This window comes from Aquabacterium sp. NJ1 (assembly GCF_000768065.1).
GTDB lineage: Bacteria > Pseudomonadota > Gammaproteobacteria > Burkholderiales > Burkholderiaceae_C > Aquabacterium.
Map to the genome: position 1 here is coordinate 55,305 of NZ_JRKM01000001.1, position 56,997 is coordinate 112,301.

Consider the following 56,997-nt stretch of genomic DNA (forward strand, 5'->3'; position numbering starts at 1 on the left):
GCCATGGAGGCACTGGCCAACCTGGCACCCAAGACAGCCCTGGCTCTGCGTGATGGTGCGGAGCTGGAGTTGCCCGTAGAAAGCCTGCAGCGGGGTGACCAGGTGCTGGTCAAGCCAGGTCAGCGCATCGCGGCAGACGGCAAAGTGCTGGAAGGCGTCTCGGCCGTCAATCAGGCGGCCATCACCGGCGAGTCGATGCCGGTGGACAAGGCGGTCGATTCCCTGGTGTTTGCCGGGACCGTGAACGGTGAGGGCTTGCTGCGCGTCGAGGTGACCAAGCTGGCCAGGGACAGTTCACTGGCGCGCATGGTGCATCTGGTGGCCGAGGCGCAAACCGAGAAGTCGCCGACCCAGCGCTTCGTCTCACGGTTCGAGAAGGTCTTTGTGCCTTTGGTCCTGCTGGGCGTGGCGGCGCTGATCGTGATCCCACCCTTGCTGGGCATGCCCTTTGCCGAATCGTTCTACCGGGCCATGGCCGTGCTGGTGGCAGCCTCGCCGTGTGCCTTGGCCATTGCCACGCCTTCGGCCGTGCTGGCTGGCGTGGCCCGTGCCGCACGGGGCGGCGTGCTGATCAAGGGGGGCATGCATCTGGAGAACTTACGCAGCTTGTCGGTCATGGCGTTTGACAAGACAGGCACGATCACGACGGGCAAACCCAGCGTCACCGATGTGATCGCCCTCGATGGCAGCGAAGCTGATTTGCTGACCATGGCCGCGAGCATCGAAAGCCGCAGCGGGCATCCGTTGGCTCAGGCTGTGGTGCAGGCCGCACGCGCACGCCAGTTGGCCTGGCCCGAGGCCACCGATGTGCAGTCCGTCACCGGCAAAGGCATGCACGCGGTGGTGTCGTCCAGACCGGTGAGCATCGGCAACCTGCGCTTGTTTGAAGCCGAAGGGGTGCCCGATACCGTTCGCACGCAAGTGCTCGGCCTGGAAGCGCTTGGCAAAACCACCATGTTGGTGCGACGTGAGGGCACCTTTGTAGGTTTGCTCGCTTTGGCGGACACCCCGCGTCTCGGCATGCGCGACGTGTTCGCCCAGTTGGCGTCCTTGGGCATCCGCCAGACCGTCATGCTCACAGGGGACAACGAGCCTGTCGCGAAGGCAGTTGCGGCCTCCGTGGGCATCACAGATGTGCGCGCTGGCCTGCTGCCCGAGGACAAACTCAAGGTCATCGATGAGCTGATGCGTGACCACCAGCAAGTGGCCATGGTCGGGGATGGCGTGAACGACGCTCCCGCGATGGCTCGCGCTACCATCGGCATTGCCATGGGTGGCGCAGGCACCGACGTGGCCCTGGAAACCGCCGATGTGGCCCTGATGGGGGATGACCTGTCGAGGCTACCGTTTGCCATCGCACTGAGCCGTGCCTCGCGCAGCATCATCCAGCAAAATCTCTGGGCGGCATTTGGGGTCGTGGCGCTGCTCATCCCTGCCACCCTGTTGGGACTGGCGAGCATGGGTGTGGCTGTGTTGATTCACGAGGGTGCCACGGTCTTGGTGGTGCTCAACGCCTTGCGCCTATTGCGTTTCAGGGAGCCCAAAGCTGGACGGGCAGGGCAAACAGGCGCACAGTGATTCGGCTGTCGGCCCGTCGTTGCGCTGAAAATGCCGTCAAGAATTCAAACCAAGGATCATCGTCATGGAAATCAAAGTTCTAGGCTTGGGGTGCAGCAAGTGCCATATCACCATCGAGATGATCGAGCGGGAAGCCAAAGCTTGCGGCGTCGCCGTAGAGGTCATCAAAATCGAGAACCCGGACGAGATCAAGCGCCTGGGCGTCAAGGCCACGCCTGCCGTCATGATCGGTGACCTGATCGTGCACAGCGGTGGCTTGCCATCGCATGAAGCCGTGCAGTCCTGGCTCAAGCCGCAGCCCCACCATCAACCACTGGGCTTTCTGAGCCGTCCAACCAGGCATCTGTTCTTCACGGGCAAAGGTGGCGTCGGCAAGACCTCACTGTCCACCGCAACCGCGCTGACGCTGGCAGACGCGGGCAAAAAAGTCTTGCTGGTAAGCACGGACGCGGCGTCGAACCTCGATGAGATGCTCGGTATTGAGCTTCGCAACATCCCCACGCCCGTGCCTGGCGCGCCAGGGCTGTCGGTGCTCAACATCGACCCGGATGTGGCAGCTGAGACCTACCGCCAGCGTGTCCTGGCACAAATGGAGGCGCAAACCACCGAGGCTGAGCGGGCCACGGTGCGCGAGCAGTTGTCCGGCTCCTGCACAACCGAGATCGCATCCTTCGACGAGTTCTCAAACCTGCTGGCGGGTGACGCCGCCGACTACGACCACATCGTGTTTGACACGGCGCCAACAGGGCACACGCTTCGCCTGTTGAGCCTGCCCAAGGCCTGGAGCGGCTTTCTCAAGGACAACGACCGGGGCGCCTCCTGCCTGGGACCGCATTCGGGACTGAAGATGCAGGAAGTGCGTTTCAATGCGGCACTCACCGCCCTGTGCGACCCGGTGCTCACCACCATCGTGCTGGTGGCGCGTGCCGACCGCAGCGCGCTGGCCGAAGCGGCGCGCACCTCCGATGAGTTGCGCGCGCTGGGTTTGAACAACCAGCAGTTGGTGATCAACGGTGTGTTCAAGGCCACCGACCCGAATGATGGCGTCGCCCGCGCCATCGAGGCCCTGGGTCAACAAGCGCTGGACGCGATGCCCGAAGCCCTGCTGGCCTTGCCCCAAAGCACTGTGCCTTTGCGAGCGTTTGACACGGTGGGCCTGCCAGCCTTGCGCGCCTTGTTGACCGACTCGCCACCAGCCAACGGGCAAGCTCACTCATTGAACGATGAGTTGCCCCTCTCAACGGAACACATCGACAAACTGGTGGACGAGTTGGCTGCGACCGGGCGCGGCCTGATCATGGTGATGGGCAAAGGCGGCGTCGGCAAGACCACGATCGCAGCGGCGCTGGCCATCGGCCTGGTCAAGCGCGGGCATGCGGTTCACCTGAGCACCACCGACCCGGCTGCTCACCTGGCCATGACGCTCGATGGCGAATTGCCTGGCTTGCAAGTCGGGCGCATTGATCCCAAGGTGGAAACCCAGCGCTATATCGACAAGATCATGGCGACGCGTTCGCCTGGGCTGGACGAACAAGAGCGTGCGTTGCTGCTGGAAGATTTGCAGTCGCCCTGCACCGAAGAGGTCGCTGTGTTCCATGCGTTCTCGCGCACGGTGGCAGAAGCGCGCAGTGCCTTCGTGGTGCTGGACACGGCGCCCACCGGCCACTCGCTGTTGCTGATGGATGCCACCGGGGCTTACCACCGGCAGATGACGCGTGAGTTCGAGGGCAAGGCCTCCGTGCATGTGGTCACGCCGCTTATGCGACTGCAAGATGCCAGCTACACCCGCATCATCCTGGTCACGCTGCCGGAAGTGACGCCGGTGTCCCAAGCCGCGGCCCTACAGGATGACTTGCGTCGCGCCAAGATTGAACCGTATGCATGGGTGGTCAACAAGTCCATCCTGGCAGCGGGTACCCATGACCCCTTGCTGCAGGCCCGACTGGATGGCGAGCGGCGGCAGATGGCCAGGTTGGCGGCTGGACTGGCTCAGCGGACCTTTGCCGTGCCATGGGTCGCGCAAGCGCCCGTCGGTCTGACGGCGTTGTCTGCGTTGCTGGCGTCATGACATGAATTGCTGGCGCAGGCCACGGTTTGGCGACCAAGTCGCGGCAGAAAAAGGCTCGCTGATCAACGGATGATCAGCGAGCACAAGACGCATCGCTGTCATCACGGTGCGCCACCGGCTCAGGGAGGAAAAGCCGGGCCGAGGTACGAACCAGCGGCACGGTAATGATAATGGGCTTCATCCAAACAGGCGCTGAACTCCAAGAGGTCCGGCGCTCGGATCGCGTGTTGCCACCTGCATATGGCCAACTTTCCGGGTGAAGTTCGACAAGCTGCCGCAATGGCTCATTCAGCGCGCCTGGTGCCAGTTTGCTGGTCGCATGGCTCGTGTGCCTCAGGCTAGTTGATCAGGCGGCGCAGCCGCGAGGCAAAGAATCACCAGGTGATGGATGTAAGTGCCGATGTCGGCAATGGCGTGAGCTTTGTCGACGATGAAAAAGACTTCTCCTTCTTGTGGCAGGTCGTGCCACGCGCTTGTATCGAACATGTTGTGGTGGAACTTGTCCCCTATGGCGAATGCCTGAAACGTGCTGCCAGCTTCGATTTGCGCAACCGGGTCATTGCGCATGGATCGAATCCGGATCTCCAGAGCGTGGATGACGGGCTTTAAACTCTTCATTTGAATTCCTGGGTAACAGAGAGGCGCCCATTGTTGGTTGTCGCATCAGCTGCCTTGCGGGCTGTTTTCCGAATCGAGCGGCCATGGCGATCTGTCTGAATTTCAGAACTATTTGCCACCGAGTTGGTCGTGCCCACACCGTGCGTCACATCGTCTTGGCGTACGCGGACATCGCCAGCAACCCGAACTGTTGAGAGCCACATGGACAAAGCAGAACAGATCCTGCCCAACCAAAGCACCTGTGATGAGGTGCTTCGCAAGGTCGGCCGCAATGTGCTGTTGTTTCAGCAGATCGAGGCACTGCTGAAATTTCTCGTGGCCAACCACAGGAGAGATGGCAGCACGTCGAATTTCGAAGAACGGCAGCAGCAGCGCACTGAGAAGGCGCACAAGCAGATGATGGGTAAGTTGGTCGAGCAATTCACCGATGGCATCCTCTCTGACGCGGGTGAGCCAACTGTCGAGCCGGAGGACCTCACCGAGGTGTGGATGTCATTCACGTTCACGACATCCGGGGACCGCGAGTTCTACGAGGTGCAACGTGCGGACATGAAGCGCATGGTGGACGAGCGCAACGAGCTGATTCACCATTTCATGCCTCGTTGGCAACCAGACTCTGTGGAGAAGATGGCCGAGGCAGCCAAGTATCTCGATGAGCAGCGTGCCAGAGTGCTGCCCATGTTTGAACATCTACGATCTGTCTCCAAGGCGCTGATTAATGCTGGGCAATCCATGGCCGCGTTCATGGCGTCCGAAGAGGGCCAGCGCCACTTCGAGTTGATCCTGTTGCAGCACAGCCCTTTGGTTTCGGTTCTGAAAGACGTGGCTGAACAAAAGCATCGCGCTGATGGCTGGGCCTACCTTGCTGACGCGGGGCGCATTGCATGGCTGCAGGAGCCCGAGGCGGTGACGCACATGAAGGAGCGACATGGCCATGCCACTCTCAAAAGGCTGGCGTTGGCCTCAGATCTCTTCGACGTGTTTGATGAACCCTTGCCCGGAGGCGGATACCGTACCTTGTACAAAGCCAAAGCCGGGTCCACGATCAAGCGCGACGGTGTTTAGCTTCGTTTCCCTCTCAACGCCAAGCCGGCGCCGACCACGGCAGCCAGTACAACTGCACAGCCCCACGCGATGAAAAAAGCATTTGCTGCCGATGGGTTTGTATCGAACAAGCTTCCCTGTCCATGGCGCACAAGTACACCGTACGCGTACAAACCGGACCAAGCGAGAGTGGTTGCTGTTATTGCGCCCAACAGCGCACCCAGTAGGACGCGAATGACTGTCATAGGATAGGGAAGAACAAGATGCTCTTTGAATCGCGAAGGTCGGACCAAATACCTGGAATAACGATCCCAAAACGAGCACGCAAGCCCGTGCCAAATCCCGTCATTTTCTCGCCATTCCATAGGTCAATGTGACCACCTGTGCCCCTTCCTGCGGCCTCGCCATCTCTGCGCCAGTAACCACCAAAGAAAATGATGCCTGTTCGGCCTTGAACCTTCTTCGCCCAATCACTTCCAGTGATGTCCTCTGGCTTCGTTGGCAAGCCGCAAAACGGGTGTCTCTTTAGCCATGACGCCAGCTCATCCGCTTTGGTCGCAGCAAATTTGCCGTTCAACATGATGCGGCCAATCGTCTGACCTTTTACATCGACATTGGCCGGGGTAAACGACTTCATCGTGAGTCCGACCTTGTGAAAGGTCGCGCTCATTCTGATGGCACACTGATTGTCAAAGCCATCAGGAGCCTTGCCTGTCTTGGGGTCAACGTAGGGATCGCCCATGACGTAATTGCTCCACAAGTCTGCGAATTTGATGGCTTCTACATTGACCTTGCAAATTGAATCAGGTGTGGCATTCGTTCTGATCTTTGCGCTTTGCTTCAGGGCTTTGGTCATGACGCCTCCGTCATGTGCTCAAGCGCTTCTTCACCCCAAAGCGTTTCATAGTCTTGCTCGTTCTCGGTGATGACGCGCGGCAACTGGCCGTTTTCATCCAGTCGGCCAGAGAAAGTCCGCCCATCAACCGTTTTGATAAACCAAGGCAATCCAACGAGCGTGGCGGTCCCGTTGGAGACGACAAGTTGTGTTTGCTCATCGAACTTCACCGGATTGCGCGCTTCGGCAGCCACATACCCTGCGGCGACAGCACTTGCCGCTTGAGAGGCGGCTGCGGCTTGAGGGTTGGAAGACCCACCATCGGATACCGTTGACACGGCTTGGCCTGCAATCAACGTAGCTCCGCATACGCACTTGTCGCCGTGGCGGGCAGCAGGTTTTCCATCGATGATCATCGTCGGATCACCTGTGACGATCACCGTCGGGCCATGTCCACGCTTCGGGCACGTTACCTGATCGCCGACACGGGCAATGCCTTTGCCGTGCGTGTCGGTCATCACTGACGCTTCAATCACAACGCCACCGTGGTCGGTCTGGTCACCCAGAACGATGAAGGATCGTCCCATTTGTCTTGCCCTGTCTTTTTGTTGCCCGGACTCTATCAATCAGGTGTAACGAAATTGTTTCGCTCGTAATTCAAATCAATGAATGGACCAAATTCAAGCTCTTCGGTGAAAGTCCCTGATCGCTGTCCCCATCAGCGTGCCGATGACCACAGGCACGCATGGCACGGCCAGGGGGTGCAAGGTGATGGGCAGCACAAACGCCAGGACGGTTGCGCAACTGGTCAGGATGGCCAAGCAGGCATACAAGGCGAACATCTCCGGGCTGTGGTGCAGGAACTCCTTGGCTTTGACCAGTCGCACAAGGCAGCCATCCACCAAGGCAGCAGCCGGGAAGGCCAACAGCCAGGGGAGCCACTCCAGCAGCATGGCCAGGCGGAAGCTGGCGAGCAGCAGCAGTGCGTCAATCGAGCGGAAGTAGGGGTTGTTGAACAGCCGTTGGTTGACCGAGGCCATTTCTCGCCCGACTGCTGCGTTGACGCCATCCACGGGGCCCGCGTCTTTGGATGAGGGGACGGGTGATGCCTGACGTGCAGCATGCTGCATGCTCATCGCACGCGACAGCATGCGGATGCCCGCGTCTTTGCCCCAGAACACCGCCGCATTGGCGTATTCCGTGCGCAGTTGCTCTATGAACCGTTCTGGCGGGTGGGCGGACGGCACATAGAGCACCAGAACCAGCAATGCCAGCAGAGACACCACGGCCATCGCCCTGATCATGCCGCCCTCCTGATGGGTTGATCGTCCCCTTGCGCATCCGGATCCAGGATGGGGAAGCGGCCTTTGATGATGCGCCCGCCAGACACCGAGGCAAAGTACTGAAGGTTGGGCAGTTTGCCCAGGACATCGGCGGGCACCATCTCCTCGAAGCTCTCGGAGAGCTGGCTTGAATAGCTGGTCGAGAAGTCACCCAGATGGGTGTCTGCACCATGCCCCAGCCCAACGCGCATTGAGTGGATGGCGGTCTTGCCAAAGGTCTCCACGATGAAATCCTGCGTGGGGCGATCCTTCGATCGCAGGGCGATCAGGTTGTTCAGGTTACCCAGAGCCATGCGCGCCGCCGCTTCGCTGCCCAGGCGTTTGGCCAAGTCGGCAAGTGTCTGCATCGCACAGGTGGTGTAGATACCGCCTTCCGCACCCTTGTTGAGGATCTCGATCAAGGGCTGGTTGATGACGTTGGCCACCTCATCCACAAACAGGGCAATGCGCCGGTAACCGCCCAGGTTGTAGCGCATGCCCGCCCGTGCGGCCAGGTCGGCCAATGCCAGTGCGCCGATGGCAGATGCCACCGAAGGGTCCGGCAGCGAATCCAGGCACATGTACAGCACATGTCCGCCGCGCTCGATTTTCTCGAAGTTCATGATCGGGCGCATGTCGTTGGCGTCGAACGGGTCGGGCGACAGCGTGCGGCCCAGGTCGCCCGAGGTCAGCATCGACAGCACGGGCAACAGGTTGGCGGTGATCTTCTGGTAGTGCTCGCGGTTGTGCCTGAAGGTTCGCACCTGGGCATCGATCACCTTGCTGCGTTGTGACTGGGCAATGTGGTGTTCGTAGTACGCGACGAAAGCCATCAACTCGGCGCTGGCAGCTTCTGATGGACGCTTCATGTGGCCTCGATGGGCCTCCTGCATCAGCTTCTTCATCTCGGGCAACTCGCGCCAGGCGGGCCCTAAAGTTTCCTCATAGAAGCGGCGCAGAGAGCCCTCCAGCACGGGTTCGATGCCACCCTCGATGTAGCGGGTCAGCTTGGCCAGGTTGGGTCGTTCTTCCAGTTCGACCAGGCCTTGGACGACCACGTTGACCGCATCCCAGCCGAAGGCGGAGAACGCGCCAGCCGTGTCCGGCGGCATGATCGATTGGATGCGGGATGCAATCTCGGTGGGCTTTTGCCAGTTGAAGGTGAAGTCCAGCCGCACACCGGCTTCCGGGAAGGCCGGGTGAAACTCCATGAAGGTGTCGGGCTCACGCCAGTCCTGGCAGGCGCGCTCAACCACGCGCTTGAGGCGACGGCTGTTCTTGGGGTCGATGACGATCACCACGTCGCCGCGCCTGACGGCCTGGGTGATGAGGTTGGCCAGGGCCACACCTTTGCCGGATTGGGTGGTGCCGACCAGCAGCGTGCCGCCTTCGAAGTTCTGCAAGGGGCGATGCAGTGCAACCTCATGGGGCTCAACGCCGTGTATGTAGGGCAAGCCGATCTCGGCATCTGGTTGGGGTGCGCTGTCATAGCCCAGCAGACTCAAGAGGCGCGGAGACACCGTGAAGTCGCGGTAGTCGATCTTGGCCAGTTCATACAGGCGCTGAGAGTGCACGGGCCGCCACTCGAAGCCGAAGCCAAGGAAAACGGCTGTTGGATCCTGACACCACCGTGCCTGAGTTTGCGTGCTGATTACCTGGATGGCATGACCAGCCAGCGACGCCCTCAGCACGAGAATGCGCAGCGCCTGCGAGAACCTGAGGGCGCTCATGCCGAGGCAAGTGATGGAAAGGGGGAAGGCGAGAATGCGGGGCAGTTGGCCGATAGCGCCGACCGCTGTGAAGAACATCAACGCGATGCCCCAGGCAAGGCCTGCATAGGCCTCGTAGGCGTGGCGCCATGGCATTTCATAGCGGCGGATGGGCATGTCACCCTCCCTTTGCCTCGGGCGAGGCAAAGGCTTCCATGTCTACGCCGTTGATGAAGCGCGGGGCTATGGTCAAACCCACGGTCGATGTGCCGTTGAAATCTCTTGAGGTTGTGGGGGGGCCTTTCTCCTTGGCGCGAATCAGCATGTGCACATCAGACAGCGCACGCAGGGCCACAGAGGGTTGAATGCCGCGCCGCTCGAATTCGTGCAGAGGCACAAACACCCCCAACGCGACAGTGCAACACTGGGCGGGTCCAGTACCTGTGTTCAAGGTGTTGACCACCTCGGTCAACGCGTCGCGCACCACGGGGTTGAGGCGCAGCGGCGCTTGAAGACCTATCGTCGCTTGCTGAGTTGTTTGGGTGTCGCTTGTCGATGCCAATGCAGATGGAGGGGCGGTCGATAACAGTGCCGCTTCGGCTTGAGCGTCCTGGCGATGCGAAGCTGCTTGATGGGTTTGCCCGGAGTTGCCTGGGATGAGCGAGAGTTGGGTGCCTGGCGGGCCATCCGGTAGAGGCGGTGGTGCGACCGGTTCGGCTGCTTGCGCTGATGGAGGGTTTTGGCGTGGGGAGCTTGTGAGGCTCTCCGCCAGAGGGGGCGGTAACGGGTCATGCCCTGCAAACAGAATGGCTGTTGAGGATAGTTTGACCGCTTCGATCTTGGCCTTGCCGCCTGGTGGTTGGATGAGCCAGGTAGAGTTTCCTGCGGACGTGGGTTCGAAGACACCGGCCAGCATGAGCACTTCCATGATGGTTTCTGGTGCTTTGGGGATGCCCGGTAGCTGCGCAGTGTCCAGCAGCTTTTGGATGTCTTCTGCAGCGCTGGGCCAGGCCAGGAACAGACCATCGGGGCCGAACCAGACGCGAGACTTTTCGCGATTGGCCTGCCACCCCGCGTTGGAGCCCGCGAGATGCCTCAGCGCGTCAACCAGGTAGCGTTCAAGGTGCGAGCCATATTGAGGCGTGCCGTAGCGGTCGGCGTTGGCCAGCAGGTTGCGGTCAATCACCAGCGCCAAGGAGCGGCGAACCAACTCGTCCAGCACGTTGTGATCTCGATACTGCGAGATGCCACTGACGCTGGCCATGAGGTGAGGCACGATGACCGTGTTGTCTTCAGCCAGGAAATGCATGACCGCTGGTGGCACAACATGAGCCAGCGTGAACACGCCCAGGCTGCGTGTCTCAATGGCTTGTGGGCGCCAGCGCAAGAAGTAGCGGCCTGCCTGGCGTGCGATCAGCCAATCACTCAGTGGCAGCAGGTAGGCTGGCCAGACTTCGTCCGGGGCGTCGGTCACGATGATGTGACTGAGCACCCGATGGGCCTCGCAGCAAAGCCCCGCAACGAAGGTGGCCAGGCGCCAGCGCGGCTCAAGGTGCCGACGTGCCGAGATGGTGGAGCGGCCGGAGAAAATGTGGGCGTCGGTACCTTGCAGGCTGAAGAAGCTGACTTCCATGCCCAGGCGCAGCAGGCCGCCAGGGATGCAGAAATAGTTGTCGGATGTGGCCGGCAGCAGGTGTACCAAGCTGGCATATCGCCTGATCAGCGACATGATGGTCTGCTCGAAATCTGCGCGGTCAGACCCATGGCAGAGCTTGATTCGGACGATCAGGTCATCGTGTTGCGACAGCAGATCATCAAGGGGCAGGGCCTCGAAGCCGGGATCTGACGATGCAAAAGTGCTGTGTGGCTGAGATGGGGCAAGCATGGTGGTCCATTGCAAATGACCCAGCCATTTGGTCACCATGCATTGCCGTGCGCACCTCAAAATGGCGTCTGTTCATTTGGGCTTTCGCCATCAAAGCTTGAATGCTGGGGGGCAATTGCAGATCAAAGCGATGGGCGTCGATCAGCCTGATACCTTGGCCTTGACTCTGCATGCAACGACGAGGATGCGGGCCCGTTGGTCGCGAAGCCATGGAACTTGCAATGTAGGATGTTGGAATCCAAACTCGGCGTAGCCAAACACTGCAATCATGACCACGTACCAAGAACTCCTTGCCCAGAAAGCCGCCCTGGACAAGCAGGCTGCGGAGCTGGACAGGCAATTGCAGGATGCCCGCAAGGCAGAGCGAGCTGGGGTGATTGACCACATCAAGCAACTGTTGGCTGCCAATGGTTTGACTGTGGCTGACCTGGGGTTGAAAGCCGGTGTGGCGACCCGCTCCAGTGCTACAGCAGGAAGCAAGGTCGCCCCAAAATATTGCAACGTTGACACGGGCGAGACCTGGAGCGGACGAGGACTTCAGCCTAAGTGGATCAAGGCCGCGTTGGCCGCGGGCAAGACGCTGGATCAACTGAAAGTAGGTTGATTACAAGGCCATCGGTTGATGGGGCAGTCGCAGGTGAGGTCGCCATCCGGTTCTTGGGAAACGAGGCCTGGAGCCGAGGGTCACAACTGTATCGCTGTACCAGTTTGCAGAACGGACAGTTGTCGCCCAAGTGGACCACGGTGCCGATGGCCATCAGCACATCGCTGCCGCAGGTCGGGCAAGCGAGGACCTCGAACACCGGGGTGCAGGCCAGCCAGATGCCATCGGTGTGCGATGCCAGATCAAACGCCCGGTCAAAACTGATGCGGTGCGGACACTGGCAGACGGCTTGGTATCCACGATAGGCGCTGACCAGCGTCTCTGCGGCGCCGAAGCCAGTGTTGCGCAGGCGGCGGTACATCGACATGAAGATCGAGGATTCTGCCCGCGCAATGAGGTTGGCGCCGTGATACCACTCCAGGGAGTTGGGTGGACGTCCGCGTGGTATGGCTTGTGGGTCGTTGAAGAACAACCTCTGCACATCCCGAGGGTTGAGCCCTGTGAGGTGATGGATGGTGCGCACCCGGGCGCCCAGTTGGGCACAGTCTTGCGCCAGGCGTATGGCGCACAAATGGCGGTCAGCACGTGTTGACATCATGGCCCCCTCCGATCACGACGTGCTTGCGGGCACCATGGACGCGAGTTGCCGTGGCCTTGGCGCATGAACAGCGGCCAGCGATGCCTGAAGCGGCGCGGGTGCCTTGAGCAAGGCAAGCAAATCCTGGCGTGGAGGGAAGAGGGTGCTTTGGCCGATTTGAGCGACGAATGCCCACAACTGTTCCTGGCTCATGGCACCAAGGAAATCTGCTTGTGCGGCATCCAACCCGAACTTGCAGCATGTCGATACCCGATCTTGCGCAATGCCCAGCCTGATGGCCTGCAACAGGTACAAATTGGTCAACTGCACATCGGTGAACTGGATGCTGCTCATGGTCTTCTCCTGTTGGTGTGCCCAGATGCGAGTCGAGATGGGCCAGGTATTGCGGCGAGGTATGACTGCTTTGGTGTTGTGTGTGTGGAGTGACGGGTCGGCTCAGCATATTCATGACCACGCCATGGAATCAATGCCCGAGTGCGGGGGGATGGCGTGTTTGCCACCGACAACAGCCTGCATTGCCTGCCGCATTTGTCACCGTCAATGAGCGTCATGCCTGGAACTTGAGCGTGGAATTAAAAAACCACCAGAGCCAAGGCCCTGGTGGTGAATCACTGTGATCCGAGATCAGATGGCTTGTGCCAAATCCTTCCATTCCTTGACTGGCAGTTCGATCAATTTCCCGCCCAGGGCTTCAAACTCGGTGGCACGGTCGTAGTCCTCAACTTCCTGTGAGAAGTGCGTGACGGCATTCACCAGGCCATACCCCGACAGATCACCTTCGGCGATCAGGTGTCGCAGCACACCGGCGCGTTCAGCGTCATTCAATGTGTAGCGCTGAGCCAGCACTTCCACCGTCTTGACAGGGTTGCCGACGAGGTGAATCTGCAAGGTCTTTTGCATCTTCTGCGCAGCCTGCATGAACGTTGCCTCAGACACGGCCGCCTGCACCACGTCGCGAACCTTCAGGAAGAAGGCCTTGTCGTCGGCTTGCAAGGTGTCGTCCTTGAAGACCATGATGCTTTCATCGGACCCGAGCGCTCGCCCGACGTGTGTTTTGCGCAAGGAGCGGTCTGAAGCAATCAGACCATTGCGGCACACCAGTCGGTACAGCAAGGGCTGAACCGACAGCGTGCCTTGTCCTACCTCCGAGTTGGAGATGACCACGCCAGCCTGGACGATGTCGCCAGGGGCCATCTCGACTTTCAATTGCGGCGTGATGCACTTGATGTACATCCTCGTGTCGGTGAGTTCCACCGATTCGAAGCGAACATCAGGCAATTGCTGCAGGATGGGCAGCACACTTTCGGCCAGATCGTAGTTGTCAAGGCGGCGGTAGCGGTCTGACAGCACGGCCCGGACGTTGCCATCGAGCGTGCGGATCATGCGGCGGTCATCGTCGCTTTGCAGCCAGGTGTTCACGTTGCGGTCCAGCAGGACCGGCTGCTCTGAGCGCATGCGCTCAAAGTACGCATAGGGAATCTTCAGCTTGTCAGCCAACTGGCGGCGCGCCAGCGGCATGACGCCATAGGGCGTGGAGACCCCGCCTTCACCAATGACGAGGCGGGTCTCGCCTGTGTCATCGGTGTCGTGCCGCAGCAGCGACGATGGGACCACCAGGTCCTTCTTTGATTGCAACTGGCGCTCAAGTTCATGGGCCAGGCTCACCAGGGAACGTCCGCTTCTCATATCAAGCTCCTGTTCGGGAAAGAAATGGCGGAGACGGCATAATCCACAAGCGGGGATGCACATCCCCGCCAGGGTTGATGACGGATGGGTGTTGACCCATCCACACAGGGCGCGAAAAGATTCGCGCCAGACTCAAAAAACACGCGTACAAAACGCCAGGGCTGTCTTTGCCTTGCCGTGCGGCTTTGCCTGGTTTGACAGCTACCAGTGGGGGAAACTGGTTCAGGCGGTCTGGGCGGTGTGCTCCGCCTTGGCCAACCACACATCGGCCCAGTCGGTGCCCGGCGTCTTGGGTAAGAGCACCCGCACTTGCCGAGGGCCGCTCTGGCGCTCCTGCTTCTTCAGCCGCCGAGCCAGTGCAAATGCAAACATCTGGCCGTCAAAGTCCGCGTGGGCATCGTTGTCGGCATAGATGCAGATGCTCTGCACCGAGTCGGGCAGCCACAGCTTTTCCAGGTTCCCGGCATTGAGGCCTGCCCACACGGGTTTGCCGGTGGCCAGGTGTACCGCCATGGCGGTCTCGATGCCCTCGGCAATCGCCAGCTCGTGCTCGGGCTCGAACAAGCGCACGGCCGCACCATTGATGCCTGAGGAAAGCACCTTCTTTGCATCGCGCACATTGGCCTTGCGGCCATCCTTCAGGTACGTACGGTGCAGCGTGACGGCATGCCCATCAGCGCCCTGGATGCAAGCCAGCATGGCGGCGTATTCGGCCACTTTGCGCGACTTGCCCGAGGTCGGGTCTTTCTCGTAGTAACCCAGCGCTGGATGCAGTCGCAGCACCTTGGGGTAGTGGGCCAAGGCGAGCCGCCGATCGGACAGGTAGCGGTCTACCTCGTCACCGGGCGTCACGGGCTTGGCTTCTTCCCAGAGCCGCTTGGCCAGGGCCTTCATGCGCTCGGCCGAAGGTTCTGGGGACACCACGTGCTGTGCAGAGGGCGAGGTGCCCACCACGCGTTCGACTTCCTTGAGTGCGGTGTTGAAATCCAGGCCCACGACGGCCTGCAGCAGCTTGAAGCCACCTCCGGCACCACAGGCTCGGCAGTGGTAGTTGCCTTCACCGAATTTGTCGGTGTACTGAAATCGATCCGTGCCGCCACAGAGCGGGCAGGGCTGGTTGCGCTTCTTGAGGATCTGCTCGCCAACGCCCAGGCTGCCAAGGATTTCGGTCCAGCGGCCATGGGCTCGGCGTTTGACGTCTTCAATGCGAGCTTCGTACTCGGGATTGTTCATGATGAACTCCGTGTTCGTGACATGCCCTCCTGAGGGGAGTGCAGTTGTCAGCCGCGAGGGCGAACCGATGGGGTGAACAACTGCCCCGCCTGAAGTGCTTCGATCACGCTGTGCTCGACGAACTCCCAGGGCAGGTGGTGCTGGGTGTGCAAGACCTGGCCTTTGTCGTCCAGGCGCTCGACCTTGAAACCTGCCTGGCTCCATAACACGCGGTAGCTCAGCCAGTCGGCACCGGCGATGACAAAGATGCGGCCGGCTTGGCCGGTCAAGACTTCGCTTTCCTTGACCAGGAACTCGATGTCCTGTGGTTCAACAACCATGAGCATGGGGATGCGGTGGCCATGGGGATAGGTTTGTTTGTGCATAGGGCACTCCATATGTGATGTCAGGGACGAGGCGAGCGATCGGAGCTCGGCCCTGTTTGGGTATGTCGGATCAGGTGAACAGGTCGCCCTGCTCGGACATCTGTTTGATCTGTTCATTGATCCATTGCGGGTTCTTGGCCAGCCGCGTCTCAACCCACTGGGGGTTGTTGGCGATGGCGTCGCGAACCCATTGCGGGTATCGGGCAAGCGATTCAGACAACCAGAGCTTGAGCTTGTTGCGGATGTGGTCGCGGATGTCTTGCGCATCGACGAGGCCGCAATAGGCAATCGGTGAAAGCGGGCTGCAGCCAACAACACGCAGGCAGTTCACAAACGAGAACGGCTGTCTGTCCTTGTCCTGCTCGGTGAACACCCAGCGCAGGGTGTCGAACTTGTCTTCCAGCGGCGTGGCCGGGTCAGACAACTGATTGACTTCCTGCAGCAAGCGCCAGTGCAGGAAGACGATGTCTTCCTCGCTCCAGTCGATGCGTTCAGTCGGGGCGTCCAGCGACAGTGGGTCTGGCGATTCGACCGGGAAAACGGACTGCGTGTCCCCTGTGAAGCCATTCAAGGCAGCTGGGGGGTGAACCAGGGATGTGCTCGTGTGCAGCATCGTGGCCTCCATGTGAAATAGGGAGGCACAGCGCACCACGGGTGGGGCAATGCCCCACAGGGTGATGAACAGTCGGCGTGGTGTATTGACGCACTGCCGATGGCGATGAAGAGACTCCAGGGCTGGCTTGATCGGGTGGTGAGCCCGTTCGGATCGGTGTGCCAGCTACCGATCGAAGAAAGCTTTCGGGGTGAATGCGCGCATGCCGCCTCAGTGCGGACGTGCCCTCACCTCGAAAGTAACCTCGATGGCATGGTGATGTCTTTGGTGATGGCGTTGCCATCACGAGGGTGCATGAACTCCAAGGCTTGCCTTGTTTGAATGCAGGGCCAGCTGCTGCATGGTGACAAGGTAGTGCCGACAAGGCGAGCGGTCAAGACGCTTGGAGCGCAAAACGCAAGCTGATGCCGAAACGCCCTTCAAATGCCGATGATTCCCTGTGGTGATGCGCAAGGCCGCTTCGCAAGATGGTGGCGAGCACGCCATCGATGGGAGCGCAACATGTCTGACATACAGATCGTCAAGGTGGATCAAGGCGGGGTCAACGCCCGCATCCTGGCCAAAGAAACCAAAGCCGACTTCCGACGCATCGAGGCCGCCAGCGTGAAGATGCCCACACGCTTCACCAGCGCCGAAGGCAAGCGATTCTTTGTGCGCCTCTTCAACACGCTGCAACTCAACACACACTTTATTTCGGTGATTGCACGCACCCGGCTGGATCACGATGACATCGCCAAGGTGGAGGCCACTATTCGGGCGCAACTCGACGCCGTCAACGAGAGCCTGAACAGTGCGATTGATGACGCGGAAGCCATGTTCAAGGCTCATGGCATCACCAGCGTGGCGACCTATGACACGGTGGCCCTGGACGTGGAGGTCGGGGTGTTGTCGTCATCGGGGCGGCGCTTTCTTGAGGTGCTGGGCAAGCTGGATCAGTTGATGCCTCTGTTGCAGACACTCGAAATCCACGAGGTCATCACGGCACAAGCCGTGGACATCCAGCGCGCCGCATTGAAGCGCCAGGTGCGTGATGTGGCCAACGGTGCACGCAACTTTGCCATGGGCCTGCGTCGCCGCATGAATGCCATGGGCGCGCGGCAGGGCTTCGTTGACGACGGCGGCCAAGCCGAGCCGACCTTGGGCCCGGATGCCATGGCCAATCCGGGGGTACCTGCTCAAGAGAGCTTGCCGAAGCCGGAGGCATCTGCCACTGAGTCTGGACTGGTGTCCGTGGTGGAAACAGCCAACGTGAGCGGTCAGGACTGACTGAGCCACAGGCCAGCGAAGCGCAAGTGATCTCACGCTTGCCACATGCAACCGCACGACATCAAGGGGCCTTGCGTGGTGAAGCCAGGCTTGAAGTTGGATGCAACTCGGTCGTTCTGATATGGTGGACAAGCCTCAGTGAACAGAGTCTTCGGCATGCCTGGCTTCGGGCGTGCATTCGCCGCATCGCGGCGGCGTCGCAGTCGATACCTGCCTGCCTGACATTGCTGCACCGTGCGACCGGAACGCCGACGGTGTGCTGCTTGAGTTCAGCGTTCCTACCGGTTTGCGCAACTCTGACCTAGCGCGGCCGCTACAGAGCAGGTCATGTCTTGCATTGGCTCACGCCATGACGAGGCCAGATCATGCCCCGAACCACGTCAACCAGTCGGGCGGCTGCGGCTTTGCCTGCGGCAGCATCGCTTCCTCCAATTCATGCCCTCACGCTGCCTCAAGTGGGCTTCCTGAGGCAGGCGCAGGTGCTGCAATTCATCCCGATATCCAAGTCCACGCTGTGGCGACGTGTGCAAACGCGCACCTTTCCTGAACCCGTCAAGCTGTCTCCTCGCGTCACGGCTTGGCGGGTCGAAGACATCAGGCAATGGATTGCAGCGCAAGGCCAGTAGGTTTGGCGATCACAAGCTGGTGCTTGTTGGTGCGGTCTCGGTGCACAGGTTTCATTTGCGATGAAGCAACGCACCGCCAGATCGTCGTGTTTGTTCCGCCATTGCGCATGGCGCAATTCCTGATGCCTGAGTAGATGCCACAGAAATTGCTTGGTGAGAGCCACCTTCGCGCTGATCTGGCCATGGCCGACCGGGCCCGTCAGATGCCGAAAGCCCCCGTCTTCATCGGCCCATTTGACTGGTGAAAACCCATCGAGGGGCAGAGCATCAAGATGCAGTTAGGCACGAGGGAAGGGGAACGAAAGAGGGAGAGGGTCATGTCATGCGAACCAGAGCCAGAACAGGATGGGGATACCGTTGCCCAGTCGATCAGGATGCTGATCGCGGTGGTCGAAGGCGGAACGTACGAAGCGGTGGCGGGCTGCTTCGGGGTGACCCGCACCGCCGTGGAGCGGAGGATCAAAGCGATTGCCGTCAGGCTTAGCCAGGTTGCCGGTATCGAAGGCTTGAACGAAGACGGTGCGGCCTTTGTGCGCCGCTTGCGCCAGCACAAGGACGCGATCCTTGTGGCCTTGGAGGCCTTCGATCCAAAACGGCCAGATGATCATCGGTCGAACCGCATTCTGACTGCCGATGAAATCCTTCAGGCAGGCAAGCGCATCAAGGCGCGCAGCGTCCACCCTTGGCACGACCTGGCGTTGTTCTACCTTCTGTTCGCCACAGGTGCCCGCCCGCTGGAAATCGCCAGGCTGGAGGTGCGTGACTACTTGCACGCAGACGGCAGTGTTCGGCGACGATCTGAGATGCGGGCCGAGGTGGCCATCACGCAAAAGGCCAGGCCGTTGTACTTCCTCAGCACGCGCCTGGACGATGCCCTGTCGCACTATCTACAAGAGCGTCTTCAGCAGGACTTGGGCGTGGGGCAGATGGACGCCTACCGGGGGCTGGACCCTTTCAGCCGCTTGTTCCTGTCGCCCACGGGGGTGGGCTTCAAGATCACGCCCTACGGTGAAGCCGGTCAGCGCCGGTTTCTGTGTCGACCGATCCTGGAAACATACCGCAAGCTGTTTCGCTATGGTGGGATGAAAGATGTGACGGCGCTGTCGGTGCGGCGGACGGTGGTTGCGCGCTTGTACGAGCGTGGCGCCGATGAGGATGATGTCGGCTTGATTCTGGGCATCAGCGAACGCAGTGCGGTGCGCGAGCTGCTGGCACGCCATAAGCCGACCATTGAGCAACTGCTTGATGAACTGGTGTGAACATCATGGTGCCCCCAAACATCGCAGAGGGTGACATTCAGCGCTTTTCCATCAAGGGGAGGGTGGTGGAAGCGAATGCCTCGGACATGCAGGAACTGCTGGCCCACGTGTACGAAACACCAGAGCGCCCTCGGTGTCTGTGCATCCCGGGTGGGGTGGAGATGTACGTGGCGCGACACCGTCTGTTTGTCGTCAAACGCATGCCAGACACGGGGTGTCGGCACCACCCGTCGTGCCCTTCGTTTGAGCCGGAGTGCCAGCAATCAGGCCTGGGCGAGTTGGTGGGTGAGGCCATTCTAGAACTGGTGCCCGGGCAGATCCAGTTGCGCGTGGACTTTCCATGGGTGCGCACGGCGGGGCGAAACCTGGTGAGGGGGGAAGTGCATGGGGTGGCCGAGGTGGAGGCGCCAAGGCGACGCATGAGCCTGCATGCCTTGATGCACTTTCTGTTCGAGAGGGCGGGCTTCAACCGATGGAGCCCGGCCATGGCCGGCAAGCGCAACCAGGGGGTGCTACACAAATACCTGATGCATGCGGCCGAGGACGTGGTGGTCAAAGGCGTGGGGCTGAGTGATCGGCTTTATGTGCCCGAGGCCTTCAACGAGGCCAGCAAATTCGAGGCAGCGCAACGTCGGCGAAACAAGCTGGCCGTCTTGCGGCCCCATGAAGGGCAAAGCCCTCTGGCCGTGGTCATCGGTGAATTCAAGGTCTGCGAGGCCACCACCTTAGGCCGTCGCGTCTGGGTCAAGCACATGCCCGATGCCCCTTTGTTGGTGGGCACCAAGACTTGGGAGCGCATCGAGCGCGTGTTCGCCTCGTTGTTCGAAGCGCGCGATGCCGACAGCGGACATAAGGTGCGTCTGGTATTGGCGGCGCTGATCCGGGCACGCAGGGAGCACACCTATGAGATCGATGCGGCCAGCTTGATGTTGACCAGTGAGCATTGGATTCCGATTGAAGGTGTGCACGAGTTGCCGCTGGTGCATGCCCTGGTGGATCAGGGCAGACGTTTTGTCAAACCTCTGCGTTACGACGCCAGGAGCGCCGCTGCATTTCCGAATGCCTTGTTATTGGACGCGGGACCACTGCCGCTGCCTTTGCACGTCATCAGCGCCTTCATGGCACCCAAGGAGCGTACGGAAAAGGAGCGTGTTGTACGAGCGGCCGGTGCCGCTCCCTGGCTGTGGTGGAGCACTGAAGCGATGCCTGCGTTGCCCGAGGCGGTCATGCTCAGAAACCACTGAGCAAGCTCAGTTCAACGCACAGGGCAGGCGGAACTCAAAGGCCGTGTTGCCATGGCTGGAGCGGACGGCAATCTCACCGCCATGGGCCTCGGCGATGGACTTGACGATGGCCAGACCCAAGCCCGCACCATCTCCATTGCGTTGCCTGGACGGGTCCACCCGGTAGAAGCGATCAAAGAGGTGGGGCAGGTGCTCGGGCGCGATGGTGTCACCCGGATTGGATACGGTGATCACCACTGATTGTTGGTCCTGCCGAAGCGATACGGTCACAGCCTGTTCGCCGCTTGTGTGGCGGATGGCGTTGGAGAGCAGGTTGCTCAATGCGCGCCGGATCATCAGTCTGTCACCCCTCACCCTAGGCATCTGACCTGTGCGCTTCAATTGAATGTGACGCTCCTCGGCCCAGGGCTCGAAATACTCGAACAGCGCGTCCAGTTCGGCTGCCATGTCCACGTCCACCAGGTCTGGCTTGATCAGTTGGTTGTCTGTCTGTGCCAGGTAGAGCATGTCGCTGATCATCTTGGCCATGCGTTCATACTCTTCCAGGTTCGAATAGAGCACTTCTCGGTATGCGTCAGCACCGCGCGCTTGTGACAGCAACACCTGAGTCTGGGTTGTCAGGTTGGTGACGGGAGTGCGCAGCTCGTGGGCGATGTCCGCAGAGAAATTGCTCAGGCGTCTGAAGTCCTGCTCAATGTGTTCCAGCATGTCGTTGAAGGACGCGGCCAAACCTGATAACTCAATAGGCACCTTCTTGGGGTCCAACCTCAGGTGAAGCTGGTCGGCAGAGATGCCGCGAATGCGGTCACTCATGTCGCGCAGCGGTGCATGCCCCCGGTACACCGCCAGCCAGGTTGCTGCAATGGCAAACAGGCCCGCCGCGGCCATGGCAGCCCAGACCGTACGCCGAAAACTCACCAGAAAATGATCGTGAAAGCCGGTGGCCGTCGCCACGACGATGGTGTAAGGCTGCGTGGCGCCTTGCTCGGCATCCGTACGCACCACGGTGCCACGGTAGGACTGATCCTGCTCCTGCCAGACATGCAGCTTGTCAGCATCCACGCCAGAGGCCGCAGGCTGCGTTTGTGCCAGGGCTTCCATTTTAGGACCCGGTGTGGCAAACAAGGTGCGGCCGGTGCCATCGGCCACGAGGTAGTACATGCCGTGGTGACCACTGACGGCACCTGCCAGCCGACGGGCGATGTCCTGCTCGGGCGCAGCGTCGGGCATGCTGGTCAGCACCCGTTCAACAGAATGCGCCACCACCTCCAGCTCTTCCACGTCCTGCTGCATGAAGTGCTGTTCGATTGAGTTCTGGATGATCCAGCCCAGGGCCCAAAACACCAGCGTGATCGCGATGCCGATGGACACGGTCAAGCGCAGGGCCAGCGATGCTGGCCGACGCTGCACAACATCAGACATCATCGGGTGCTTCCAGGCTGTAGCCCATGCCACGCACGGTGTGGATCAGCTTGGGCTCGAACTCATCATCGATCTTGGCGCGCAAGCGGCGGATGGCCACGTCGATGACGTTGGTGTCGCTGTCAAAGTTCATGTCCCAAACCTGGGAGGCGATCAGAGAGCGCGGCAGGACTTCGCCCTGGCGGCGGACCAACAGCTCTAGCAGCGAGAACTCCTTGCCGGTGAGGTTGATGCGCGCCGTGCCCCGCATGGCACGGCGTTTGGCCAGGTCCAGCACAAGGTCGGCCACCTGCAGGCGGTCTGATTGCACAGGCGTGCTGCCCCGGCGCATCAGGGTGCGCACACGTGCCAGCAACTCGGCAAAGGCAAAGGGTTTGACCAGGTAGTCGTCGGCACCCAACTCCAGGCCTTTGACGCGGTCTTCCACGCTGTCTCTGGCGGTCAGAAAGAGCACGGGCGTCTGTTTACCCGCTTCGCGCAGGGATTGCAAGATCCGCCAGCCATCCACATCAGGCAGCATCACATCCAGCACGATCAGGTCATAAGGCTCGGTCATGGCCAGGTGGTGGCCATCCAGACCAGTGCGTGCAAGATCCACCACAAAACCGGCCTCCATCAGCCCTTGCCGGAGGTAGTCGGCGGTTTTGCTTTCATCCTCGACGACGAGCAATTTCACGAGGGCATCTCCCATTCAAAACACACAGATCACCGAGGCGACAGCCGCACTGTAGCGAACGGCGGCTGTCTGAAAGATGAGCTGAACATTACAACATTGTCATGTTCTGGTAACTCGATTGTTGGGTGGGGTTGCGCATGATCGCGGCATTCCAAAACGGGAACCGTGAAAGACCGTGACATGCTGAGCAAGCGTAGACATGCCCAAGCCGCCTGGATGTTTGGTTTATTGATGGGGCTGACCTCGGGGCGCGGCGTGGTGGCGCAGACTATGACCCAGGCGCTGGATGCGGCTTGGGCACGCGCGCCTCAGGCCGTTGCCCTGAGCGCCAGGCAAGCTGAAGCCCAGGCAGGCCTGGACCTTGCGCGAGGTTTGACGCCAGGGCCAGCATCCGTGTCGCTCAACCACTTGAACGACCGTCTCAACCAAAACACCGGGCGCCGTGAGTGGGAAGTAGAGTTGGCCACGCCCCTCTGGTTGCCAGGACAAAGGAGCGCGCGCGAATCCCTGGCAGAAAAGGCGGCGGTCGAACTGGATGCGAGGAACGCCAGCCTGAAGCTGCAACTGGCTGCCGAGGTGCGCGAAGCCTGGTGGCGGGTGGCTGCGGCACGTGATGCGGCAGCGCTGGCGCATCAGCGACTGGAAACCGCGCAGGCTTTGGAGGGTAGCGTGTTGCGCCGGTTCAAGACCGGCGATCTGGCCCGTGTGGATGCGAACCTGGTCAAGACCGAACGCCTGGCAGCCCAGGCTGAGGTGCTCGACGCCGACAGTGGCTTGCAGCAAGCGATGCAGGCCTATCGCACGCTCACGGGGGCGGACGCTCCAGTTGCACTTCCGGCTGAAACCGCACAGGCGCAGGACGTGGAAGCATCGCGCCTGTCATTGCATCCCCAATTGCGCGCCTTGCAGGCGATCGCCGAGGTGGCACAGAGTCGCCTGGCGCTGGTGGATGCCAGCCAGCGCGATGCGCCCGAGATTGCCGTGAGATGGACCAACCAACGCGGCGACGGCATGACGCCGTATGACCAGGCCGTGGGGGTGAAGCTGACCATCCCTCTGTCTTCTGGTGCCAGGGTGCGCCAGGATGGCGCTGCAGCGAGAGCAGAACTGGCGCAGGCTGAAGCGGAGTTGACCCTTGCTCAAACCCGCACGCAGCAAGAGGCGCTCAGAGCGCAAAGCGAGTTGGATCTGGCCCAGCGGCAGTTGGACATGGCGCGTGAGCGTCAGGCCTTGACCGCAGACAACTTGAACCTGGCGCAGCGCTCGTTCGAGTTGGGTGAGTCCGATCTGCCCACCCTGATGCGCGCCCGCGCTGCCTCCCATGAAGCGCAGGCCTGGTTCAAACGTCAAGAGACGGCCCACTCCCTGGCGCAGTCTCGACTTCTTCAAGCCCAAGGGGTATTGCCTTGAAAAGAACATTGATTGCCTGCGCGCTCGCATGTGGCGCGCTGACGGCGGGGGCCCATGGCGGCGAAGACCATGGCGAGGCTGCGGCTGCGCCGGTTCAAGTGGGGCAGGCGCCACGCGCTGTGGCTCAGACCGATGATTTCGAGTTGGTGATGGTGCTGACGGGCGCTCATGCGTCTGGCGAACCGGAACACGACCACCCCACTGTCCCGCCCGTGTTGACCTTGTACCTGGACCGCTTTGCCACCAACGCGCCCGTTGCCGGCGCCACCGTCGAGGTGGAAAGCGGGGCGTTCAAAGCCGTGGCCAAACAGGTGGAGGCGGGTGTGTACACCGTTGCAGGCCAGGTCTTTGCCAAGCCAGGGCGTTACCCGCTGACGGTGTCGGTGCAGACCGACGACGGGGCTGATTTGCTCGAAGCTTCGCTGCAATACGAGGCGCCAAAGGCTTCGGCATCTACTTCTTCGCCTGAATCGGCCCCTGTCTGGCGCAAGTTGGGAGGCTGGGCCGCCGGTTTGGCCCTGGTGCTGATCATCGCCGGATGGGCATGGCGCCGCCGCCCAGGCACCTCACCGATTGAAGGCTGAGCTTATGAAGATATCTTTCACTCAAGCTGCACTGGCCATCATGGTCGCCGCAGTGCTTTCGCCGATCGCACACGCCCATGGCGACGAAGACCACGGGGATGCCAAGCCCAAGGCCGTTGCCGTCGTTGGCGTGGTGTCGTCATCGGATGTCAGCGCACCTCAGCGCCAGCCTGATGGGAGCCTGTGGGTGCCCAAGGCTGTGCAGCATCGATTGGGCATCCAGACGCTGCTGGCGCAGGTTCAAAGCCATGCCGTGGCCGTTGAGTTGAACGGCCGCGTGCTGGCTGACCCGAATGCGGGCGGCCGTGTCCAGGCCACACAAGGTGGTCGCATCGAGCCCGGTCCTCAGGGCTTGCCGGTGTTGGGCCAATCTGTGGTCAAAGGTCAGGTGCTCGCGTTTTTGCGTCCCGCCACCAGCAGTCTGGACCGGGGCAATCAGCAGTCCGCGCTGGCCGATTTGGAGGCGCAATACGCTGTGGCCGAGCGCAAGCTGGCCCGCTATGAACAACTGGAAGGCGCGGTGCCGCAAAAGGACATCGAGGCCGCTAGGTATGAGCGCGATGCCCTCAAGAAGCGCCGCGCCGCCATCGGTGCCAGCGTGAGTGCCCCGGAGGCATTGTTGTCGCCCGTCAGTGGCACGGTGGTGTCATCCAGCGTGGTCATCGGCCAGGTGGTGGACGCCAAGGACGTGCTGTTTGAGGTGGTCAACCCCATACGCCTGGTGGTCGAGGCCTTGGCCTACGACGCGGCGCTCACCCAAGGGCTGAGCCAGGCCAGTGCCGCCATCCCTGGCGGGACGCTGGCCTTGCAGTTCATGGGCGGCGGGCGCCAGTTGCGCGATCAGGCCATGCCTTTGCTGTTTCGCGTGACCCAGGCCGATGCGCCCGTGGCCATCGGGCAGACGCTCAAGGTGACCGCCAAGACCGCACGGGCCGTGCAAGGCGTGGCCGTGCCGCAAGCCGCACTGAGCCGCAACGCTGCGGGTGACACGGTGGTCTGGCTGCACCAGACGCCTGAGCGCTTTGCCCCCAAGGTTGTGCGCACCCAGCCGCTGGATGCCCGCACCGTGGTGGTGACTTCGGGCCTGGGTGCGCACGATCGCATCGTGACCCAAGGTGCCAGCTTGCTGGCCCAAGTGCGCTGAGCGTCAACACACCAAGGGAACACCGTGTTCGATTTCCTCATTCACAGCAGCCTCAAGCAGCGGCTGATCGTTCTGGTCGTCTCCATGCTCCTGGTGCTCTACGGGGTGCTGACCGTGCGTCAGATGCCCGTGGATGTTTTCCCGGACCTGAACAAACCCACCGTCACCCTGATGACCGAAGCCGGTGGCATGGCCCCTGAAGAGGTCGAGCAGTTGGTGACCTTGCCGGTCGAGTCCAGCATGAACGGCATGCCTGGGGTGACCCGGGTGCGTTCGGTCTCGGGCATTGGCCTGTCCGTGGTCAACGTCGAGTTCGACTGGGGCACCGACATCTACCGCAATCGCCAGCAGGTCAGCGAGCGGCTGAACCTGGTGCGTGACCAGTTGCCACCCGGCATCGTGCCGCAGTTGGGCCCGATCTCTTCCATCATGGGCGAGATCATGCTGATCGCCTTGCCCGCCGACCCGGCGCAAGTGAGCCCGATGCAGGTGCGCGAATACGCCGACTGGGTGATGCGGCCCCGCTTGCTGACCATCCCTGGCGTGGCACAGGTCATCCCGATCGGTGGCGAGGTGCGGCAGTACCGGGTCGAGCTCAAGCCTGAGCAATTGATGGCCCTGGGCGTGGAGCGAGAAAAGCTGGCCACGGCCTTGCAGGACTTCGGCGCCAACACCAGTGGCGGCTTTCTGGAAGCCAACGGCCGCGAGTACCTGATCCGCCAGATCGGGCGAACCAGCCGCATCGAGGACCTGCAAAACCTGGTGGTGACAGTGCGCAACGGGCAGCCCATCCTGCTCAAACAACTGGCGGACGTCAAAGTGGCTGCGGCCACCAAGCGAGGCGATGCCAGCTACAACGGCAAGCCCGCCGTCATTCTTTCCGTGCAGAAGCAGCCCAGCGCCGATAGCGTGACCGTCACCCGGGCGGTGGAACAGGCCATGGGCGATCTGGCCAAAGCCCGCCCACATGGGCTGGCTACACCGCAGTTCCTGTTCAAGCAGGCGGACTTCATCGAGCACTCGGTGAACAACGTCGAAGAGGCTTTGCGCGATGGCGCCATCCTGGTGGCCGTTGTGCTGTTCCTCTTCCTGCTCAATGTGCGCACCACGGTGATCTCGCTGATGGCCATCCCGCTGTCTCTGCTGGTGACCGCGCTGGTGTTCCACTACATGGGCCTGTCGATCAACACCATGACCCTGGGAGGCTTGGCCATTGCGATTGGCGAGCTGGTGGACGACGCCGTGGTGGGTGTGGAGAACGTGCTGCGCCGCCTGAGGCTCAACCAGGCCTTGCCCACACCGCGCCCGGTGATCGAGGTCATCGCGCATGCCACGCTGGAGGTGCGCTCGGCCATCGTGTACGCCACGCTGATCATCGTGCTGGTGTTCGTGCCGCTGTTCGTTTTGCCTGGTATCGAAGGCCGGTTGTTCACGCCGCTGGGCATGGCCTACATCGTGTCCATCCTGGCCAGCATGATTGTGTCGGTCACGCTCACGCCCGTGATGGCTTACTACCTCTTGCCCAAGCTCAAGCTGGAGGGCCATGGCGACAGCCCCTTGGTGCGCTGGCTCAAGCGCGGCGACACCCGCTTGCTGAACTGGTCCTTCCAGCACAGCCGCGTGCTGCTGTCGATCGCAGCTGTGGCCGTGGTGCTGGCAGGCGCGTCCATGGCCTGGATGCCGCGTGCCTTCCTGCCACCGTTCAACGAGGGCACGCTCACCGTCAGTTTGCTGCTTAACCCGGGCACCTCGTTGGCCGAGTCCAATCGCATTGGCACCATGGCCGAGCAGATCATGGCTGGCGTGCCGGAAGTGACACAGGTAGGCCGCCGCACAGGCCGAGCGGAGTTGGACGAGCACGCTGAAGGGGTGCACTCCTCCGAGATGGATGTGGACCTCAAGCCTTCAGCCCGTTCGCGGGAAGAAATCATCGCGGACCTGCGCACCCGCCTGGCGGTGTTACCCGCCGTCAGTAACGTGGGGCAACCCATCTCCCATCGCCTGGACCACCTCCTGTCCGGCGTGCGCGCCCAGATTGCGCTGAAGATCTATGGTGATGACTTGGACACCTTGCGTGGCCTGGCGGGTGACATGCAGTCCCGGCTCAGTCGCATCCCAGGCATTACCGACCTGCAGATCGAAAAGCAGGTGCTGATCCCTCAGGTCAAGATTCGCATCGACTACGACCAGGCCGCGCGGCTGGGGGTGGCACCGGGTACCTTGCTGCGGTCCCTGCAGGAGATGATCGAGGGTGAGCGAATCACCCAGGTCGTGGAGGGCAACCGGCGCTTTGACCTGCTGGTGCGCTTGCCCGACAGCCAGCGCGGTGCGACCGACCTGGCCAACTTGCTGATCGAGACGCCCACCGGCCGGGTGCCACTGTCCCAACTGGCGCAGATCCAGGACGCCGACGGCCCCAACCAGATCAGCCGCGAGAACGCTCGCCGCCGCATCGTCATCTCGGCCAACACCGATGGCCGTGACTTGGCCGAGGTGGTCAAGGCCATCCGTGCGGAGATCGCATCCAAGCCTTTGCCTGAAGGCTACTTCACGGCGCTGGAAGGGCAGTTTCAGGCCCAGGAGCAAGCGGCCCAGCTCATGGCGCTGCTGGCAGCCATCTCGCTGGTGCTGATCTTCATGGTGCTGTACAGCCGTTACCGCTCGGTGGTGCTCACGGCCATCATCATGGGCAACATCCCACTGGCCCTGGTGGGCAGCGTGGTGGCTTTGTGGATCTCGGGGCAGGCCCTGTCAGTGGCGGCCCTGGTGGGCTTCATCACGCTGACCGGCATTGCCACACGCAACGGCATCCTCAAGATCAGTCACTACATCAACCTGTGCGCGCTGGAGGGCGAGCAGTTCGGTCAACCCATGATCGTGCGCGGCTCATTGGAGCGCCTCACGCCCGTGTTGATGACAGCCCTGGTGGCGGCGTTCGCGCTGGTGCCGCTGCTGATGTCGGCCAACGCACCCGGCAAGGAGGTGCTGCACCCCGTGGCCGTGGTGATCTTTGGCGGGCTGATCAGCTCGACCGTGCTGGACACCGTGCTCACCCCCTTGATGTTTTGGCTCTGGGGGCGCAAACCCCTGGCGCACCTGCTGAGCGCCCACTCGGGCGAGAGCTACTGACCGCGTTGAGGGCAACGCACTTTTGACCATGCACAGAAGGAAACTCATGATGAAAGCGATCAAAACCTTGACCCTGGCCTCGGGCTTGGCCTTGGGCCTTGCATTGGCCCCGTTGGCCCATGCGCACGACGATGCGTACCTGGACACGCTGACGGCGCCACATGGTGGCCAGTTGCGCATGGCAGGTAGCAGCCACTACGAGCTCGTGGTCGTCAAAGACAGCAAAGCGGCCAAAGACAACACCATCGTGGTCTACGTGACCGACCATGCTGGAACCAAAATCCCGACCGCTGGTGCGTCTGGCTCGGTCACGCTGCTGTCAGGCAAAACCAAGGTCAGCGCTGCGCTGGCGCCCGATGGCGACAACAAGCTGACGGGGCACGCGGTGTATGCCTCGCAGCCAGACTTGAAGGCTGTGGTCAAGATCAAGCTGGCCGGGCAAGACGAGCAGCAGGCGCGCTTCACGCCTTTGGCCCCTCGCGCTGACGATCACCATAACCATTGATGCAAATCAATTTGCGAACTGCCTACTTGCGCGGATCTCGCAACATGACGAAATCGTAATGTTGCGGTAATCCACCGGACGGTGCGGTGGCCTAAGCTGTTGCCCAGCACCCGAAGCATGTGAAGCGACATAGAGGATTCTCCCAAATCCATACTTTTGCAGGCTGACGAACAAGGAGCATGACATGCACACCCCCACGAAACTGATTTCCTCCCTGATGCTGGCTTTGGTCGCCATTGGTAACGCTTCGGCCCAAACCAAAGAAGAGGACCACAAGGCCCACCATCCCCAGGCTGCGGCCTCAGCAGTTGCACCGGTGCCATCCGCCGACATGGCCTCCAAGCCAGCCGGGATGGGCGGCATGGAGGGCATGCACGAGATGCACGACAAGCATCAAAAGGAGATGAAGAAGATCCACGGCACCAAGGACCCCGCCAAACGCCAGAAGCTCATGGACAAGCACATGAAAGAGATGCATGAGCACATGGACAAAAACGGCGGCATGGACAAGAGCGGCAATATGGGAATGATGGGCGCTCAAGGCATGGGAGCTTCTGCTCCTGGTGGCGACATGAAGCCGGGCATGGGCATGGGCTCCAAGATGGGTGCCAAGCCGATGCAGGACGCTGCAAGCAAGTAAGGCCGACGCGGCGTTGTGGTGGGGTGCCCGCCGCAACGTCTTCGCTTGTGCGCCCGTCAACCATCTGAACATCAGGAGTCGCTATGGACCATCAGCATGAACACGGCACGGGGCCTGAAGGCTCATCCGCATCGTTCTTCAAGAGCCCCGTGGGTGTCGCCGTGGCGATGCTGGCCTTGATCGCCGCTTTCTATGTCCTGCGTGAACACTGGCAACACGTGGCCGGTAGTTGGCCCTATCTGCTGCTGTTGGCATGCCCATTGATGCACGTCTTCCATGGACATGGCGGACATGGCGGGCACCACCACCACGAGCCAGGCAGTGCCCCGTCAGATCCAAACAAAAAAAATTGGTGAGCCCCATGGACCATCAACACGACCAGCAGCACGACTGCGAACCAGCCTCATTTTGGCGTTCACGCTATGGCGTGGGCTTGATCGTTCTGGGCAGTGTGGCGGGCTACTTCTTGTGGACCGAGCACCGCGCCCATCTGGCCGGTGCGCTGCCATTTGTGTTGCTGTTGGCTTGCCCCTTGATGCATGTGTTCATGCACCACGGACACGGTCATGGCCAACACGGCCCACATCAGCATGGCAGCACAGGTGAGCAAAACGATTCACCAGCGCCCAAAACTGGAGATCGGCCATGACGCATGACAACATGCCCGCTTACGGCCTGTGGGGGCTGGTGGCCCTCAATTCGGCCATCTTCATCGCCTTTGCCTTCAGCTTCTTCAAGCCGCAAACCACGAGGGATTGGCGCAGCTTCAGCGCGTTCTCGGCCTTCATCGTCGCCTTGTTTGTCGAGATGTATGGCTTTCCCCTGACCATCTATCTGCTGTCGGGGTGGTTGCAGGCGCGCTATCCCAAAGTCAACTTGCTGTCGCATGACGCGGGTCACCTGTGGTGGACGCTCACCGGTCAACATGGAGATCCCCACACAGACGGGGTTCACATGTTGAGCCTGGTCTTCATCGGCGGCGGCTTCTGGTTGCTGTCGGCCGCTTGGCGGGTGCTCTACCACGCACAGCGCCGTGGCTCGATGGCCAGCACAGGCCCTTACGGGCGCATCAGGCATCCGCAATACGTTGCTTTCGAGCTGATCATGTTTGGCTTCCTGCTTCAGTGGCCTACCGTACTGACCGTGCTGATGTTCCCGGTACTCACTGTGATGTACGTGCGCCTGTCTCTGACGGAGGAGAAGGACTCCGAACGCGCTTTTGGCTCGACCTGGCGCGACTATGCGGCGGTTACACCGCGCTTCCTGCCTCGCCTGCGCAGCCGCCTCGTAGGCTGATCAACAACAAGAAGAACTGGAATCACGATGACGTCCGAGCAACCCACCAGCAAAGAGCCCTCCGATCCCCATGCACACCATCACCACGGGGGGGACGCGGCTCACGGCCACGAGGGCCATCAACATGGTGAGCACGGTGAGCATCAGCACGGATCGGCGCACGAAGGCTGCGATCACGATCACGCTGCTGTGGCATCGGTTGCACCTGCGACGGCAAATCAGGCGTTGACCGATCCGGTGTGCGGCATGTCCGTCACGACGGCCTCACCGCACAAGCAGGAATACGCGGGCAGACCGTATTACTTTTGCAGCAGCAACTGCCTGGGTAAATTCAGCAAAGAGCCGCAGCGGTACATTGAGCCAAAGCCGAGTTCTGCGCAAGGCCATGCGCACCACCATGCGCCAACTGCGCCAGGTGCGCCGAGTGGCCCCGTCACCGCTGTAGCACCAGGCACGGTCTACACCTGCCCGATGCATCCCCAGATCCGCCAGGATCACCCCGGCAATTGCCCGATCTGTGGCATGAACCTGGAGCCCTTGCTGCCGACCGTGGGTGAAGAAGACAACCCCGAGTTGCGCTCGATGACGCAGCGCTTCTGGTTCTCGATGGTCTTGACCGTGCCTTTGCTGATGATGGCGATGCACGAGTTCTTCCCGTTTAATTTGGCTGCCTGGGTTGACGAGGTGGTCGATGGCTTGGCGACGCAGTTGGGCTGGCCGCACTTGCTCAAGGTCAGTTGGTCTCAATGTGTGCAAGCCTTGCTGGCCACACCTGTGGTGCTGTGGGCCGGTTGGCCCTTCTTTGCACGTGGTTGGCGCTCGTTCGTCACGTGGCAGCTCAACATGTTCAGCCTGATTGCGATTGGCATCGGGGCGGCCTACCTGTTCAGCGTCTATGCCATCTTGTTGCCCGAGTCGTTGCCTCAAGCCTTTTTGACCGAGCACGGCCTGCCGCTGTACTTTGAGGCTGCGGCTGTGATCGTGACCCTGGTCCTGCTGGGGCAGGTGCTGGAGTTGCGCGCTCGCTCGCGCACCAACTCCGCCATCAAGGATCTGCTGGGTCTGGCGGCCAACACGGCCATCCGCATCGGTGCAGATGGCGTGGAGGCCGAGGTGCCGCTGGAGCAAGTGGTGGTGGGTGACACCCTGCGGGTCAAGCCGGGTAGCAAGGTGCCGGTGGACGGGGTGGTGCTGGATGGCAAGTCCAGCATCGACGAGTCCATGATCACGGGCGAGCCCATTCCTGCCGAGAAGGTGCCGGGCAGCAAGGTCACGGGGGCCACGGTCAACCAGACTGGCTCGTTCACCATGCGGGCCGAGCGTGTCGGGTCTGAGACGCTGCTGGCCCGCATCGTTCAGATGGTGGCCGAAGCGGGGCGTTCACGTGCGCCCATCCAGAAGCTGGCCGATCAGGTCTCTGGCTGGTTTGTGCTGTCGGTGCTGGCCATTGCCCTGGTGGCCGCGCTGGTCTGGGCGGCATTCGGGCCTGCTCCTGCGCTGGCCAACGCGCTGCTGGTCGCTGTTTCGGTGTTGATCATTGCCTGCCCCTGTGCGCTGGGTCTGGCCACGCCCGTGTCCATCATCGTGGGTGTGGGGCGCGGGGCCAAAGAAGGCGTGCTCATCAAGGATGCCGAAGCCCTGGAGTTGATGGAAAAGGTCGATACCCTGGTGGTAGACAAGACTGGCACGCTCACCGAGGGCAAGCCCACGGTACAGACCGTGGTGGCCGCCGACGGGTTTGACAAACAGCAGGTGCTGGCCTGGGCTGCGAGCCTGGAAAAGCTCAGCGAACATCCCCTGGCCACCGCCATCGTGGGCCGCGCTCAAACCGATGGCGTGACGCTGTCGGCTGTGTCCGGCTTTGATGCGGTGACGGGGCAGGGCGTGCGCGGCGTCATTGACGGCCAAACCGTGTTGCTGGGCAACGCACGCTTGCTCGCATCCGCGCAGGTTGACACCTCGTCGGTTGACAGGGATGTGGAAGCCTTGCGCCTGCAAGGTCAGACCGTGATGTACCTGGCGGCAGGATCGAAGCTGGCGGGCTATGTGGGTGTGGCCGACGCCATCAAGGCGTCCACGGCGGAAGCGATTGCCATGCTCAAGGCCTCAGGCGTTCGCATTGTCATGCTCACGGGCGACAACCCAGTGACGGCCGCCGCCGTGGGCAAGCTCCTGGGGCTGGACGACGTCAAGGCGGGTGTGATGCCCGAAGACAAGTACAAGCACGTCAAGGCCTTGCAGGATCAAGGGCGCATTGTGGCCATGGCGGGCGATGGTGTGAACGACGCGCCTGCGCTGGCCCAGGCCAATGTCGGCATCGCCATGGGCACTGGCACCGATGTGGCCATGAGCAGCGCACGCATCGTGCTGGTCAAGGGCGACTTGCGCGGCATCGCCAAGGCGCGTGAATTGAGCCAGGCCACCATGCGCAACATCCGCCAGAACCTGTTCTTTGCCTTCATCTACAACTTCTTGGGCGTGCCGCTGGCCGCTGGCGTGCTGTATCCCTTCCTGGGCATCTTGCTCAGTCCCATCGTGGCCAGCGCGGCGATGGCACTGAGTTCGGTCTCTGTGATTGGCAATGCGCTTCGCCTGCGTTCGGCCAAGGTGTGAGACGCTGATGAGCGCCACCTTGAAACCCCGACAGTCCTCCAGGCTAGCAAAGGCTTCGGGAGTTGATCGCCAAGCTGTAGTGGTTGGAGAAGCCAAAGCCTTGACCAACATGGCCCATGCGCCCGACGCGCTTGCGACGGGCGAGCATCAAAGCCTGGCGGAGCAATTGTTTCGCTACCAGATCGACGTGGTTCAGCGCTCGATCCTGTTCATGGACACGCTGCGCCAGCGTGCCGACAACATGCTGGCCCACGAAGCGGCTGGGATGCCGCCCTTGCTGGATTTCGCGCACGAGGTGGTGCTGGACGCCAGACAGTTCGCTGTACCGGTGAACTACGCCTTGTTGCGCATCCTCCCCTCCAATGACGATGAGCCAACCAAGGTCTCGCCCGATCACCGGCCCATCCTGGTGGTGGACCCCCGTGCCGGTCATGGTCCTGGTATCGGCGGGTTCAAGCGCGACTCCGAAGTGGGCATGGCCTTGACCGATGGCCGGGCGGTTTATTTCGTAGTGTTTTTCCCCGAGCCTCGACCTGAGCAAACGCTGGCCGATGTCCACCACACCTTGCGCCGCTTCGTGGCAAAGGTGTGCGAGCTGCATGAGGGTGTGGCGCCGGCTCTGTACGGCAACTGCCAGGGTGGCTGGGCCGTGGCGCTGCTGGCCGCTGACTGCGAAGGCACCGCCGGGCCAGTGGTGATGAACGGCTCGCCACTGTCGTATTGGGCGGGGGCCTCTGACGTGAACCCCATGCGGCTGGCTGGGGCCTTTCTGGGCGGTGCCTGGTTGTCCCACTTCACATCGGACTTGGGCAATGGCCTTTTTGATGGCGCCTGGCTGGTGCAGAACTTCGAGAGCTTGAACCCGGCGCACTCGTATTTCACCAAGAACTACCAGTTGTTCTCTCAGGTGGACACGGAGCGTGAGCGCTTCCTGGATTTCGAGCGCTGGTGGAGCGGCTACTACTTCTTGAGCCGTGAAGAGATCAAGACCATCGTGGAGAACCTGTTCATCGGGGACCAGTTGGAACAAGGCCTGATGCGCATCTGCGAGCACTGTGTGGCCGACCTGCGCCGCATCCGTCACCCGGTGGTGATCTTTGCATCCAGCGCTGACAACATCACCCCGCCACATCAGGCGCTCAACTGGATTCCCGCTGTCTACCCCAGCACTCAGGCACTCAAGGATGCCGGGCAGCGTATCGTGTACCTGATCAATCGGCACGTGGGACACCTGGGCATCTTCGTGTCGGCCAGTGTCGCGCGTCATGAGCACCACGCGATCCTGCAGGAGTTGGAGCGCATCGAAACCCTGCCGCCCGGTCTTTACCAGATGGTCATTGACTCCGCTGATGAGTCAGAGGGGGCTCGCGGTGCGGCACGCGTGCATTACGAGGAGCGGCAGGTGGAGGATGTGCACTACGCCTACCCCAGGCAAGCCTTCGAGAAGGTGCGCCAGGTCTCGGAAATCAACGAGTCGGCCTATGCGAACTGGGTCAGCCCATGGGTGCGCACCTGGGCCAACCCTTGGGGTGCGGCCATCCAAAAGTGGATGCATCCCATGCGCGTGCAGCGCTATGCCTTTGCGACGGCGCTCAACCCATTGACCGCATCCCTCGCACCCTGGGCGGCCTGGGTCAAAGACAACAGACAGCCTGCTGAGCCCAGCAACGCATTCCTCAAAGCCCAGGTCCAAGCGGCCAAGGGCGTGGCCGATGTCATGGACAACGGGCGGCACCTGCGCGACGCCATGGGCGAGACCCTGTTCCAGCAGTACTTCTGCCAAGGCGTTCAAGACCTTTAACTCAACATTCCATTTGGAGCAATGACATGCGCAAGCTGATCGCCATCACGATGACCGCAGCGGCCCTGAGCCTGAGCGGTTGCGGCTACAACACCTTCCAAACCACCGACGAGCAGATCAAGGCAAGCTGGTCGGAGGTTGTGAACCAGTACCAGCGGCGAGCCGATCTGGTGCCCAACCTGGTCAACACGGTCAAGGGCGAGGCCAACTTCGAGCAGGGCACGCTGACCAAGGTGGTGGAGGCGCGTGCCAAGGCCACGTCCATCCAGGCCACGCCGGAGCTGGTCAACGACCCGCAAGCCTTCCAGAAATTCCAGCAGGCCCAAGGCGAGTTGTCTGGCGCCTTGTCTCGCTTGCTGGTGGTGACCGAGAACTACCCGACACTGCGCGCGAACCAGGGCTTTCGGGATTTGCAGGCTCAGCTGGAAGGCACGGAAAACCGCATCACCGTGGCGCGCAATCGCTACATCAAGTCGGTCCAGGACTACAACGTGACGGTGCGCACCTTCCCCTCGAACCTCACGGCCATGGTCATGGGCTACAAGGAAAAGCCCAACTTCGCCGTCGAGAACGAAAAGGAAATCTCCAAGCCGCCCGCTGTGGACTTTGGCGCTGCGGCCGGGGCGTCGAAGTGACACCCACCATGGCAAGGGCGCTGCTGCTTGCCATCTCGCTCTGGTGGTCGGCGCTGGCCGGTGCGCAAGTGCCCGTGCCGCCCCTGAGCGGGCGCGTGGTTGATCAAACCAGCACACTGAGCGCTGAGCAACAAGCCAGCTTGAGCCAAACGCTGCAAGCCTTTGAGACCCGAAAAGGCTCCCAATTGGCTGTGCTGATCGTGCCCACCACGGCGCCTGAGCCCATCGAGCAGTTCGCCTTGCGTGTGGCCGAGCAGTGGAAGATCGGGCGCAAGAAAGTGGACGATGGCGCCATCCTGGTGGTGGCCAAAGAAGACCGCACCTTGCGCATCGAGGTTGGCTACGGCCTGGAGGGCGCGCTCAACGACGCGACGTCCAAGCGCATCATCAGTGAGGTCATCGTGCCACGCTTCAAGCAACAGGATTTTGCGGGTGGCATCGCTGCGGGCGTCGATCAGATCATCCGCGTGGTCGATGGTGAACCTCTGCCTGCCCCCCAGGAGCGGCCCGACCAGGGGGCCAACGATGTGCAGCAGTTCGCACCCGTGGCGATCATCCTGGCGCTGGGCTTGGGCAGCATCTTGCGCGCCTGGCTGGGCCGCTTGCCCGGTGCCTTGGTCACAGGAGGCGTGGTGGCTGGGGTGACCTGGTTCATGGCGGGCGCATTGTCATTGGCCTTGGCAGCCGGGGTCATCTCACTGGTCTTCACGCTGGCTGGGGGCATGGGCTTGCTGGCGGCCATGGGCGGGCGCGGTCATCGAGGCTATGGCGGCGGCGGGGGCTTTGGAGGTGGTGGCGGTGGTTTCGGCGGCGGCGGTGCGTCAGGGAGATGGTGATGAGCAAACTCTCCAGGATCGTGTCGCACATGACGACCACACGCGGGTGTGTCCACCGGGCCTTTCCGCCCAAGTCCATGCACGCCATCGAGCAGGCGATCAAGGCAGCCGAAGTCGGCCATGCAGGCGAAATTCGCTTTGTGGTGGAAGGCGCACTCGATGGCTTACCTCTGCTGAGAGGTCAGTCCGCGCGTGAGCGGGCCATCGAGGTCTTCTCGCTGTTGGGCATCTGGGACACCGAGCACAACAGCGGTGTGCTGATCTACCTGTTGCTGGCCGATCGGCGCGTCGAAATCGTGGCCGATCGGGGCATCCATGCCCGCGTCGGACCAGGCGGTTGGGAGGCGCTGTGTCGGGACATGGAGGCTGCGTTTCGCAGCGACCAATACGAACAAGGCGCCATCACCTGCATTGGTGCGGTGGCGCAGCACCTTTCTCGGCATTTTCCTTCGCACGGACAACATGCCCACAATGAACTACCGGACGCGCCAGTGGTCCTGTGAGGACACGTTCAGTGTTGATTTGGCCATCATCCACAGCAGCATCCACCCTTGGCTTTGCCGGTGCTGCCACAGCCGCCAGATGGCTTGCCCTGCACAGGCAAGGCTGAGGTGGACAGCTTGGCCGGGTAGCCTGCCGCATTCAGGGCTGAGATGAGGGGCAGGCCATCGGTGGCCAAAGCACCGCTCACCTTGACGTGGCCGGACTGCAGGCTCACGTCCACGTGCTGCACGCCGCTCAGTGTCTGCAGTGCCTGAGTGACGTGCTTGACGCACGAGCCGCAACTCATGCCCTGGACTTCAAGATCGATGGTGTTCATGTTCAGGCTCCAATAGAAAGGGGAAAGGACGTTGTCCGGTAGATCAGCGGTAGCTTTGGTACACCGTGCTGCGGCCATCTGCTTGGACCAGCAACACATCATGGGGAACCAAACGGTTGCCATAGGCTGGACCATCCATGCCTGGCGACCCCACTGGCATGCCGGGCACCGTCAGGCCAACAGCACGGGGTTTTTCTTTCAGCAAGCGCTGGACATCGCGTGCAGGGACATGCCCCTCCAGCGCGTAGCCGCCGACGCTGGCCGTGTGGCAGGAGCCCAGCTTGTCGGGGATGCCCAGGCGCTTGCGCGCGCCGACGTTACCTGTCTCATGCACTCGGACAACGAAGCCGGCTTTTTCCATGTGGGCAACCCAGTCCTTGCAGCACCCGCATTGGGGGTCTTTCCATACTTCGACGATCGGGCCATCAGGCTGGGCCCAGGCGCCCACTGTGGCGAGGACCAATGCGCCCACCACCCACTGGCGGCGTTGCAATCCGACAAATCTGCGCATGCTGGATCTCCTGTTTGCTGGCGGCTTCGAAGCTGCGGATGGACACTGCTGGCTCTTCGGGCAGCATCCACGCGTCAGCACATTTGCAGGATAGGCTCGCGTAGTTATCTGCAGCATGACGCTGACATTACATTTGCTTCATGCAGGACCAATTTCCAGAAACCTCCAATGTCCAGGGCGAATTAGGGCGCATGCAATTGGCATGGCTGGCTGCCGCCATCCTGGTGGTGTCCACGGGTTATGGGGCCTTGATGCCCTTGCTGCCGACCTGGCTGGCGCTGGCCAGGCCTGGTGCTGCAGCCAGTGACATCGCCGACCATGTGGGGTTCATCACAGGGGTGTATGCGTTCGGTGTATTACTGGGTGCGCCATTTTGGGGGCTGGTCTCTGACCGCGTGGGACGCAAGCCGATCCTGATCATGGGCTTGGCGGGCTATGTGGCGAGCCTGCTCTTGTTGCTGGCGCCATCGTTGGCGGGGTTGTCGGGGCTGTATGCCTTACGGTGCACCAGCGGGTTCTTTGTGGCGGCGGTCATTCCCGTGGTGTCCGCCTTGATCGCGGAGCACACTCGGCCATGGCAGCGCGCACGGCGCTTCGCATGGCTTGGTGCCGTGTCGCTGATCGGATTCCTGTTTGGCCCCTGGTTGAACGCGGCGGCCGACTGGATCAGCCAGGGTGCCTTGCGCGGGATGTCGGCGCCCCAGGTCGTGGTGGTGCTCTCGGCTTTGCTGGGCGCTGCGACGATGGCAGGGCAGATCTGGACCTTGCCTCATTCGCCCGAGATACCGCCATCGCCCAGGCCTGAGCATGTCAGTGACAAGGCCGAAGGCTTCGCTGCGCTGTGTGGGCTCGACACCTTGGTCATGTTTGCCTTGTCGGGGTTTGAGGTCGGCATCATGTTGCAAGGTCAGCAGCATCCCGATCTGAGCTCGCGCCAGGTGTCCATGATGTTTGCCGAATGCAGCCTGGTGATGCTGGGTGTCAATGCAGTGCTGTTTTTCTCTGAACTGCTGGAGCGGACCGCGCCGCGCAAGCTTATCTGCGCCGGGCTGTTGCTGGCCATCACCGGTTTGGCCTTGCTTGCCTGGCATCGGGCCGAGGCCTGGATGTACCTGGGCGTCAGCCTGACTTCGGCAGGCACAGGCCTGGTGCTGCCCGTGATCGCCTATGTCGCGGCGGGCGCCGAGCGAGACAGGCTGGGCGTCACCATGGGCGGCCTGGCCGCCGCCAGCAGCGTGGGCCAGATCGTGGGATCGGCCGTCGGTGGATGGCTGTTCGGTGTTGCGGCCCAGCACAGCTATGGTTGGCTGACGGCGCCGTTGGTGGCGATACTGGCGTTGGTGCTGCTGCGGCCAGCCTTGTGGGCGCAGCAGCCAACCCCGCAGCCACAACCATAGCCACCTGCTTGATCACATGCATGACACCCTGACCGTCCTGATCGACCATTGGAAGAGCGATCCGCACAGCACCTACAACACCTGGTTTCTGTGGGAGGAGCGGCTCAAGAACTTCCGCTCGATCCGCCGAGGCATCGGACAGGTGGTTCGCGACATCGATGCGGGTACTTTCGGCAATGCCTACCGAGGCTCGTCTCTGGAGACGGTGGTGGGCTCAGTGGCCGAGCAGCGCCAGATTTTCAAGGGGGCTGACCACGCCTTCCTGTGGAAACCCAAGCTGCGCATTCCCGACATCTATGAAAACGCGGCCAACCAAAAGGCCTTTGCCCGTTTGCTCGACGCCTGCGATTGCTGCGACACAATCGAATCGATCATCGAGGCGATTCAGCGCATCGATGCGTTGCAGATCAAAGGGCTGGGTCCTGCTGTGGCCAACCTCCTGTACTTCATCCACCCCACGCTGGTTTCACCCTTCAACACCGCGATTGTCCGAGGCTACAACGCGGTGACGGGGGCCAATGTCAAACTTGGGCGATGGGACCATTACCTGTCCATGCGAGAGGGCTTGGTTCGGATCAACCAGGCGCACCGTCAACAACTGTCCAATGACCTGGGTGCGCTGGCCGGTTTGATGTTCGATGTGGGCAATGGCCGGTATGCCGCGCCGCCCAGGTTGGATGACCCGGATGCCATGTCGCAATCCAGAGCACTTTGGGAAGCCGATCTCAACAAGGTTCGCGAGGAATCGTCCGCTGCGCAAAAGCAGTGGCTGCGTGATGCGGAAAGCGATGCCACCCACACCGACATCCAGGGACGATTGAGGGACCTGGGCCTGGCCTTGGGCTTTGATGTCTGGATCGCCTCCAATGACCGTGGCCGCACCTACGGCGGCGGGCGCCTGGGCGATGGCTGCCTGGCCGATCTGCCCGTGAACGTCAGCACGCGAGGTGATGCGGTTCGCCTCATTGACGTGATCTGGCTGGAGAAGGGGGCCGCCAGCGTGGCGGCGGCATTTGAGGTGGAGCACTCCACGTCCATCTACTCAGGGATCGTGCGCATGCTGGATCTGGCCCTGGGGAGTGATGTGGGGGCATCCAGTGTCCTGTTTCTTGTCGCTCCCGACAGCCGACGCGACGAAGTCAAACAACAGTTGGCCAGACCTGCGTTCAGCCGAGTATCCGAGTTGGGGATCCGCTACCTGCCGTACTGTGAGTTGCAGCAGCACCGAGATGCCATTGCCCGCTTTGGCTCAGGGATCAAGCCGATCATGGAGATTTCGCAGCGACTGTGAGCGCAGCCATTCACAAGTGTGTGATGCATGAGCGGCGGTGAATGGTAGCTTGATACTTCCTGATCTGTACGGAACTTCAGGTTAACGAATGGCTCTATCCGCGATCTCGGATCCATCTCAAAACATCACGGAGCCCCATGAAAATCACCTTCTGCATTGGCCTTGCACTGGCCCTATCTGTGCCCACTTTGTCCATGGCCGAAGCCAGCAGACAAGAAGTGGTCGCCGCACGCGGTGCAGACGTCATGCCGTTCTCGCTCAAGGCCACCACGCATGTCTTTACTAAAACAGACCAAGGCGGCATTCAGCAAGTTGTTGCCAAAGACGTCAAGGACGCTCAGCAAGTTCGTCTGACGCGCGAGCATTTGCAGGACATTGCCGGGCAGTTTGCCAAGGGCGACTTCAGTGGCCCCAGCCATATTCACGGCAATGACATGCCTGGCCTCAATGATTTGAAACAGGCCAAGCCAGGCGAGATCAACATCCAGTACACCAGCATTGATGGCGGCGGGCAGGTGAGCTACTCAACGGCCAATCCTGCATTGGTGGGCGCCTTGCACAAGTGGTTCGATGCACAGCTTTCCGACCACGGTGCAGATGCCATGGAGGGGCACCATGACCATGCCCACATGCACGAGCATCATTGATGCCATCCCCGCGTCAAGCGGGTTCACACGCGGTCGCCCTGTAACCTGCTTGGCAGTCAGACGAAGGTGATTCGTTGCGCTCCGGTCGGGCGAGGCACAGTGTGGCTCACCTTTTGCGGAGCTTCATGAATGCGAGTGCCGATGGTGTGTGTCGGGGTAGTGAGCATGGCGGTGTGTCATTTTCTCATGCTGATGTGAATGTGCGTGCGGCTCAACGGCGTCCCATTCAAAATCATGCGTGTGCTGGTGGTGTGCATCGTGACGGTGCCCGTGTTCGTGGTGCAGCGCCATGTGTTCGTGTTCATGCGAATGGTGCTCGGTGAGGTGCAACCAAACGCCCAAACCCATCAGCGCGGTCGCCGCCCAGAAGATGCTGCTGGCGGGCTCGCCAAAAACGGCAATTGACATGGCTGCACCAACAAACGGTGCCGTAGAGAAATACGCACCGGTGCGCGCCGTCCCCAAGCCGCGCAGGGCCAGAACGAACAGCACCAGACTCAGGCCATAGCCCAGAAAGCCAATCAACATGGCCGATGACAACAAACTGGCAGTGGGCCACGCGGCGCCCAGTGCCAAACCCAATGCCGTGTTGACGCTCCCGGCCACAAGGCCTTTGCTGCCTGCAATGAACAAGGCATCGGACGCTGACACCTTGCGCGTGAGGTTGTTGTCGATGGCCCAAGCCAGACACGCTCCCGCCAAAGCCAAGGGGCCGATGCCTGTCACTGACGCTTCACCGGTTGGCCAAGCCAGCACGGCACCACCTGCCACGATCAGTGCCATGCCCAACACGATGCGGCGATCGGTGTTCTCACGGAACACCATCCACGCCAGCACGGCGGTCAGCACCGATTCCAGGTTCAGAAACAGCGATGCTGTGGCGGCTGTGGTGTGTGCCAGCCCGACCATCAGCAACAGCGGGCCCAGCACGCCACCAAAAGCAATAGCACCCAACAACCAGGGCCACTCGTTACGAGGCATGCCGGGTGACTGCCAACCTTTGTCGCGCACCAGGCGGACCAGCGTCAAACCCAGGCCGCTGCCCAAATAGAGCAACCCCGCCAGCATGAAGGGCGATGCGGTGGCAAAGTCTGCGCCGATGAGCTGCTTGGCAAACGGGGTGCTCGCGCCGAACAGGATGGCGGCACCCAAGGCAGGCCAAGCCGCACGGTGCAACCCAATCATGTGCTGCGCTTTCGGCACATGCAGTAGATGAACTGCTGCTCGGTACCAAAGGGGGGGTGGTGCACCTGCTCTTCGTGGGCCAGCAGGGTGAAGACCTCTCCGAACTCGGCGTGCAATTCGTCTGGTGCGTAACGCATGACTGGCAGGCCACTGCACTGTGTCGGCCCCTCGCTGCCAAACGTGGCCATGATGACGTGGCCACCCGGCTTGAGCGCACGCAAGACCTGCTCGACATATGCCTCACGGTCTGCCTGCGTCGTCAGAAAGTGGAACACGGCGCGATCGTGCCAGAGGTCGATGCTGTGGGCGGCGAAGGCCGCACGGGTGATGTCAGCCTCCATCCAGGTCACGCGATCCGATCTGGCTCCCAGGCGGTGCCGACTTTCTGCCAAGGCGGCAGCCGACAGGTCCAGCACCGTCAGGTTGGTGTAGCCATCGTCCAGCAAGTCATCGACCAGCGTGGAGGCTCCGCCGCCGACATCGATGATGGCCGCGCCTCGGTCGAGGCCGCTTGCCTTGGTCAGCCGCATGGACGTATCGGCGTGCTGCTGAAACCAGCTAACGCTGTCCGGCGCTTTGGTGGAATAGACCTTTTCCCAGTGCTCTTTGTTTTGCATGCAGCACTCCTTGGCGTGTTCAACCCAGATGGGTGTGTCTTTCAGGTTTGGCTTCGGTTTCCATGGCCGCCAACCCTTGCAGGATGCCGCACGATTGCACGGTTCGCTCGCTTTGACATCGCTGGCGCAATGCCGTCAGCTGTTGCTTGAGGTGGTTGAGCTCACGTATGCGTTCGTCAACGTGAGCGATGTGCTGATCAACCACGTCGTTCACCGCGCCACATCCTTGTTCGACCTGGTCTGCCATGCCCAGCAAGGTGCGGATTTCATCATGACTCATGTCCAGCGCACGGCAGTTGCGAATGAGCCGCAGGCGCTCCACCTGCTCGGGCCCGTACACCCGGAAGTTACCGCTCGTACGGGTGGGTGCAGCCAACAGGCCTTCCTTTTCGTAGTAGCGGATGGTCTCAACCGTGCACTGCGCAACCTGCGCCAACTCACCAATTTTCATGAGGACTCCAGAAACCCCTTGACTCTATAGTAGCTTCAGGTTGTGTAATGCGGTAAACAGATTCGCCATGACCATGCCTGCCCCACAAGAAAACCTCCCGTTTGACCGCAACCCAGATGACGGCCTTGCTCATGACGATGAGCCTTGCTGCGCTGAGCCAGCGCCACCTATTGCGTCCTGCAACACGGCGTGTTGTGGGCAAGATGCCCAACCCGCCAAGGTGACATTGGGCAAAGCTGCGGCCAAAGGCGGTTACACGCAAACGCCCATTCGCATCATGCAGATGGACTGCCCGACCGAGGAGGCGCTCTTGCGCAAGAGGCTGGGCGGCATGGCTGGAGTTTCGGGCATGGAATTCAACCTGATGCAGCGTGTGCTGACGGTGTCACACGAGCCACAGGCCATTGATCTCATCCTGGAAGCGGTTCGTTCTTTGGGGTTCACGCCAGAGGTCGTCACCGACGCCTCATCCGAGGCTGTTGGCACGCCAGAACCTGCCGAGCCATGGTGGCCACTCGCCTTGGCCGGAGTGGCGGCCATCGGCTCCGAGGCCGCCGTCTGGCTGGGGTTGCCCACATGGCTGCCTGCTTTGCTGGCATTGGCAGCGGTGCTCGCCTGCGGCATCGGTACCTACAAAAAAGGCTGGGTGGCCATTCGTCATGGCGACCTGAACATCAATGCCTTGATGAGCATTGCTGTGACGGGAGCGCTGGTGCTGGGCCAGTGGGCCGAAGCAGCCATGGTGATGGTGCTGTTCACGGTGGCGGAGTTGATCGAAGCCAAATCTTTGGACCGTGCGCGCAACGCCATCAAGGGCTTGATTCAACTGGCGCCAGAGCGTGCCTCCGTCCTGCAGGACGATGGCACTTGGCGGGATGTGGAGGCGAAGTCGGTCGCCATCCAGGCGCGTGTTCGCGTCAAGCCGGGTGAGCGCATTGCATTGGATGGCACAGTGGTCAGCGGTCGGTCAACGGTCAACCAGGCCCCGATCACCGGCGAGAGCCTGCCGGTGGACAAGGCACAGGGTGATGCGGTTTTTGCCGGGACCATCAACGAGTCGGGCTCATTCGAATACCTCGTGACGGCCGCAGCAGGCGACAGCACTTTGGCACGCATCATCCACGCGGTGGAAGAGGCTCAGGGTGCGCGGGCGCCAACACAGCGCTTCGTCGATCAATTCGCACGCGTCTATACGCCCGTGGTTTTTGCCATCGCGCTGGCGGTGGCGATCCTGCCGCCGCTGTTGATGGGTGCGGCTTGGTTCGACTGGGTTTACAAGGCGCTCGTTTTGCTGGTCATCGCCTGCCCGTGCGCGTTGGTGATCTCGACCCCGGTGACCATCGTGAGCGGCCTGGCCGCCGCCGCGCGCCAAGGCATCCTGATCAAAGGTGGGGTCTACCTGGAAGAAGGCCGCAAGCTGGTTTGGCTGGCCCTTGACAAGACCGGCACGATCACCCACGGCAAGCCGGTGCAGACGGACTTTGTCGTGTTGAACGGCCACAACGAGGCGGATGTTCGCAGCTTGGCCGCCAGTCTGGCCAGCCGTTCCGACCATCCCGTGTCACGCGCTGTGGCTGCAGCCGCCCAACAAGAAGGCATTGTCTTGCGAAACGTAGAGGGCTTCGAAGCGCTGCCCGGGCGTGGCGTCAAGGGCCTCATCGTCGGCAAACTTTGCTACCTCGGAAACCACCGCTTGATCCACGAGCAAGGCTGCTGCTCCCTTGAGCTTGAGGCGCGCCTGTCGGCATTGGAGGAGCAAGGAAAAACCGTCATCTTGCTGAGCGATGAGCAAAGCGTGCAAGGTTTGTTTGCGGTGGCTGACACGGTCAAGGACAGCAGCCGCCAGGCCATCGCCGAACTCCATGCGCTGGGCATCAAGACGGTGATGCTCACGGGTGACAACGCCCACACGGCCCGCGCCATTGCTGGGAAAGTCGGCATCGACGAAGCACAGGGTGACATGCTGCCTGAGGACAAGCTCAGGGCGATCGAGGGCAAGATCGGGCAGGGCGGTTCGGTGGGCATGGTGGGCGATGGCATCAACGATGCGCCCGCGCTAGCCCGTGCCGACATTGGCTTCGCCATGGGGGCAGCAGGCACGGGCACGGCCATCGAAACTGCCGACGTGGCCTTGATGGATGACGACCTGCGCAAGCTGCCACGCTTTGTGCGGCTGTCACGCCGCACCCATGTCCTGCTGGTTCAAAACATCGTGCTGGCTTTGGGCATCAAGGCTGTCTTTCTGGTCTTGACGCTGGTTGGCCTGGGGACCATGTGGATGGCCGTGTTCGCGGATGTCGGGGCAAGTTTGCTCGTCGTGGGCAATGGTTTGCGCTTGCTGCGTGCCCCCATTTCCCGCTGATGGGTTCAAGGGCCCTCACATCCCAACCGATATACTCAAACCTATGCGCCGCTGGATTGCCATCCTCTTGATGTTCGTGCTGCCGCTTCAACTCAGTTGGGCGGTAGCGGCGAACTATTGCCAGGACGAGCAAGGGCAGCACGCGCCGCATTTTGGCCACCACGGGCACCTGAATCACACGGGTGTGGAAGCAACGAAGAAGCTGGCCAAAGGCAAACAGCAGGCTGATCGCGATTGTGGCTGTGCTGGCCACTTGTGCGGCGCCCACTTGCTGCCCTCCGGCATCAGCGTGTTGCCAGATGGCGCTCACGGGCAGCAGCTCAATGCCGTCGTGCCTCGCGCCTACCAGTACCTTGATCCCCCCAGGATTGAACGCCCCAACTGGTCGGTCTTGCTTTGAATCGGCGAGACGATCCACCCTTCATGGTTTTTTGTTGAGGTGACGCGCCTGTTGGCGTGTACCGGCTCGTCGAACTCACCCTCGTTGTGTCTACAACCCGGAGAATTCGATGCACAGGCTATGGGTGCCGCTGGCGGCACTGACAACACTGACGACTGCAGTTTTTCCGCTGCAAGTCCATTCTCAAGTTTCTACCGACTCCAAAGAGGCCGCGCAGGCTGGGCATTTGCCTGAGCGCAGCGCGGACACCCCGGTACCTGCGCTGACGCTGGCTCAGGCCATGGCCTTGGCGTTGCAACACAGCCCGGAGTTGCGTGCTGCACAGCAGGACGTTCAGGCCAGCGAAGGCGCGGTGATCCAGGCTGGCGCACGCCCCAATCCAGAACTGCAGACCCTGATGGAAGACACCAGGGCGCAGACGCGCACAACCACCGTGCAGCTGGCCCAGCCAATTGAGCTGGGGGGCAAGCGTGCCGCACGCGTGTCGGCCGCACAACTGGCCCAGACTCAGGTCGGCATCGAATGGCAGGCGCGGCGTGCCCAAGTGCGCGCCGATGTCACCGAGGCTTTTTTTGCCTCAGCCATCGCTCAAGAGCGCGTGCGGCTGGCTCAAGCATCGTCTGAGCTGGCCGCTCGGGCCTCCCTGGCCGTGTCCAAGCGCGTTCAGGCTGGCAAGGTCTCTCCGGTGGAGGAAACACGCGCCAAGGTGGCTCAAGCGTCCGTGGATGTCGAGCTGCTTCAGGCGCGAAGCGAGTGGCGTGTGGCCCAGCAACGCCTTGGCAGCTTGATGGGCCAGTCTGCCTCAGACCTGGCACCCATCAACTGGGCGCCCTTGGTTGAAAGCACCGTCGCACTCAACCCAGCGTTCATGAACCAGCAAGCCGGTAGACTGGCCGACGCTCCCGCGTTGCGTCAGGCCCGACTGGAAGTGGACCGTCGACGAGCCCTGACCGATTTGGAAGAGGCCCGCCGCATCCCCGACATCACGGTGACGCTGGGTACCAAGCGCTCGGAGGAGCTGGGGCGCAACCAGGCCGTCATCGGTCTGGCCTTGCCGCTGCCCTTGTGGGATCGCAACCAGGGCAATGTCTTGCAAGCCATGCGCCTTCAAGACAAGGCCGAAGCGGACCTTGCCGCCATGCAGATCCGGGTGGACAACCAATGGACGCAGTTGACCGAGCGCTACCAGGCGGCTCACGCCGAGGTTCAGACTCTTCAGCAAGACGTGCTGCCCGGCGCGCAGAGCGCGTGGCAGGCCGCCGTGACGGGGTTCGAGCTGGGCAAGTTCAGCTTCCTGGAAACCCTGGATGCACAGCGAACCTTGTTCCAGGCTCGCGCCCAGTACCTGCGTGCGCTGGCTGAGATGCATCGCACCGCCGCCGACATCGACCGTTTGCTGGGCACAGAGGCTTCAGAAGCGCCTCCTGCCAGTTCAGAGAAAGCACACCAATGAATCCCCTGTTCAAGCGCCAGGCTGGGCGCATCAGCCAACCCCAACTCATTGCCATGGCCGTCATCGTTGTGCTTGGCCTGGTCGCTGGCGCCTTCGTGCTCAAAGGCCGCAACGATGGTTCTTCGGCCCCGGAGGGGGCTCGCCAGGAGCATGGCCAAGCTGAGGCAAAAAGCCAAGATGCCAAGGAGCCCAGCGAAGGCAAGCCTGCCCATGAAGATGCCAAGGAGCATGGCGATGAGGACCGCCATGAGAAGGCTGCCGGTCACGAGGGGGCAGAGCCACCCGTGGCCTTGAGCGCCGACCAGATCAAGTCGGCGGGCATTGTGGTCGAGCAAGCCGGTGCGGGGCGAGTTCGCACCGCGGTGCAGATGCCTGGCGAGGTGCGCTTCAACGAAGACCGCACCGCACACGTCGTGCCGCGTCTGGCCGGGGTGGTCGAGAGCGTATCGGCCAACCTGGGGCAGCAGGTCAAGAAGGGCCAGGTGCTGGCGGTGATCTCCAGCGTGGTCTTGTCTGATTTGCGCAGCGAGTTGCAATCAGCCCAGAAGCGCCTGGTCTTGGCCAAGACAACGTACGAGCGAGAAAAGAAGCTCTTCGAGGACAAGATATCGCCGCAGATGGACTATCTGCAGGCGCAGCAGGCATGGCGAGAGGCCGAGATCGCTGTGGCCAATGCAAGTCAGAAGCTCAAGGCTTTGGGCGCCTCGCCTGTGGCGGGTGAGCTCAATCGCTACGAGTTGCGCGCACCCTTCGATGGCATGGTGGTGGAAAAGCACCTGGCCCTGGGTGAGGCCGTCAAGGAAGACGCCCATGTCTTCACACTGTCGGACCTGTCCACGGTGTGGGCCGAGGTCAGTGTGGCCGCCAAGGATCTCGCCCTGATCCGTGTGGGCGAGAAAGTCGTGGTGCGCTCCAGCGCCTTTGAGGGCGTTGCCACTGGCACGGTGGCTTATGTCAGCGCCCTGCTTGGGGAGCAGACCCGCGCCGCGACAGCTCGGGTGGTTTTGAGCAACCCCAAGCTGGCCTGGCGTCCCGGCTTGTTTGTCAACGTCGAAGTCGTCGCAGGTGAGGTCGATGCACCCGTGACGGTGGCCTCCAGCGCCGTGCAGAGCCTCGAAGGGCGCGATGTGGTGTTTGTCGAAGTGTCGGGGGGCTTTCAAGCCAGGACGGTCAAGGTCGGGCACGCGGATGCGCAACGTACCGAAATCACCAGTGGGCTCAAAGCCGGGGACCGCTATGCCTCGACCAACAGCTTTGTGATCAAGGCCGAGGTCGGCAAGGCTTCGGCCGAGCACGACGATTGATGCGAGGAAATCAATATGTTTGAACGCATCATCCGGTTTGCCATCGAGCAGCGTTGGCTGGTCATCCTGGCTGTGTTGGGCATGGCCGCATTGGGGGGCTTCAGCTACCAGAAGCTGCCCATTGACGCCGTGCCGGACATCACCAATGTCCAGGTCCAGATCAACACGCAGGCTCCGGGGTATTCGCCTCTGGAGGCTGAGCAACGCGTGACCTATCCGATTGAGACCGTGATGGCGGGCCTGCCGGGTCTGGAGGAGACCCGCTCGCTGTCGCGCTATGGCCTGTCGCAGATCACCGTGATCTTCAAGGACGGCACGGACATCTACTTTGCACGCCAACTGGTCAACGAGCGCATCCAGGGTGCCAAGGAGCGCTTGCCACAAGGCATCGCGCCAGAAATGGGGCCGATTTCGACGGGCCTGGGCGAAATCTACATGTGGACGGTGGAGACCAAGGAAGGTGCCAAGAAGGCCGATGGCACACCGTACACGCCAACCGATTTGCGCGAGATCCAGGACTGGATCATCAAACCGCAATTGCGCAACGTGGCGGGTGTGACCGAAATCAACGCCATCGGTGGCTACGCGAAGCAATATCAGGTGGCCCCCTGGCCCGACAAGTTGATCGCGCACGGCCTGACCATGGCCGACGTGGTCCAGGCGCTGGAGCGCAACAACACCAATGTGGGCGCGGGCTACATCGAGCGCCGGGGTGAGCAGTACCTGATCCGGGCGCCTGGCCAGGTCCGGGGCGTGGCGGACATCGGCAACATCGTCGTGAAACAAGCCGACAGCGTGCCCATCCGCATCCGCGATGTGGCCGATGTGGGGTTGGGTGAGGAGTTGCGCACGGGGGCGGCCACGGACAACGGCCGCGAGGTCGTGCTGGGCACCGTCTTCATGCTGATTGGTGAGAACAGTCGCACGGTCTCTCTGGCCGTGGACAAGCGGATGGCCGAGATCAACAAGACCTTGCCCAGCGGCGTTCACGCGGTCACGGTCTACAACCGCACCGACCTGGTGGACAAGGCCATTGCGACGGTCAAGAAGAACCTCTTTGAAGGGGCGGTTCTGGTGATTGCCATCTTGTTCTTGTTCCTTGGCAACCTGCGCGCAGCGCTCATCACGGCCTTGGTGATCCCGCTGTCGATGCTGTTCACCTTCAGTGGCATGGTCAGTCAGAAAGTCAGCGCCAACCTGATGAGCCTGGGGGCCTTGGATTTCGGGATCATCGTGGACGGCGCCGTCGTGATCGTGGAGAACTGCGTGCGCCGCCTGGCCCATGCGCAGGCCCACCATGGTAGGACACTCACGCTCAAGGAGCGCTTTCATGAAGTGTTTCTGGCCGCGCAAGAAGCTCGCAGGCCACTGCTGTTTGGGCAGTTGATCATCATGATCGTCTACCTGCCCATCTTTGCGCTGTCGGGTGTGGAGGGGCGCATGTTCCACCCGATGGCTTTCACGGTGGTGATGGCCCTGTTGGGGGCGATGATCTTGTCGGTCACGTTCATCCCAGCGGCGGTGGCACTGTTCATTGGCGACAAGGTGGCCGAGAAGGAGAACGCCCTGATGCAAGGCGCCAAGCGCCTGTATGCGCCTTTGCTCGCAAAGGCCCTGGCGGCCAAGCCGGTGGTGCTGACCTTGGCGGTGGTCATGATTGCCTTGTCGGGGGTGGTTGCCTCGCGCATGGGCAGTGAGTTCGTACCCAGTCTGAACGAGGGTGACTTCTCGGTACAGGCCTTGCGTATTCCAGGCACCAGCCTGACGCAGTCTGTGGCCATGCAGCGCCAGCTCGAAACCCACCTGAAGGCCAAATTTCCCGAGATTGAGCGTGTGTTTGCGCGCACGGGCACGGCAGAGGTGGCTACCGATCCGATGCCGCAAAACATCTCGGATGGCTACGTCATGCTCAAGCCCACGGAGCAATGGCCACAACCGCGTAAGACGCGCGATGAGCTGATTGCCGCTGTTCAAGAGGAAGTGGCCAAGCTGCCCGGGCAGAACTACGAGTTCTCGCAGCCGATTCAGATGCGCTTCAACGAATTGATCTCAGGGGTGCGCAGTGACGTGGCCGTCAAGCTGTTTGGCGATGACATGGAGGTGCTCAACACCACGGCCAATCAGCTCGCTCAGGCCTTGCAACAGGTGCCCGGTGCGTCAGAGGTCAAAGTGGAGCAGACCACGGGGCTGCCCATGCTCACCGTGGACATCGACCGCGAGAAGGCGTCTCGTTACGGCCTGAACGTGGGAGACGTGCAAGAGACCTTGGCCATCGCCTTCGGTGGGCAAGAAGCAGGCACCTTGTTTGAAGGCGACCGTCGTTTTGGCATCGTTGTGCGCCTGCCTGAAGGTGTGCGCACCGATCTGGATGCGATCAAGCGCCTGCCCATTCCCTTGCCAGCTAAAGACATACAGGCCGGTGGGGCTCGTTTCATCCCATTGTCCGAGGTGGCGGCCATCGACTTCGCGCCAGGCCCCAACCAGGTCAGCCGCGAGAACGGCAAGCGCCGCATTGTCATCAGCGCCAATGTGCGAGGTCGTGACATCGGCTCGTTTGTCGGCGACGCGCAAAGCGCCTTGCAGCAGGTCAAGATCCCGCCGGGTTACTGGACCGTCTGGGGCGGTCAGTTCGAGAACCTGCAGTCTGCCCGCCAGCGCCTGATGGTGGTGGTGCCAGTGTCCTTGTTGCTGGTCTTCACCTTGCTGTTCGCAATGTTCCGCGACATCAAGGACGGCTTGCTGGTGTTCACGGGCATTCCCTTTGCGCTGACGGGTGGCGTGCTGGCACTGTGGGCGCGGGGCATCCCGTTGTCCATCTCTGCTGCGGTGGGCTTCATCGCTTTGTCTGGCGTTGCTGTGCTCAATGGGCTGGTGATGATCTCGTTCATCCGCAGCCTGCGAGACAATGGATACGGCCTTGATTCGGCCATTGAGGAAGGGGCATTGACTCGCTTGAGGCCCGTCCTGATGACCGCGCTGGTGGCATCCCTTGGTTTCATCCCCATGGCCATTGCCACTGGCACAGGCGCTGAGGTGCAGCGACCGCTGGCCACGGTGGTGATCGGAGGAATCTTGTCTTCGACCATCTTAACTTTGCTCATGCTGCCAGTGCTCTACCGCTTGGCGCATGGTGGCGATGAGGACGAGCCCGAAGGCGGCCCAGAGGTGCGCCCAGGAATTGGGGCACCTCTGGCAGGCGAGTTGAAGACGTAAATGCGCATTTGCATTTAACCGACTCACCTTCTGTGATCAAGGAGAGAGCCATGACCAAGATATTGACCTGTGCTTTGGCCGGTGCATCGTTGCTGATGACGGCCTGCGCCTCCACCGAAAACGACCCATACAGTTTCAACAATGGGGGGCGTCACGCCAAGGTATTGGAGGTCGGCGTGACACGAACTGCGGAACGGGTGGTCAGAAAAGACTGCCGCGAGGAACTGGCGCCAGATCCACTTCACGCTCGCTATGCGGTGGTTTCCTACAGCTTCGGAGGTCGCTCAACATTGCGCGCCAAGCAGATCGTTGCCGTGCCGAGTGACTTGGTTCTGACGGTTGGAGATCAGGTTGATATCAACATTGTCGATTGCAGCCAGCCTGTTAGATTGCACAACGCTGCTCAGTCGAGCGATGAGGATGCGTTCACCGCGAACAGGCAGGCCGTGCTCGACCAAATCGTCGCCCCTTACTCAACTGGAGTTGCGCGTTGAGGGCTGCTGCAACATTGTTCGTGGTAAGCGTCGTCCTGATTACCGGGTGCGCGAACATGCCAGGCAATAGCGCCAGTGAAGCCAAAGAGCGCTGCCATCGGCGAGGCGTGGTGAAAACATGCGTTCCCATTTCGCCACTTTCTTCGGCCCAGATCGCTGAAGTGCGTCAGCTTCGGGGCACTTCCAAGGTAAACAGTCGCATCGTCATCATCAGGAATGACTGGTTTGATGTGCATGGTCATGCCGCAGTGGACCTGGACGGGAGTCCACTGGTGGACACCATTCCTTTCTCGACCATGGCGGTTGATATTGATCCCGGTGAGCATGTGCTTCAAGCTGGCCCAAAGACAAGTGCAGGGCTGCCATTGCGTCTGTTCAGCAAGCCTGGTGAGGTGGCTGTGGTGCGCTTGCGGCGCTCGTTCAGCAGGCAAGACTTTTTGGGCTTTGCACTGGAGCAGATTGACTCCCATGAAGGTTTGCGGCTTGTTCAAGAGTGTTCGGTTATAGCCTTCCTTGATCGTCGAGTTGGAAGTTCCAAGTGAACCAAGACAGCCTGAACCACACCGCACAGCGCCACATGGACGAGTATGAGGAGTTCAAGCTCGCGTCGTCTGGCGGACGTGTGCCGCCTTGAGGCAAAGCAAAGTGCTCGACATGAATTTAGATGAGAATTACAATCATTCGCATTGATGTTGTTGGGGGATTTCTATGCTTTGTCGGGCATCCTGTTCTTGGCTGCAGGCGCTGCTGCTGGTAGCGTTTGCAGTCGTCGGTGGGGCCGCACACGCTGCAGACGCTACTGAGACCAAGGCCAAGCAAGTCTGGCAGCTTCTGGACTACGTGGCCGTCGATTACGGCGGTGCGGTGAACAACGGCGCAGTGCTGAAGGCTTCGGAATATGCGGAGATGCAAGAGTTCGCGGCTTTGGCCGAACGTCAGTTGGACGAGTTGCCAAGCCATTCCAACAAGGGCCGTTTGCAACAGCAGGCGGCAGAGCTACGTCGAGCGGTAGCGAGCAAAGTCGATTCAGCCTCCGTGGCGCAACTGGCGCATGCGCTGTCCAGTGCTGTACAGGCGGCATATCCATTTCCGGTCGCTCCCACCGCCTTGCCGGACTTGGCTCGGGGTGCGCAGATATTCCAGGGGCAGTGCGTGGCATGTCATGGACAGCAGGGACATGGCGATGGCCCATTGGCTGCGTCGCTGAGCCCCAAACCGACCGCGCTGGCCGAACACCTGCGGGCGCGGGAGCGCAGCTTGTTCGCATTGCATCAAATCATTACCACCGGCGTCCCGGGTACTGCGATGCAAAGCTTTGCTGCACTCTCGGACGAAGATCGTTGGGCGCTGGCGTTCTTTGTTGGTACGTTGCCCTATAAGCAGAGCGACAAAACCGAAGGGGCGAAGCTCTGGCACGCCAATGTCCAAACCCGTCAAGCGATTGCCAATCTGGACTCTTTGACGCAAACATCTGAGCATGTATTGGCAGATAGGTTGGATGAACCCACAGCTAGAGCGCTAACCGCCTATCTACGCGCTAACCCAACTGCGTTGGAAGCAAACCAGAAAGGTACGGCAATAGCCAAGACCAAGCTCGGAGAGAGCGTGATTGCATTGCAAAGCGGGAATCGCGCGGCTGCGGCCAAGTTGGCTTTATCCGCCTACCTTGATGGTTTCGAGCCTGTCGAACCTGCGCTTGCCACCCGCAATCGCCAGTTGTTTGAAAAGATCGAAGCCGCGATGGTGTCTTATCGAGCGTTGGTGGCAAACGGCACTCCGACCGAAGTGCAGGCTGCGCATCAACGGTTGCAGGGCATGCTCGATGAAGCAGATAAGGTACTCGCTCCCTCGGAGAACGATGCGGTCGCGGCTTTTATTGGGGCTCTGACTATTTTGCTCAGAGAGGGCTTGGAAGCTTTGCTTGTGGTGGTTGCCATGCTGGCCTTTCTCAAAAAGGCTGAGCGCAGCGATGTCGTGGTTTATGTGCATGCAGGATGGGTGGCCGCACTAGCGGCGGGTGGCATCACTTGGGGTGTCGCGACCTATCTGGTCGGCGTCAGTGGCGCCAGTCGGGAGTTGACCGAAGGTCTTTCTTCATTGTTTGCGGCTGTTGTTTTGCTCGGCGTCGGGATGTGGATGCACAACAAAAGCGTCGCTGGTCGCTGGCAGATTTACCTCAAGGAAAAACTGTCGTCGGCACTCAACAAGCGTACAGCGTGGTTCTTGTTCTCGTTGGCATTCGTTGCGGTGTACCGCGAGGTGTTCGAGACGGTGCTGTTTTACACAGCCCTTTGGTCAGAGGGAAATGGATGGCCGCTGCTTGCCGGTTTGGGGTCAGGCATGGCGCTTTTGGCATTGCTGGCTTGGGTGCTGCTGCGCACCAGTGCTCGGTTGCCGATTGGTCAGTTTTTTGCGGTGAGTTCCACACTGGTAGCCGCGCTCTCGGTGATTTTGGCCGGCAAGGGCATTGCAGGGCTGCAAGAGGCTGGGCTGGTACATGTCAATTCGATGGCAATTCCTCGGATCGACTTGCTTGGCATCTATCCATCGTGGCAAACGGTGCTGGCCCAGCTTGCTGTTTTGCTCGTTGTCGTGGTGGCGTTCGCTATCAATTTTCGTTCGGCAAGGCAGCCGACCATGCGGCAAAACTGATTCAAAGTGCCTCCCAAGCTCTCACATTCACGACCCCTATTCGCTCAAATGTGGTTAATCGTTGACTTTCTATGAAAGGTACCCTTGGTATGAAATATCTTATTGGCATGATTGCTACAGCGCTTGCACTCGGGGGCTGCGCGGGCTGGAAACCAATTCCTGTTGAGGCTGAAGGCCGTTTGCGCGCACAGGTCTTGGATATTGTGGATAGCAAGGATTTCGTAGGTCCGGTTGCAAAAGACTGCCGCCAGTACGGTGATCGGAATTCTGGTCAATTCGCACTTGTTGTTGTGGAGGAACTGACGGGGGTGCCAAAGACAAGAAACAAGTGGATCGTGCCCATTAAGCAGGGGCAGACATTGAAAGTCGGCAATTTGGTCTATGTCAGCGGCTGCCTCGACGCTCTCTTGGTCGAATAATTCTTGCTACTACGGTGGTGATGGGTGGGGTCTTGTCGTCATCGAAGCTGACAACGCTTAACAACTCGGCCTCTCAGCGTGTCAGTGAATGCATGAACCGTTGATCTAGGCGCTCCCAAGGGCTCGCAATAACGACCCTGGCCTTTTTCATAACCATTTGGGGAGCGCAAGAAGCGGTGTTGGGGGGCAAAGACGGGCGGCGACGATTGATTACCTAAGGAGTTTGCCTTTCAATGCTTTGGTCCTGCGCTCACGGCAGCAGCGCCACGCCGCATTGCCCCCAAAGTCCTCGCAAATACGCCTTGAAAACCGCCAGTTTGGCGCAGTCCGACGCGTCTTTGGTCTAGGGGCAGGCACCTTGAGTGCCTGCCTGATCTCTGCTCAGAGGTGGGCCGGAGCAAGAATTGTTAACTGAGGCTTCATTTGGTTTCAGGAGCCGCTGGCGGGGTGCTCTGCCAGCGTTGATGCCACAACATGTGATCCATCATCATTTGTTGCATGGGCATGTATCGGTCCATCATGTATTGGCGCTGCTTC

54 protein-coding genes and 1 pseudogene (2 of these 55 running past the window's edge) are annotated in these 56,997 nt (G+C 61.2%); 35 read left to right on the forward strand and 20 right to left on the reverse strand.

Annotated features, from left to right (window positions below):
* On the forward strand, positions 1–1,578 hold the 3' portion of the coding sequence (locus JY96_RS00305) for a cation-translocating P-type ATPase (protein ID WP_052161988.1). The gene continues 786 nt to the left of window position 1, outside the view; only the last 1,578 of its 2,364 coding nucleotides appear in the window; the start codon falls outside the window, past its left edge; the stop codon is at positions 1,576–1,578.
* Positions 1,579–1,642: 64 nt separating this feature from the next.
* A complete protein-coding gene (gene arsA, locus JY96_RS00310) occupies positions 1,643–3,646 on the forward strand; it encodes an arsenical pump-driving ATPase (protein WP_081960918.1) in 2,004 nt (667 codons plus the stop codon).
* A gap of 333 nt (positions 3,647–3,979) precedes the next feature.
* Here the strand turns inward: arsA and JY96_RS00315 are convergent, their stop codons facing one another.
* Positions 3,980–4,264 (reverse strand): hypothetical protein, encoded by a 285-nt coding sequence (locus JY96_RS00315; protein ID WP_035033958.1) that lies wholly within the window; start codon positions 4,262–4,264, stop codon positions 3,980–3,982.
* Positions 4,265–4,465: 201 nt separating this feature from the next.
* Here JY96_RS00315 and JY96_RS00320 point away from each other — a divergent pair, with 201 nt between their 5' ends.
* Positions 4,466–5,329 carry a hypothetical protein gene (locus tag JY96_RS00320; protein WP_035033960.1) on the forward strand — a complete coding sequence of 288 codons (864 nt, stop codon included), beginning with the start codon at positions 4,466–4,468 and terminating at the stop codon, positions 5,327–5,329.
* Positions 5,330–5,549: 220 nt separating this feature from the next.
* On the opposite strand, the gene JY96_RS00325 is transcribed toward JY96_RS00320, so the two are convergent.
* From JY96_RS00325 to mobH, 5 genes and pseudogenes are all read right to left on the reverse strand, one after another.
* Entirely contained in the window at positions 5,550–6,164 is a 615-nt protein-coding gene (locus JY96_RS00325) for a T6SS effector amidase Tae4 family protein (RefSeq protein WP_035033962.1), read from the reverse strand.
* 311 nt (positions 6,165–6,475) lie between these two features.
* Positions 6,476–6,730 (reverse strand): annotated as a pseudogene (locus JY96_RS23780) (PAAR domain-containing protein); the annotation flags it as partial.
* 93 nt (positions 6,731–6,823) lie between these two features.
* On the reverse strand, positions 6,824–7,447 hold the full coding sequence (locus JY96_RS00335; RefSeq protein ID WP_035033965.1) for a DUF4400 domain-containing protein: 624 nt from the start codon (positions 7,445–7,447) through the stop codon (positions 6,824–6,826).
* Entirely contained in the window at positions 7,444–9,351 is a 1,908-nt protein-coding gene (traD, locus tag JY96_RS00340; RefSeq protein ID WP_035033967.1) for a conjugative transfer system coupling protein TraD, read from the reverse strand. Before traD ends, JY96_RS00335 begins: the two co-directional genes overlap by 4 nt.
* Position 9,352: 1 nt before the next feature.
* Positions 9,353–11,098 (reverse strand): MobH family relaxase, encoded by a 1,746-nt coding sequence (mobH, locus tag JY96_RS00345; RefSeq protein ID WP_081960920.1) that lies wholly within the window; start codon positions 11,096–11,098, stop codon positions 9,353–9,355.
* Between the two features lie 229 nt (positions 11,099–11,327).
* On the opposite strand from mobH, the gene JY96_RS00350 reads away from it, so the two are divergent.
* Positions 11,328–11,663, forward strand: a complete 336-nt coding sequence (locus JY96_RS00350) for an H-NS family nucleoid-associated regulatory protein (RefSeq protein ID WP_052161989.1) — start codon at positions 11,328–11,330, stop codon at positions 11,661–11,663.
* Here the strand turns inward: JY96_RS00350 and JY96_RS22705 are convergent.
* From JY96_RS22705 to JY96_RS00375, 6 genes are all read right to left on the reverse strand, one after another.
* Positions 11,611–12,261: a FlhC family transcriptional regulator gene (locus tag JY96_RS22705; RefSeq protein WP_081960921.1), complete on the reverse strand. Its 651-nt coding sequence runs from the start codon at positions 12,259–12,261 to the stop codon at positions 11,611–11,613. The genes JY96_RS00350 and JY96_RS22705 overlap by 53 nt on opposite strands.
* Before the next feature lie 12 nt (positions 12,262–12,273).
* Positions 12,274–12,594: a hypothetical protein gene (locus tag JY96_RS00355; protein ID WP_052161990.1), complete on the reverse strand. Its 321-nt coding sequence runs from the start codon at positions 12,592–12,594 to the stop codon at positions 12,274–12,276.
* 291 nt (positions 12,595–12,885) lie between these two features.
* Positions 12,886–13,947: a DUF932 domain-containing protein gene (locus JY96_RS00360; RefSeq protein WP_035033972.1), complete on the reverse strand. Its 1,062-nt coding sequence runs from the start codon at positions 13,945–13,947 to the stop codon at positions 12,886–12,888.
* Positions 13,948–14,169: 222 nt separating this feature from the next.
* Complete coding sequence (locus JY96_RS00365; protein WP_035033976.1) at positions 14,170–15,180, reverse strand: toprim domain-containing protein; 1,011 nt, start codon at positions 15,178–15,180, stop codon at positions 14,170–14,172.
* A 47-nt stretch (positions 15,181–15,227) separates the two neighbouring features.
* Positions 15,228–15,545: a hypothetical protein gene (locus tag JY96_RS00370; protein WP_035033978.1), complete on the reverse strand. Its 318-nt coding sequence runs from the start codon at positions 15,543–15,545 to the stop codon at positions 15,228–15,230.
* 70 nt (positions 15,546–15,615) lie between these two features.
* Positions 15,616–16,158, reverse strand: a complete 543-nt coding sequence (locus tag JY96_RS00375) for a hypothetical protein (protein WP_200883411.1) — start codon at positions 16,156–16,158, stop codon at positions 15,616–15,618.
* Between the two features lie 501 nt (positions 16,159–16,659).
* Here JY96_RS00375 and JY96_RS00380 point away from each other — a divergent pair.
* From JY96_RS00380 to JY96_RS00395, 4 genes are all read left to right on the forward strand, one after another.
* Positions 16,660–17,424, forward strand: coding sequence for a DUF1845 domain-containing protein (locus JY96_RS00380; RefSeq protein ID WP_081960922.1), 765 nt, complete (start codon positions 16,660–16,662; stop codon positions 17,422–17,424).
* Positions 17,425–17,789: 365 nt separating this feature from the next.
* Positions 17,790–18,050 carry an AlpA family transcriptional regulator gene (locus JY96_RS00385; protein WP_035033980.1) on the forward strand — a complete coding sequence of 87 codons (261 nt, stop codon included), beginning with the start codon at positions 17,790–17,792 and terminating at the stop codon, positions 18,048–18,050.
* Between the two features lie 317 nt (positions 18,051–18,367).
* Entirely contained in the window at positions 18,368–19,309 is a 942-nt protein-coding gene (locus JY96_RS00390) for a site-specific integrase (RefSeq protein WP_035040562.1), read from the forward strand.
* Positions 19,310–19,314: 5 nt separating this feature from the next.
* Positions 19,315–20,553 (forward strand): DUF1173 family protein, encoded by a 1,239-nt coding sequence (locus tag JY96_RS00395; RefSeq protein ID WP_035040563.1) that lies wholly within the window; start codon positions 19,315–19,317, stop codon positions 20,551–20,553.
* A gap of 6 nt (positions 20,554–20,559) precedes the next feature.
* Here the strand turns inward: JY96_RS00395 and JY96_RS00400 are convergent, their stop codons facing one another.
* Both JY96_RS00400 and JY96_RS00405 read right to left on the reverse strand, forming a co-directional pair.
* Entirely contained in the window at positions 20,560–21,978 is a 1,419-nt protein-coding gene (locus tag JY96_RS00400; RefSeq protein ID WP_035033982.1) for a heavy metal sensor histidine kinase, read from the reverse strand.
* A complete protein-coding gene (locus tag JY96_RS00405) occupies positions 21,968–22,651 on the reverse strand; it encodes a heavy metal response regulator transcription factor (protein WP_035033984.1) in 684 nt (227 codons plus the stop codon). Before JY96_RS00405 ends, JY96_RS00400 begins: the two co-directional genes overlap by 11 nt.
* Positions 22,652–22,831: 180 nt before the next feature.
* Here JY96_RS00405 and JY96_RS00410 point away from each other — a divergent pair, with 180 nt between their 5' ends.
* The 15 genes from JY96_RS00410 (at position 22,832) to JY96_RS00470 (ending at position 37,747) form a co-directional block, all read left to right on the forward strand.
* Positions 22,832–24,061, forward strand: coding sequence for a TolC family protein (locus JY96_RS00410; protein ID WP_152606315.1), 1,230 nt, complete (start codon positions 22,832–22,834; stop codon positions 24,059–24,061).
* On the forward strand, positions 24,058–24,645 hold the full coding sequence (locus tag JY96_RS21825) for a hypothetical protein (RefSeq protein WP_152606316.1): 588 nt from the start codon (positions 24,058–24,060) through the stop codon (positions 24,643–24,645). The genes JY96_RS00410 and JY96_RS21825 overlap by 4 nt, the downstream gene beginning before the upstream one ends.
* Before the next feature lie 4 nt (positions 24,646–24,649).
* Positions 24,650–25,789, forward strand: a complete 1,140-nt coding sequence (locus tag JY96_RS00420) for an efflux RND transporter periplasmic adaptor subunit (protein ID WP_035033986.1) — start codon at positions 24,650–24,652, stop codon at positions 25,787–25,789.
* 24 nt (positions 25,790–25,813) lie between these two features.
* Entirely contained in the window at positions 25,814–28,918 is a 3,105-nt protein-coding gene (locus JY96_RS00425) for an efflux RND transporter permease subunit (RefSeq protein ID WP_035033989.1), read from the forward strand.
* Positions 28,919–28,967: 49 nt separating this feature from the next.
* A complete protein-coding gene (locus tag JY96_RS00430) occupies positions 28,968–29,423 on the forward strand; it encodes a hypothetical protein (protein ID WP_235333802.1) in 456 nt (151 codons plus the stop codon).
* A 184-nt stretch (positions 29,424–29,607) separates the two neighbouring features.
* A complete protein-coding gene (locus tag JY96_RS21830; RefSeq protein WP_052161994.1) occupies positions 29,608–30,063 on the forward strand; it encodes a hypothetical protein in 456 nt (151 codons plus the stop codon).
* 83 nt (positions 30,064–30,146) lie between these two features.
* Positions 30,147–30,419, forward strand: a complete 273-nt coding sequence (locus tag JY96_RS00440; RefSeq protein WP_081960923.1) for a DUF2933 domain-containing protein — start codon at positions 30,147–30,149, stop codon at positions 30,417–30,419.
* A 5-nt stretch (positions 30,420–30,424) separates the two neighbouring features.
* Complete coding sequence (locus tag JY96_RS22710; protein ID WP_081960924.1) at positions 30,425–30,712, forward strand: DUF2933 domain-containing protein; 288 nt, start codon at positions 30,425–30,427, stop codon at positions 30,710–30,712.
* On the forward strand, positions 30,709–31,359 hold the full coding sequence (locus JY96_RS00445; RefSeq protein WP_035033993.1) for an isoprenylcysteine carboxylmethyltransferase family protein: 651 nt from the start codon (positions 30,709–30,711) through the stop codon (positions 31,357–31,359). The genes JY96_RS22710 and JY96_RS00445 overlap by 4 nt, the downstream gene beginning before the upstream one ends.
* A gap of 70 nt (positions 31,360–31,429) precedes the next feature.
* On the forward strand, positions 31,430–31,588 hold the full coding sequence (locus tag JY96_RS23785; protein WP_235333803.1) for a hypothetical protein: 159 nt from the start codon (positions 31,430–31,432) through the stop codon (positions 31,586–31,588).
* Positions 31,549–33,972 carry a heavy metal translocating P-type ATPase gene (locus JY96_RS00450; protein WP_255352710.1) on the forward strand — a complete coding sequence of 808 codons (2,424 nt, stop codon included), beginning with the start codon at positions 31,549–31,551 and terminating at the stop codon, positions 33,970–33,972. The genes JY96_RS23785 and JY96_RS00450 overlap by 40 nt, the downstream gene beginning before the upstream one ends.
* Before the next feature lie 109 nt (positions 33,973–34,081).
* Positions 34,082–35,773 carry a DUF3141 domain-containing protein gene (locus JY96_RS00455; protein WP_235334006.1) on the forward strand — a complete coding sequence of 564 codons (1,692 nt, stop codon included), beginning with the start codon at positions 34,082–34,084 and terminating at the stop codon, positions 35,771–35,773.
* 26 nt (positions 35,774–35,799) lie between these two features.
* A complete protein-coding gene (locus JY96_RS00460) occupies positions 35,800–36,408 on the forward strand; it encodes a LemA family protein (protein WP_035033996.1) in 609 nt (202 codons plus the stop codon).
* An 8-nt stretch (positions 36,409–36,416) separates the two neighbouring features.
* Positions 36,417–37,244 (forward strand): YgcG family protein, encoded by an 828-nt coding sequence (locus tag JY96_RS00465; RefSeq protein ID WP_052162846.1) that lies wholly within the window; start codon positions 36,417–36,419, stop codon positions 37,242–37,244.
* The gene (locus JY96_RS00470; RefSeq protein ID WP_035033999.1) at positions 37,238–37,747 is read left to right on the forward strand and encodes a TPM domain-containing protein; all 510 of its coding nucleotides are present in this window, start codon (positions 37,238–37,240) and stop codon (positions 37,745–37,747) included. The genes JY96_RS00465 and JY96_RS00470 overlap by 7 nt, the downstream gene beginning before the upstream one ends.
* A 26-nt stretch (positions 37,748–37,773) precedes the next feature.
* On the opposite strand, the gene JY96_RS00475 is transcribed toward JY96_RS00470, so the two are convergent.
* Positions 37,774–38,064 carry a heavy-metal-associated domain-containing protein gene (locus tag JY96_RS00475; protein ID WP_035034001.1) on the reverse strand — a complete coding sequence of 97 codons (291 nt, stop codon included), beginning with the start codon at positions 38,062–38,064 and terminating at the stop codon, positions 37,774–37,776.
* 43 nt (positions 38,065–38,107) lie between these two features.
* Positions 38,108–38,575, reverse strand: a complete 468-nt coding sequence (locus tag JY96_RS00480) for a DUF411 domain-containing protein (RefSeq protein ID WP_035034004.1) — start codon at positions 38,573–38,575, stop codon at positions 38,108–38,110.
* A 191-nt stretch (positions 38,576–38,766) separates the two neighbouring features.
* On the opposite strand from JY96_RS00480, the gene JY96_RS00485 reads away from it, so the two are divergent.
* The 3 genes from JY96_RS00485 to JY96_RS00495 all read left to right on the forward strand — a co-directional run bounded on the left by JY96_RS00485 (position 38,767) and on the right by JY96_RS00495 (position 41,910).
* Positions 38,767–39,972: an MFS transporter gene (locus JY96_RS00485; protein WP_235333806.1), complete on the forward strand. Its 1,206-nt coding sequence runs from the start codon at positions 38,767–38,769 to the stop codon at positions 39,970–39,972.
* A 16-nt stretch (positions 39,973–39,988) separates the two neighbouring features.
* Positions 39,989–41,263, forward strand: coding sequence for a hypothetical protein (locus tag JY96_RS00490; protein ID WP_035034007.1), 1,275 nt, complete (start codon positions 39,989–39,991; stop codon positions 41,261–41,263).
* A 194-nt stretch (positions 41,264–41,457) separates the two neighbouring features.
* Positions 41,458–41,910, forward strand: a complete 453-nt coding sequence (locus JY96_RS00495; protein WP_235333807.1) for an aspartate carbamoyltransferase — start codon at positions 41,458–41,460, stop codon at positions 41,908–41,910.
* Between the two features lie 123 nt (positions 41,911–42,033).
* Here the strand turns inward: JY96_RS00495 and JY96_RS00500 are convergent, their stop codons facing one another.
* The 3 genes from JY96_RS00500 to cadR are packed head-to-tail and all read right to left on the reverse strand — an operon-like array spanning position 42,034 to position 44,163.
* A complete protein-coding gene (locus tag JY96_RS00500) occupies positions 42,034–43,095 on the reverse strand; it encodes a DMT family transporter (RefSeq protein ID WP_035034013.1) in 1,062 nt (353 codons plus the stop codon).
* On the reverse strand, positions 43,092–43,712 hold the full coding sequence (locus JY96_RS00505) for a class I SAM-dependent methyltransferase (protein ID WP_035034015.1): 621 nt from the start codon (positions 43,710–43,712) through the stop codon (positions 43,092–43,094). The genes JY96_RS00500 and JY96_RS00505 overlap by 4 nt, the downstream gene beginning before the upstream one ends.
* A gap of 19 nt (positions 43,713–43,731) precedes the next feature.
* Positions 43,732–44,163 carry a Cd(II)/Pb(II)-responsive transcriptional regulator gene (gene cadR, locus JY96_RS00510; protein ID WP_035034018.1) on the reverse strand — a complete coding sequence of 144 codons (432 nt, stop codon included), beginning with the start codon at positions 44,161–44,163 and terminating at the stop codon, positions 43,732–43,734.
* A 73-nt stretch (positions 44,164–44,236) separates the two neighbouring features.
* On the opposite strand from cadR, the gene JY96_RS00515 reads away from it, so the two are divergent.
* The 9 genes from JY96_RS00515 (at position 44,237) to JY96_RS00555 (ending at position 56,460) form a co-directional block, all read left to right on the forward strand.
* The gene (locus JY96_RS00515) at positions 44,237–46,525 is read left to right on the forward strand and encodes a heavy metal translocating P-type ATPase (RefSeq protein ID WP_369796183.1); all 2,289 of its coding nucleotides are present in this window, start codon (positions 44,237–44,239) and stop codon (positions 46,523–46,525) included.
* Positions 46,526–46,568: 43 nt separating this feature from the next.
* Complete coding sequence (locus JY96_RS00520; protein WP_035034023.1) at positions 46,569–46,925, forward strand: hypothetical protein; 357 nt, start codon at positions 46,569–46,571, stop codon at positions 46,923–46,925.
* Positions 46,926–47,151: 226 nt separating this feature from the next.
* Positions 47,152–48,378 (forward strand): TolC family protein, encoded by a 1,227-nt coding sequence (locus JY96_RS00525; RefSeq protein WP_235333808.1) that lies wholly within the window; start codon positions 47,152–47,154, stop codon positions 48,376–48,378.
* Entirely contained in the window at positions 48,375–49,682 is a 1,308-nt protein-coding gene (locus tag JY96_RS00530; protein ID WP_035034025.1) for an efflux RND transporter periplasmic adaptor subunit, read from the forward strand. Before JY96_RS00525 ends, JY96_RS00530 begins: the two co-directional genes overlap by 4 nt.
* A 15-nt stretch (positions 49,683–49,697) precedes the next feature.
* Complete coding sequence (locus JY96_RS00535; protein ID WP_035034030.1) at positions 49,698–52,895, forward strand: efflux RND transporter permease subunit; 3,198 nt, start codon at positions 49,698–49,700, stop codon at positions 52,893–52,895.
* 50 nt (positions 52,896–52,945) lie between these two features.
* A complete protein-coding gene (locus JY96_RS00540; RefSeq protein WP_152606317.1) occupies positions 52,946–53,389 on the forward strand; it encodes a hypothetical protein in 444 nt (147 codons plus the stop codon).
* A gap of 56 nt (positions 53,390–53,445) precedes the next feature.
* Positions 53,446–53,931 (forward strand): hypothetical protein, encoded by a 486-nt coding sequence (locus tag JY96_RS23035; protein WP_152606318.1) that lies wholly within the window; start codon positions 53,446–53,448, stop codon positions 53,929–53,931.
* 166 nt (positions 53,932–54,097) lie between these two features.
* The gene (locus JY96_RS00550; protein WP_035034038.1) at positions 54,098–56,041 is read left to right on the forward strand and encodes a cytochrome c/FTR1 family iron permease; all 1,944 of its coding nucleotides are present in this window, start codon (positions 54,098–54,100) and stop codon (positions 56,039–56,041) included.
* Positions 56,042–56,130: 89 nt separating this feature from the next.
* The gene (locus tag JY96_RS00555) at positions 56,131–56,460 is read left to right on the forward strand and encodes a hypothetical protein (protein WP_035034040.1); all 330 of its coding nucleotides are present in this window, start codon (positions 56,131–56,133) and stop codon (positions 56,458–56,460) included.
* Positions 56,461–56,879: 419 nt separating this feature from the next.
* Here JY96_RS00555 and JY96_RS00560 read toward each other — a convergent pair whose 3' ends face one another.
* Positions 56,880–56,997 carry the final stretch of a hypothetical protein gene (locus JY96_RS00560; protein ID WP_035034042.1) on the reverse strand. Its footprint extends 431 nt past the window's final position, so only the last 118 of its 549 coding nucleotides appear in the window; the start codon falls outside the window, past its right edge — the gene reads right to left on this strand; its stop codon occupies positions 56,880–56,882.

Coding starts and splice junctions, on each gene's coding strand:
- arsA (WP_081960918.1), top strand. CDS start 1,643: ATGGAAATCAAAGTTCTAGGCTTGGGGTGCAGCAAGTGCCATATCACC.
- JY96_RS00315 (WP_035033958.1), bottom strand. CDS start 4,264: ATGAAGAGTTTAAAGCCCGTCATCCACGCTCTGGAGATCCGGATTCGA.
- JY96_RS00320 (WP_035033960.1), top strand. CDS start 4,466: ATGGACAAAGCAGAACAGATCCTGCCCAACCAAAGCACCTGTGATGAG.
- JY96_RS00325 (WP_035033962.1), bottom strand. CDS start 6,164: ATGACCAAAGCCCTGAAGCAAAGCGCAAAGATCAGAACGAATGCCACA.
- JY96_RS00335 (WP_035033965.1), bottom strand. CDS start 7,447: ATGATCAGGGCGATGGCCGTGGTGTCTCTGCTGGCATTGCTGGTTCTG.
- traD (WP_035033967.1), bottom strand. CDS start 9,351: ATGCCCATCCGCCGCTATGAAATGCCATGGCGCCACGCCTACGAGGCC.
- mobH (WP_081960920.1), bottom strand. CDS start 11,098: ATGGTGACCAAATGGCTGGGTCATTTGCAATGGACCACCATGCTTGCC.
- JY96_RS00350 (WP_052161989.1), top strand. CDS start 11,328: ATGACCACGTACCAAGAACTCCTTGCCCAGAAAGCCGCCCTGGACAAG.
- JY96_RS22705 (WP_081960921.1), bottom strand. CDS start 12,261: ATGATGTCAACACGTGCTGACCGCCATTTGTGCGCCATACGCCTGGCG.
- JY96_RS00355 (WP_052161990.1), bottom strand. CDS start 12,594: ATGAGCAGCATCCAGTTCACCGATGTGCAGTTGACCAATTTGTACCTG.
- JY96_RS00360 (WP_035033972.1), bottom strand. CDS start 13,947: ATGAGAAGCGGACGTTCCCTGGTGAGCCTGGCCCATGAACTTGAGCGC.
- JY96_RS00365 (WP_035033976.1), bottom strand. CDS start 15,180: ATGAACAATCCCGAGTACGAAGCTCGCATTGAAGACGTCAAACGCCGA.
- JY96_RS00370 (WP_035033978.1), bottom strand. CDS start 15,545: ATGCACAAACAAACCTATCCCCATGGCCACCGCATCCCCATGCTCATG.
- JY96_RS00375 (WP_200883411.1), bottom strand. CDS start 16,158: ATGCTGCACACGAGCACATCCCTGGTTCACCCCCCAGCTGCCTTGAAT.
- JY96_RS00380 (WP_081960922.1), top strand. CDS start 16,660: ATGTCTGACATACAGATCGTCAAGGTGGATCAAGGCGGGGTCAACGCC.
- JY96_RS00385 (WP_035033980.1), top strand. CDS start 17,790: ATGCCCCGAACCACGTCAACCAGTCGGGCGGCTGCGGCTTTGCCTGCG.
- JY96_RS00390 (WP_035040562.1), top strand. CDS start 18,368: ATGTCATGCGAACCAGAGCCAGAACAGGATGGGGATACCGTTGCCCAG.
- JY96_RS00395 (WP_035040563.1), top strand. CDS start 19,315: ATGGTGCCCCCAAACATCGCAGAGGGTGACATTCAGCGCTTTTCCATC.
- JY96_RS00400 (WP_035033982.1), bottom strand. CDS start 21,978: ATGATGTCTGATGTTGTGCAGCGTCGGCCAGCATCGCTGGCCCTGCGC.
- JY96_RS00410 (WP_152606315.1), top strand. CDS start 22,832: ATGCTGAGCAAGCGTAGACATGCCCAAGCCGCCTGGATGTTTGGTTTA.
- JY96_RS00420 (WP_035033986.1), top strand. CDS start 24,650: ATGAAGATATCTTTCACTCAAGCTGCACTGGCCATCATGGTCGCCGCA.
- JY96_RS00430 (WP_235333802.1), top strand. CDS start 28,968: ATGAAAGCGATCAAAACCTTGACCCTGGCCTCGGGCTTGGCCTTGGGC.
- JY96_RS21830 (WP_052161994.1), top strand. CDS start 29,608: ATGCACACCCCCACGAAACTGATTTCCTCCCTGATGCTGGCTTTGGTC.
- JY96_RS00440 (WP_081960923.1), top strand. CDS start 30,147: ATGGACCATCAGCATGAACACGGCACGGGGCCTGAAGGCTCATCCGCA.
- JY96_RS22710 (WP_081960924.1), top strand. CDS start 30,425: ATGGACCATCAACACGACCAGCAGCACGACTGCGAACCAGCCTCATTT.
- JY96_RS00445 (WP_035033993.1), top strand. CDS start 30,709: ATGACGCATGACAACATGCCCGCTTACGGCCTGTGGGGGCTGGTGGCC.
- JY96_RS23785 (WP_235333803.1), top strand. CDS start 31,430: ATGCACACCATCACCACGGGGGGGACGCGGCTCACGGCCACGAGGGCC.
- JY96_RS00455 (WP_235334006.1), top strand. CDS start 34,082: ATGGCCCATGCGCCCGACGCGCTTGCGACGGGCGAGCATCAAAGCCTG.
- JY96_RS00460 (WP_035033996.1), top strand. CDS start 35,800: ATGCGCAAGCTGATCGCCATCACGATGACCGCAGCGGCCCTGAGCCTG.
- JY96_RS00465 (WP_052162846.1), top strand. CDS start 36,417: ATGGCAAGGGCGCTGCTGCTTGCCATCTCGCTCTGGTGGTCGGCGCTG.
- JY96_RS00470 (WP_035033999.1), top strand. CDS start 37,238: ATGGTGATGAGCAAACTCTCCAGGATCGTGTCGCACATGACGACCACA.
- JY96_RS00475 (WP_035034001.1), bottom strand. CDS start 38,064: ATGAACACCATCGATCTTGAAGTCCAGGGCATGAGTTGCGGCTCGTGC.
- JY96_RS00480 (WP_035034004.1), bottom strand. CDS start 38,575: ATGCGCAGATTTGTCGGATTGCAACGCCGCCAGTGGGTGGTGGGCGCA.
- JY96_RS00485 (WP_235333806.1), top strand. CDS start 38,767: ATGCAATTGGCATGGCTGGCTGCCGCCATCCTGGTGGTGTCCACGGGT.
- JY96_RS00490 (WP_035034007.1), top strand. CDS start 39,989: ATGCATGACACCCTGACCGTCCTGATCGACCATTGGAAGAGCGATCCG.
- JY96_RS00495 (WP_235333807.1), top strand. CDS start 41,458: ATGGCCGAAGCCAGCAGACAAGAAGTGGTCGCCGCACGCGGTGCAGAC.
- JY96_RS00500 (WP_035034013.1), bottom strand. CDS start 43,095: ATGATTGGGTTGCACCGTGCGGCTTGGCCTGCCTTGGGTGCCGCCATC.
- JY96_RS00505 (WP_035034015.1), bottom strand. CDS start 43,712: ATGCAAAACAAAGAGCACTGGGAAAAGGTCTATTCCACCAAAGCGCCG.
- cadR (WP_035034018.1), bottom strand. CDS start 44,163: ATGAAAATTGGTGAGTTGGCGCAGGTTGCGCAGTGCACGGTTGAGACC.
- JY96_RS00515 (WP_369796183.1), top strand. CDS start 44,237: ATGCCTGCCCCACAAGAAAACCTCCCGTTTGACCGCAACCCAGATGAC.
- JY96_RS00520 (WP_035034023.1), top strand. CDS start 46,569: ATGCGCCGCTGGATTGCCATCCTCTTGATGTTCGTGCTGCCGCTTCAA.
- JY96_RS00530 (WP_035034025.1), top strand. CDS start 48,375: ATGAATCCCCTGTTCAAGCGCCAGGCTGGGCGCATCAGCCAACCCCAA.
- JY96_RS00535 (WP_035034030.1), top strand. CDS start 49,698: ATGTTTGAACGCATCATCCGGTTTGCCATCGAGCAGCGTTGGCTGGTC.
- JY96_RS00540 (WP_152606317.1), top strand. CDS start 52,946: ATGACCAAGATATTGACCTGTGCTTTGGCCGGTGCATCGTTGCTGATG.
- JY96_RS23035 (WP_152606318.1), top strand. CDS start 53,446: ATGCCAGGCAATAGCGCCAGTGAAGCCAAAGAGCGCTGCCATCGGCGA.
- JY96_RS00550 (WP_035034038.1), top strand. CDS start 54,098: ATGCTTTGTCGGGCATCCTGTTCTTGGCTGCAGGCGCTGCTGCTGGTA.
- JY96_RS00555 (WP_035034040.1), top strand. CDS start 56,131: ATGAAATATCTTATTGGCATGATTGCTACAGCGCTTGCACTCGGGGGC.